The sequence below is a fragment of the Mesorhizobium sp. LNJC405B00 genome (genome assembly GCF_000502615.1).
GTDB lineage: Bacteria > Pseudomonadota > Alphaproteobacteria > Rhizobiales > Rhizobiaceae > Mesorhizobium.
The window spans coordinates 57672-114350 of sequence record NZ_AYWC01000013.1; the positions used below are offsets into that span (position 1 = coordinate 57672).

Below are 56679 nucleotides of genomic sequence, written 5' to 3' on the forward strand. Positions count from 1 at the left end.
GTACCGGCGAGGACGAGCAGTATGTCGATTCGCTGACCGGCATGTACAAGGAGAAGTTCCTCCTTCACTACAACTTCCCTCCCTACTCCGTCGGCGAGACCGGCCGCATGGGTTCGCCGGGCCGCCGCGAAATCGGCCACGGCAAGCTCGCCTGGCGCGCTATCCGTCCGATGCTGCCGAGCGCGGACCAGTTCCCCTACACGCTGCGCGTCGTCTCGGAGATCACCGAGTCCAACGGTTCGTCGTCGATGGCCACCGTCTGCGGCACATCGCTGGCGCTGATGGATGCCGGCGTTCCGCTGGCCAAGCCGGTTGCTGGTATCGCGATGGGCCTGATCAAGGAAGGCGAGCGCTTCGCGGTTCTGTCCGACATCCTGGGTGACGAAGATCACCTCGGCGACATGGACTTCAAGGTTGCCGGTACCGAAGGCGGCATCACCTCGCTGCAGATGGACATCAAGATTGAGGGCATCACCGAGGAGATCATGAAGATCGCGCTGGACCAGGCCAAGGACGGCCGCCAGCATATCCTCAGCGAGATGGCGCATGCTCTGACCGGCGCCCGCCCCGAACTCGGTGAGTTCGCACCGCGCATCGAGGTTATGCACATCCCGACCGACAAGATCCGCGACGTGATCGGTTCCGGCGGCAAGGTTATCCGTGAGATCGTCGAGAAGACCGGCGCAAAGATCAACATCGAGGACGACGGCACGGTCAAGATCGCTTCGTCGAACGCCAAGGAGATCGAGGCGGCCAAGAAGTGGATCCATACCATCGTCGCCGAGCCGGAAGTCGGCGAAATCTACGAAGGCACGGTCGTCAAGACCGCCGACTTCGGCGCTTTCGTCAACTTCTTCGGTCCGCGTGACGGCCTCGTCCACATCTCGCAGCTTGCCAACGACCGGGTCGCCAAGACCTCGGACGTCGTCAAGGAAGGCGACAAGGTCTGGGTCAAGCTGATGGGCTTCGACGAGCGCGGCAAGGTCCGCCTGTCGATGAAGGTCGTCGACCAGGCCACCGGCAAGGAAATCGCCCGCGACAAGAAGGCCGAAGGCGAAGAAAACGCCGCCTGAGTGGTCTGACAATAGAGTTGAACGGGCGCGGCTTATGTCGCGCCCGTTTTCGTTTAAGACCCGTCTACGACATGAGAATCGAAGAATGGCCGCTGAGCCGCTGAAGACACTGTTTCACCCCTTCGAGGCCGGGGCGCTCCCTCTGCCGCAAAAGGGTGAGCGTGTGCTGTTCCTGGGCGCCGAGCCTGGGTTTCGCCTGCCGGAAGGCTTCGAGGCAGAGCTCCATCTTGCACAGGGTTTCCGGCCGTATCTCCGAGCGCTGGAGCGTGCCGGCCACAAGGTAACGCCGCGCGCGGAAGGCGATGCATTCGATGCAGCGCTCGTGTTTGCCGGCCGCCATCGTGGGCTAAACGAGATGCGTATTGCCGAGGCGATCGAACGCGTCACGCCGGGCGGTCTGATCATTGTCGCCGGCGGCAAGGACGAAGGCATCGCCAGCCTGCGCAAGCGCATCGACGAGCTTGTTCCGATCGAAGGGCATCTGCCGAAATATCACGGCATCGCCTTCTGGCTTCGCCGTCCGGTCGATCTGGCGCCTGCGGAAAAACTGCGCGTCGCCAATCCCGCCTTGGTCGTAGAGGACCGCTTCCGCACCGCGCCCGGCATGTTCTCCTTCGACCGGATCGACGCCGGCTCGAAACTTCTGGTCGACAACCTGCCCAAAGACCTGCGCGGCAACATTGCGGATTTCTGCGCCGGCTGGGGTTATCTCGCCGCCGAGGTCGCGGCACGTTCACCCGGTATAACGGGGCTCGACCTTTACGAAGCGGATTTCGAAGCGCTTGAGGCGGCCAAGGGCAATATCGGCCAGACAGGCTTCGAGCCCGGCTTCAGATCGGAAGAGCACACGTCNCTGCTGAGCGAGCCGGTCGAGCGGCGCTATGATGCCATCGTCACGAACCCGCCCTTCCATCGCAGCCGGGCGGCCGAGCCGGAAATCGGCGCCGGCATGATCCAGGCGGCGGGCAAGGCGCTGAAGCCGGGCGGGCGGCTGTTCATGGTGGCGAACCGCCAGCTGCCCTATGAGCCGGTTCTGAGGGCCGTCTTCTCCAGCCATGCCGAGCTCGCCCGCGACGGCATGTTCAAGGTTTTCTCCGCGCGCCGATAGGACGGTGCCGGTCACCTCAATGCATGCTGACGATGCGCGCCGGCTCGTGGACGGGAATGGTCGGTCTGATGTCGCCAGGCTTGATCTTGAGCGGCGCCGGCCTGCCGAACAGATAGCCCTGCACCATCTCGCAACCAGCTGCTCGCAAAAGCGTCGCCTGGTTCTCGGTCTCGACGCCTTCGGCGATGATGCCGACGCCGAGCGCCCGCGACAGGCCGACGATGGTAGAGACGACGGCGCCCGAATTCGAATCGGTGTCGATGCGGCTGACGAAGGAGCGGTCGATCTTCAGCTTGCCGAAGGCGAAGTCGATCAGGTAGCTGAGATTGGAATAGCCGGTGCCGAAATCGTCGACGGCCACCGAAATGCCCATGTCGGCAAGCTGCTGCAGGATGGTGGCGGCGCGGTCGCGGTCCTGCATCATCGCCGTCTCGGTCACTTCGAGCTCCAGCCGCGACGGCTTGATGCCGGTGCTGGCCATCGTATCGCGCACGATGCCGACGAAATCCTTGGTCATGAACTGGACCGGCGAGATGTTGACGGCAACGAAGCAGTCCTCGGGCAAATGACGGGCATCGCTGCAGGCCTTGTTCAGCACCCAATTGCCGATCGGGTGGATCATGCCGGTCTCTTCGGCGATCGGAATGAATTCCATCGGCGGGATCATGCCGCGTTCCGGGTGCTTCCAGCGGATCAGCGCCTCGTAGCCGACGATACGGCCGGTCGGCAGATCGAGCTGCGGCTGGTAGTGAAGGTCGAAATCGCCACGGTCGAAGGCGATGTGCAGTTCGGATTCGATCCAGTGGCGGTAGTCGGCGACCTGGCCCATGTCGGAATGGAAGACCGACCAGTTGCCCACGCCGCCGGCGCGGGCATTCTGCAGCGCCAGGTTGGAGCGGCGCAGGATGAGGACCGGATCGACGCCGTCCTTTGGCATCGCCACGATGCCGACCGACAGGCCGACCGACTGCAGGTGGGAATCGAGCTGGTACGGCTTCAGCATCTCCTCGATCATGGTTTCGACGGTGCTTTCCATGGACCTTTGGAGTTGGTGTTCCCAGACAAGGATAGCGAACTCGCCGGCGCCGATGCGCCCCATCACCGCGCCTTCGGGCATGCAGGCCTTCAACCGCTTGGTGAAGCCGCGGATCAGTTCGTCGCCATGACTGTAGCCGATGGCGTCGTTGATCTGCTTGAAGCGGTCGATGTCGATGTCGATGAGGAACACCGGCTCACCGGTCCTGATCGTCGCGGACGCCGCGTCGGCAATTCTGCCGACCATCGCCGGCCGCGCAAAAAGCCCGGTCAGCTTGTCGAAATGGGTTTCGTTGAAAACGTAGTCCACCGATTCATCGACGCCGGCGAAGAAGGACAAGGCAGCACCGGCGGCGGCCAGCGCGCATAGCGCCGACGCGATGCCGATCATGGTTTCCGCCTGCATGCCGGCAAAGCCGTCCCCGAAACCATGCCGGAGGCCCCAAAGCCCAAGGATGAAACTGCCAAGGCCCGAACTGGCGACGGTGAGCAGCCGGAACACAGGTGTTCGCTTCGGGTTGCTGACAGCAGGCATTGCTCAGTCCCTGTCGCATGATCCCGAAATCAACTCGACTTTCGGGAAATATCAAGCGCAAATTCATAAAGGCTAAAGCATCCTATGCGCCCAGCAAGAACGCGCAGAGCCCAAGCCCATAGGACTTCTAGCGGATATCTCCTTAAAATGAGTTTCCGCCGATGCATCTAATTTTACTGGTGAGTTAATCGCGTACGCTGTCGGTCTGCTTCAACTCATCCAGGGTTGGCATCGACACGATGTGATAGCCGGAATCCACATAATGGATTTCGCCGGTGACGCCTGACGAGAGGTCGGACAAAAGATAGAGCGCCGAGCCGCCGACCTCGTCGATGGTCACCGTGCGGCGCAGCGGCGAGTTGCGCTGCTGGTAGGAGTACATGTGGCGGGCGTCCGAGATTCCGGCGCCGGCCAAAGTACGCACCGGTCCCGCCGATATGCCGTTCACCCGGATGCCGCGCGGGCCATAATCGTTGGCGAGATAGCGCACGCTGGCTTCCAGCCCGGCCTTGGCGACGCCCATGACGTTGTAGTTCGGCATGACGCGGACAGAGCCGGCATAGGTCAGCGTGATCATCGCGCCGCCTTCGCTCATCAGCGGGGCGGCATGGCGGGCGACCTCGGTGAAGGAGTAGCAGGAAATGACCATGGTGCGGACGAAATTATCGCGGCTGGTGTCGGCGTAGAGCCCTTTGAGCTCGTTCTTGTCGGAAAAGCCGATGGCGTGGACGACGAAGTCGAGCCCGCCCCATTCCTTGCCGAGCGTCTCGAAAGTGGCGGCGACCGATGCGCTGTCCTCGACGTCACAGGGCACCACCAGTGACGCCCCAAGCTTCTCGGCAAGCGGCTTGACGCGGCGCCCGAAGGCGTCGCCCTGATACGTGAAGGCAAGCTCCGCCCCGTGTTCGGACAATTTCCTGGCGATGCCCCAGGCGATCGAATGATCGTTGGCGACGCCCATGACAAGCCCACGCTTGCCCTTCATCAGTCCGTCCATGGCCGGCAATCCCCCTACAATAAAACGCTGGCCTTATGCGGAATAGCGCTGGAAAATCAGCGTTGCGTTGGTACCACCGAAGCCGAACGAGTTGGACAAAACCGTGTCGATCCTGGCGTCGTCGATGCGCTTGCGCACGATCGGCATGCCCTCGAATTCGGGATCGAGGTTTTCGATGTGGGCGCTCTCGCCGATGAAGCCGCCTTGCATCATCAGGATCGAGTAGATCGATTCCTGGACGCCGGCGGCACCCAGCGAATGGCCGGTCAGCGACTTTGTCGAGGTGATGAACGGCATCTTGTCGCCGAACACCTCTCGGATGGCGCCCATTTCCCGGGAATCGCCGACCGGCGTCGAGGTGCCGTGGGTGTTGATGTAGTCGACCGGCGTGGACACCGTCGCCAGAGCCTGGCGCATGCAGCGCACCGCGCCTTCGCCCGACGGCGCCACCATGTCGTAACCGTCCGACGTCGCGCCATAGCCGACGATCTCAGCGTAGATCTTGGCGCCGCGCGCCTTGGCGTGTTCGAGCTCCTCCAGGATGAGGACGCCCGCGCCGCCCGCGATGACGAAGCCATCGCGATTGGCGTCATACGCGCGGGAAGCTGTCGGCGCACGATCGTTATACTTCGACGACATCGCGCCCATGGCATCGAACAGGTCCGACATCGTCCAGTCGAGGTCTTCATGGCCGCCGGCAAACATCACATCCTGCTTGCCCCACTGGATCAGTTCGTAGGCGTTGCCGATGCAATGCGCCGAGGTCGAGCAGGCCGACGAGATCGAATAGTTGACGCCGTGAATCTTGAACCAGGTGGCGAGCGTCGCCGACGCGGTCGACGACATCGCCTTCGGCACCGCGAACGGACCGATGCGCTTGGGGCTGTTGTTCTTGAGCGTGGTCTCGGCCGCCTCGACGATGGTGCGGGTCGAGGGGCCACCCGAGCCCATGACGATGCCGGTGCGCTCATTGGTGATGTCGCTTTCGCCAAGCCCGGCGTCGGCGATCGCCTGGTCCATCGCGACATGGTTCCAGGCCGCACCCTGGCTCAGGAAGCGCATGGCGCGCCGGTCGATCATAGGGGTCGGGTCGAGCGTCGGCGCGCCCCAGACCTGGCAGCGGAAGCCGTGTTCGGCGAAGGAATCTGAGAAGCTGATGCCTGATTTGGCATCATGGAGCGAGGATTGCACCTCGTTGGCGTTGTTGCCGATCGACGATACGATGCCGAGGCCTGTGACGACGACCCTTCTCATTCGCAACTCCTTCCAGCGGATGATCCCGAAACCCTAGTCGGTTTTCGCCGGCGATCATACGCAAAACCAAAATGCCGCAGCGGCGTTGCGTCTCGGAAGAACGCGCCGCTGCAGTGGCGCCGGTCAGGCGGCCGATTGCTTGGACAGCCCCACCTTGAGGTCCGTCGCAGCGTATATGGGTTCGCCGTCGGCCTTAAGCCAGCCATCGGCGATACCGAGCACCAGGCGTCCACGCATGACGCGCTTGAAATCGATGCCGTATTCCACCTTCTTGACCGAAGGCGTCACCATGCCCTTGAACTTGACCTCGCCGGTCGACAGCGCCATGCCCTTGCCCGGCTCGCCGAGCCAGCCGAGGTAAAAACCCGTCAATTGCCACATGGCGTCAAGGCCCAGGCACCCCGGCATGATCGGATTGCCGAGGAAATGGCAGGCGAAGAACCACAGGTCCGGCTTGATGTCGAATTCGGCACGGATGAAGCCCTTGTCGTGGGCGCCGCCGGTCTCGCTGATCTCGGTGATGCGGTCGAACATCAGCATGGGCGGGTAGGGCAGCTGGGCGTTGCCGGGCCCAAACAGCTCGCCGCGGGCGCAGGCGAGCAATTCCTCATAAACGTAGCTGGATTTACCCGCCATATGTCTCGTCCCCATAATCGTCCCGGGCGGTGGGGCGCCCTTGTCGTTGGTTTCCTAACACAATCCCTTTCGGGCCGGAAACCGGCGTTTGCGCTTAACCCGCCCGTCTGCCCGGGTCAATGCGCGCTCTCGCATCGGCCTGGAAATCGATTCCGATTTCCAGAAAGCACGATGCTATGCCAAAAGTGATAGAGCGCATTTGGTGCGTCCAACTGGCCGCACGTGGCTCTATTGATCGTATTCGGCCAACAGAATATATGTCGGGAGGTGTCCAGTTTCGGCCGATGACGTTTTTTCGCCACTCTGGGCGTGTCTTGAGGCAGAACTGTGGGCTTGGACGGATAGATGGATCTGGGCGGCCGGAAGGAAAATGTCGCTGTGGACAAGCGGGTTCGCGAAGCCGGCCTTAGGCCGACACGCCAACGCATTGCGCTGGCCGATCTGCTGTTTGCCAAGGGCGACCGCCACCTTTCGGCCGAGGAACTGCATGAAGAGGCGGTCGCCGCCGGCGTGCCGGTCTCGCTCGCCACCGTCTACAACGCGCTTCACCAGTTCACCCAGGCCGGCCTGCTGCGCATCCTGGCGGTCGAGGGGTCCAAGACCTATTTCGACACCAACACCTCCGATCACCATCATTTTTACATCGAAGGCGAAAACAGGATCTTCGATATAGAAAGCGGTCCGGTGACCGTCTCCAACCTGCCGGAGCCACCCGCAGGCATGGAGATCGCCAATGTCGACATCGTGGTGAGGCTGCGCCCGAAGCGCAGCGTTTAAGCCCCAACCCGTGAAACCTGTCGATTTTGCAATCCGGCTCGAATGGGTTGCGGTCGCGGTCGTGGCTATAGTCGCCTATGCCGCGTCAGGCGTTTCCTGGTGGCTGTTCGCCCTGCTTATCCTGGCGCCAGACCTGTCGATGCTGGGCTATCTCGCCGGGGCACGGATCGGCGCTGTCGCTTACAATGCCTTGCACATATTGATCGTCCCGCTGTTGCTGGCGCTCGCCGGATATGTTCTGGCCAATTCGACGGCGACCGCGATTGGTCTGATCTGGATCATCCACATCGCCGTCGACCGCGCGCTCGGCTACGGTCTCAAACTGTCGACCGGTTTTCAGGACACCCATCTCGGCCGTATCGGCCGTTAGGCCTCCAGCAATCTCAATTCTTGACGTGCTCGCCGGGATAGGCGCCCCACACCTGCGACTGGGCGATCCAGCCGGTGTGGCCGTCGAAGGTCATTTCGCACCACTGGCCATCGCAGGTTTTGATCGTGCCCGTAACGCCCGGCTCGATGATGGCGATGACGCTGGCGTCCTTGTCGGCATCGTCGAGCAGATTGATTCGGCCCCCCTTGGTGCGCTGCCAGGGGGCGACGATCGCGGTCCGGCGGCCCGACAGCAGCGACTGGTTGATCCAACCCTCCGAGCCATCGGCATCGCGCACGCGCCGCCAGGTATCGAATTCCTGGATGATCTCCATCGGCAGGCCGGCCTTTGTGTACATCCAGTCGACGGAATAGTTGGCGCCGGGCCCAACGCGCGAGTTGACGCGAGCCGATTTCAGGCTGACGAAACGCGGCAGCGGCAGGCCGCTCGGCCCGAGCGTGACCGTCTGCACAGGTGCGGCGGCACCTTGCGCCGCGGCTTGCGGGAAATGCAGGAGAGCGCCGAGAAGCGCTGCGCTGAGGATCAGGCGAAGCGACGCGAAACCAGACACTTTCATTCCTTTCGGCGCGTGCCCTTTGGTCCGGGCGCCCCTTTTTCTTTGTCTTCGGCGGCACCGCTTGTTACAGGAGTGGCAGGCACCGCGACCGGTATTCAGTTTCGCCTGTCTTGGTTAAAGAGGTCTCAACGAGATCGGGTTCGAGGAAACAATGGCAGGCAAAAAACGGCCTCTCGTCGTCATCACGCGCAAGCTGCCCGATCCGGTCGAGACCCGCATGCGCGAACTCTTCGACGCCAGGCTGAATGTCGAGGACCGCCCGATGACGCAGCCGGAGCTGGTCGCGGCGATCAAGGAAGCCGATGTGCTGGTGCCGACCATCACCGACCAGATCGATGCGGCGCTGATTGCCCAGGCCGGCGACAATCTCAAGCTGATCGCCAATTTCGGAAATGGCGTCGACAAGATCGATGTGGCGGCGGCGGCCAGGAAAGGCATCACCGTCACCAACACGCCGAACGTGCTGACCGAGGATACGGCCGACATGACCATGGCGCTGATGCTGGCCGGCCCGCGGCGGCTGGCCGAAGGCGCCAATGTGCTCACCAGCGACAAGAAATGGGCCGGTTGGTCGCCGACCTGGATGCTCGGCCGGCGCATCTGGGGCAAGCGCCTCGGCATTGTCGGCATGGGCCGCATCGGCACCGCTGTTGCCAGGCGCGCAAAGGCTTTCGGCCTGTCCATCCACTACCATAACCGCCATCGCGTGCTGCCGGCGGTCGAGGAAGGGCTGGAGGCGACCTATTGGGAAAGCCTCGACCAGATGCTTGCCCGGATGGACATCATCTCGGTCAATTGCCCGTCGACGCCGGCGACCTTTCATCTGCTTTCGGCGCGGCGCCTGGCTCTGCTTCAGCCCACCGCCTATGTGGTCAACACCGCGCGCGGCGACATCATCGACGAGGAAGCGCTGGTCAAGCTTATCCAGGACGGCAAGATCGCCGGGGCCGGGCTCGACGTCTACGAGCACGAACCGGCGCTGAACTCGAAACTGCTGAAGCTTGCCGCCAAGAACAAAGTCGTGCTTTTGCCGCATATGGGTTCGGCGACGATCGAGGGCCGCATCGACATGGGCGAGAAGGTGATCATCAACATCCGCGCCTTCTTCGACGGCCACCGGCCGCCGGACCGCGTGCTGCCGCTACGGACTTGAAGCGGGCCGCGTTCAGGATGCGGTTGTGAGGGCGCCATCCGCCGCGACACTCACACGCTTGCCGCAATAGGCCTCAAAAGCGTCGCGCCTGAGCCTGAGCGCTACCGGCGTCGGCCAGCCCATTTCCCTGGCTACAATCAAGCCAAGCAGCAGGATCGCGTCCGGCTCGTGCAGCACGAGTGCCGTCGGCGCATGGCCATTGTGGACGAGTTCCATCAGCACGGCTGACGCTGAGGACGAGCCGATCGTGCCGGGCAGGAACAGCACACGCCCGGAAATGGTCTCGCCATGCTGCGGGTGACGGACATCGGCGATGCGGCCACTCTTCGGGTCGACGCCGCCCCAGAAGCTGATCGGCGCCGTCAGCACCAAGGCCAGCCCTTCGCCTCCGCTGCCCGGCACCAGGATTTCAGCGACGGCGCTCATGCGGCGATATCCGTAAACCTGGGCTTACCGGCAACCGCGCTTTCCACGCAGTCGGCCAGCGAGCCGTAAAGCACGGCATAACCGGTATTGCCCGGGGCGTAGTGCGCGAATTTTCCCGAATTGGTCATCAGCACGCCGCCGGCCAGATCCGGCAGGATCGGCGTCACCACCACGCAGGTGTCGGCGACGATGATGACGCCGTTGGCTTCGAGCATCTTGCGCTTGCCGTTCTGCTCCAGCCTGGTGAGCACGTGGCGGCCGGTGCAGGCGTAAATCGGCACGCTGAGCCGCCGCCCGCCAATCAGCCGCTCAAGTGCATCGAATTCGGCCAAAGACAGATGCGGACTGCCGATCGCCACGGCATCGACGGCGGTCTGCGTGGCTGCGGTGGACAGGCCGGCGCGGGCCTTCATGGCCATCTCCGGCGTTACGCGGATCATCGTTTCCGGCCTGCCGCCCACCAGGATGGTCTCGGCGTCGGGCGCTTCTGGCGTTACCCCAGCGATATGGAACAGACCGACGGCGCCCGACGATGCCGCCGCCGCGCCGAAGGCCTTCAGCGCATCCTCGCCGGGATGGCTGGATATGCCGGTGACGACGCCGACCGCATTGCCGACCTCACGGCCGTAGAGGTTGCCCAGCACCGGCCAGGCGATCTCCGAACCAAGGAACGAGGCGGAGAGGCCGGACACATCGAACACCAGCCGTGCCTGCCGGTTCTCGGGGCGATGCAGGCCGTAATCCGGCGCGCGGCCCGATATGGCGCAGGCGATGTCGAGGAAGTCGCCATACCGGTTGGTGCGTGCCCCCAGAACCGAATTGCAGAACACCACCGCGTTGGATTCACCCCAGGCGACATCGCTGCCAAGCGCCGGCCTGTGGCCGGCCTGATAGGGCGCGCAGGTCCAGCTCTGCTCGCAGCCCAGTTTGCGGTAGGCCTCCATCATTCGTCGCGCCATGCCGCGCGCCGGCTCTTCGAGGCGCACGCGCGAGCAGCCCATCAGGTCGAGCGCGCCGACATTGAGCGTCGAGCGCACCGCGACCCTGGCGCCGCCATCGACCAGCCTTTCGGCAAACAGCGTGCCGGAATCGCCGTGATAGAGCGCGCCGTCTATATGCGCCGAGGCGATCGGGATAAGCCGCGGCGCGCCGAGCAGCGCAGCGCTTTCGGCAACGATGCGCATCGCCATCGCCGCCCCGTCATGGCCGGAGGCGACTGTCTGCTCCTGTGAGCTGAGTGCAAGGCTCACGCCAACTCCTTGCGCAAGGTGATCGAGGTCGGCCGGTCATAGCCGTCATGCGCGGTGCGTTCAGTCTCGCGAAAGCCGAGACCGGCAAAGGTTGCATGATTTACGGTCAGTTCGATTCGCGTCTGCAGTTCGATGGCCGGTTTGTTCCGGCTGCGGGCGAGAAATTCGACAGCCTGCGAAATCATCGGCTCTCTCCAGCGCGAAAACGCAGCCGGCGATCCTGTCATCCTGCAGGGCCAGCAACACGGTCTCGCGGCCAGCCTTGTCCCTGAGGTTTCCGGCGTTCAGCAGATGTGCCGAGGAGGGCGGGTCGATGACGCCGTCCATCGGTGCAAAGGCGCGCATGATCAGGCTGAGCAGTTCGTCCCAGCGCTCGAAATCGGAGGCGAGCTGCGTAACAAGAACGCTGGTGGACTGATCCATAAGCTCAGTTTCTCTTGTAGCGGATCGTGTCGAAGCGCGCCGACAGCGCATCGTAGAGCAGCAGCCGGCCGACCAGTGGTTCGCCGATACCGGTGATAAGCTTGATGGCTTCCATTGCCTGCAAGGTGCCGATGACGCCGGTCAGCGCACCGACGACCCCGGCCACGGCGCAGGACGGCACCAGTCCTTCCGGCGGCGCTTCAGGAAAGAGGTCGCGATATCCAGGGTTCGGTCTGCCGTCGGCGCCGGTCCCGAACGGCATCAACACCGTCACCGAGCCGTCGAAGCGGCCGACGGCGGCATGCACGAGCGGCCGCTTTTCCGCCGCGCAGGCATCCGCCACCACATAGCGCGTCTCGAAATTGTCGGAGCCGTCGACGACCACGTCGTAGCGCGCGACGAGAACGGCAGCATTGTCGGCCGTCAGCCTGAAATCGTGCAATTCCACCGCGACATGGGGATTGATCCGGGCGATCGCTGCTTTGGCGCTCTCGGTCTTCGCCGTGCCGACCGTATCGGTGGCGTGGATCACTTGCCGCTGCAGATTGGACAGCGAGACAATATCGTCGTCGACGATTCCAAGCGTGCCGACGCCGGCGGCAGCGAGATATTCCAGCACCGGCGCGCCGAGGCCGCCGGCGCCGATCACCAGTACCCGCGCCCGCTTCAGCCTCTGCTGGCCGGCGCCGCCGATCTCGGGCAGCACGATGTGGCGGGCATAGCGTTCGAGCTCTTCGTCGGTGAGGGCGGCAGGGGTCATTGCCGGACCATATAGCGGAGCAAAAAGCTTGTCAGGTCTCTTCGGTTGGCCCAACCGTGCCGTGGTCGACGGTGAGGAACTGCGCGCGTCCCCTCAGGCTGGAAAACAGCGCGGCGTCGGTTCCGGTCATGAAGGCCTGGCAGCTCAGCTCTTCCAGGATCGAGAACAGCGCGGCGCGCCGGCCGGCATCGAGATGCGCGGCAATCTCGTCGAGCAACAGGATCGGCGTCATCCCCGACATCTCGCCGGTCAGCCTTGCGTGCGACAACACGATGCCGACCAGCAGCGCCTTCTGCTCTCCGGTCGAGCAGAGTTCGGCCGGCATCGCCTTGGGGCGGTGGCGCACCAGCAGATCCGAACGGTGCGGGCCATCGAACGTGCGTCCGGCGGCGCGGTCGCGCTCGCGGCCGTCGGCAAGGGCGGCGCGATAGCGTTCCTCGACGTCCACGGCGGGTGCTGTGGCGACGTCGCTTTCAAGGTCGCCGGAGAGGCTGATGTCGGCCTGCGGAAACGGCCCGCTGGAAGGCAGCCTGTCGATCATGGCGGTAAGCAGGCGTACCAGTTCGGCGCGCGCAGCCGCGATCGCCACGCCGGTTTCGGCCATCTGCATCTCGATGGCGTCGAACCAGGCGCCGTCGCGCGAGCCTTCCGTAAGCAAGCGGTTACGTCCGCGCATCGCCTTCTCGTAATCGAGCGCACGCTGGCCGTGGCCGGGATCGACAGCCAAAACCAGCCGGTCGAGAAAGCGCCGCCGGTCGGCGGCAGGTCCGGGGAACAGGCCGTCCATGGCCGGCGTCAGCCAGACGACGCGCAGCCATTCCAGCATGGCGTCGGCCGACCGTGCCGGCGCGCCATTGATGCGCACCTTGCGACCGCCCTCGCCGGCCGCTTCACCCCCGGTGATGCCGGTGCCGATCTCGACCTGTCCCTCCGGCCCGTCGAGCCTTGCGTGGAGCGCAAAGCCGCCATCGCCGCCTTCGCGGGCCACGTCGACATAGGGCGCACGGCGCAGGCCGCGGCCCGGCGTCAGCAGGGAGATGGCTTCCAGAAGATTGGTCTTGCCGGCGCCATTGTCGCCGGAAAACACCACAGGGCCGGGGGAAAAGCCGATCGACAGCGCCGCATAGTTGCGGAAATTCGTAAGTGTTAGCTTACTTATGTGACTTTGTTCCGGCAACCGCTATCCGCCTGTAGAAGTCGCCGCAATCAATTATGCTGCAGTGTGCCGCAGTGCGGCTGCTACACCCGCATCGGCATCAGCACGTAGAGCGCGGTCTCATCGGCCATGTCGTGGATCAGCGTCGGCGAACCGGCATCGGCCAGCATGAACTTGGCTTCCGTGCCGGTCAGTTGAGCAGCGACGTCGAGCAGATATTTGGCGTTGAAGCCGATCTCGATCGGGTCTGAGGAGTAATCAGCGGCCAGTTCCTCGGTGGCGCTGCCCGAATCCGGATTGTTGACGGCAAGCGTCACCTGGCCTTCGGTGATCGAAAGCTTCACCGCGCGGCCGCGCTCGGAGGAAATGGTCGAGACGCGATCGACGGCGGCGGCGAAGCTCTGGCGGTCGATGATCAGCTTCTTGTCGTTGCCGGTCGGAATGACGCGCTGGTAGTCCGGGAAAGTGCCGTCGATCAGCTTCGAGGTCAGAACCACGCTGCCGATGGTGAAGCGGATCTTGGTGTCGGACAATTCGGTGGTCACCGCGACATCGGGATCGTCGACCAGCTTCTGCAACTCGCTGACCGTCTTGCGCGGAATGATGATGCCCGGCATGCCTTCGGACCCGGCCGGAGCGTCGATCTCGGCGCGCGCCAGGCGGTGACCGTCGGTCGCCACCGAACGCAGCTTCAGCTTGCCGCCAGTTTCATGCGTGTGCAGGTAGATGCCGTTGAGATAGTAGCGCGTCTCTTCGGTGGAGATGGCGAACTGGGTCTTTTCGATAAGGCCTCTCAGGGCGACGGAATCGAGCCGGAAGATGTGTGAGAAGGATCCCGCCGAAAGCTCCGGGAAATCGGACTGCGGCAGGCATTGCAGGCGAAAGCTCGAGCGGCCCGACGTTACCGTCATGGCGTTGCCGTCCTCGTCGGTCTTCAGCATCACTTCGGCGCCGTCGGCCAGCTTGCGCACGATGTCGTAGAGCAGGTGCGCCGGAACCGTCGTCGCCCCGCCGCGCTCGACCTTTGCCGGCGTCGCTTCGGTCACTTCGAGGTCGAGGTCGGTGGCTTTCATTTCAAGGCTGGCGCCCTCGGCGCTGAGCAGCACGTTCGACAGGATCGGTATGGTATTGCGCCGCTCGACCACGCGATGAACGTGGTTGAGCGACTTCAGGAGATTGGACCGTTCCAGGATAACACGCATGACGAAACAGGCTCGCTTGAATGAATGGACGGGTCACCAGTGGGCGGCGCCCCGCGAAAGGTCTGAACAGGCTCAGAATCTATGCAAACTGACAGGAAAAAGCCAGCAAACGCAAGTCCGGGCCACCGGTTCGCGCCGGTTAAGCGGGCTTTCTGGGGATAAAGCGGACGTTGGCCGGCAACCGATGCATGTCGCCGAAACTGCGCAGCGGTTTTGGGACAACGACATGCATCAAAACAAGAAAATTTAAAGCGCGACGACCGAATACTCTAACCCGGCGCGCTCCGTTTGCCGCGCCGATCAGGCTTGGTCGTTGATCAGCCTGCGCAACAGTTCCAGTTCCTGCGCCAGCGTGTTGTCGACGCCGGAAAGGTCCTCGATCTTGCGCACCGCATGCAGCACCGTGGTGTGGTCGCGCCCGCCGAACCGCCGGCCGATCTCCGGCAGCGAGCGCGGCGTCAATACCTTCGACAGGTACATGGCGACCTGCCTGGGCTTCACGATGGTGCGCGTGCGCCGGTTGGACAGCAACTCGGTCTTCGACACATTGTAGTGGCGCGCCACGATGCGCTGGATGTCCTCGATGCGCACCCGCTTCGGCTCGCCAGAGCGATAGATGTGCCCCAGGATCTCGTCGATGCGGTCGATGGTGATCGCCGGCTCGAACGACTGACGAAACAGCAGTTGGTTGAACGCGCCTTCCAGCTCACGCCCGCTGCCGGTGACGGTACGGGCGACATGGTTGAGGATCTCCTCCGAAATATTGAGCGACGCATCGTCGACCTTGGCCGTGGCAAGCCGCAGCTTGAGCATGCCTATGCGCATGGCGAAGTCCGGCGCCGACATTTCCAGCGCGACACCGCCATTGAGGCGCGAGCGCACCCGCGGTTCCAGCGATTCCAGTTCCGACGGCGGCCTGTCAGCGGCAACCACCACTTGCTTGGCGCTGTCGAGCAGCATGTTGATGAGATGGCAGAATTCGTGCTGGATCGACTTGCCCTGCAGGAACTGCATGTCGTCGATGATCAAGAGGTCGATGTCGCGCAGCTGTTCCTTCAGCGTCAGCGCATTGTTGTCGCGGATCGCGGTGGCGAAGCGCCACATGAAATATTCGGCCGTCAGATAGACGACGCGCGATTTCGGGTTCTGTTTCAGGGATTCGGCCGCAATCGCCTGCAAAAGGTGCGTCTTGCCGAGCCCGACGGTTGCATGAAGGAACAGCGGGTTGAAGCGCACCGCGCTCGACTGCGATTCCGCCACGGCTTTGGCTGCGGCGAAAGCCACCCGGTTCGACGGGCCTTCGATGAAGGAGCCGAACGTGTAGCGCGGGTCGAGCGGCGACCCCAGCACATTGTGCCGGAATTCGCTCTCGATCGGCGTGCCGGGACGAGGGGCGGGCGCCCGCTCCACCCTGCCGGGGCCGACCGTGCCGGCCGCCAATGCGGTCTGCGTATGCTTGGTCATCTTGCGCGCCGGCACGGCCTCGGGTTCCACGCCATTGCGGGCAGGACGGGTCGCGGTGCGCACGACCATCTCGATCTTGAGGATTTCGGGATCCTCGTGCTTCCACAGATCGGCGATGAGATCGAGATAATGGCCATTGATCCACGAGCGCAGGAAGGCCGTGGGCACCGAGATGCGTACAATGCCCCGGGAAGCCTCAGCCACCTTCATACGGCCGAACCAGCTCGAATAGACCTCGGTTCCCAGGCGCGCCTTCAACTGGGCCTTGACCCGGTCGAACTTCTGTTCCGCGTCGCTGGAAGCCGCCATATCGTGCGCTCCGACCAATGTTCCGGGAAATGGCAGGTCGCCCGTAAGCTCCCGCTCGATGCCGCTCTGCATGATTGTGCGTCCCTTTTCCTTTGTACCTTTTTTCCGCCGGGAGTGCGCCTCCTGCACCCATGTTTCCGGCGACCGTATCTTCGCTACAACACCACCGCCGCCGCCGGCGGATGACGTTGCCTCGTCAGAATGGGATCGGTCCCGGCTGCTTAAGGCCAGTCCGTCTGACATGTTCGGGCAAAGCGGTGCTACCCGGCGAAAACGCCGGTGCGCCATCAAGCTGCCATGTACAATTACGCCAGTCCCCTATCGTATCGAAAAGGCAAGCCATACCCGTTCGCGGAATTGATCCACGTCATGAATTCTGCCACTGTTAGCTGGCCGATTCAGGCTGGGTTAAGGGCTAATGGCCCGTCCCTTTCAATAGATCGACATTACCGAAATCGCTGTGGATAGGGCAAGGCCACCTCTAACGGATTTTTAAGGAATCTGGTTAGTGAACAACGGTTCGGGCTCCGTGCTGGAAGCGCATATTTTGACAAAGCCATTGGGATTCAAACCCTTTTGCCGCGAATATGAAAATGGCTGTGCGGTTTGAAATTTTCTGAAATAATTCGCTTGACACCAACTTGCTGCCTATCGCCCACAGGCGATGTGAACAAGCTGTGGATCACTTCCAGCAAGTCGTTGAAAAATATCAGCAATTTGTGACAGCCAAATTTATTGGCGTGGGCCGTTTCGGCGGATTGGAATATCAGTGGGAGTGTATGTGCCGGCAAAGCATTCCAGACTCTGGAATGCGGCTCGGGCGTGCTTTGCGGCCGTTCTTTTTAAGTGCTTGCCGGCAAACGAAAAAACCCGGCGCGATTGGCCGGGTTTGAAAGAACGACAGTTCAGGAACGGTCAATCAGGCCGACAGCACCTTGAGGCGGTGAGCCAGACGCGACACCTTGCGCGATGCCGTATTCTTATGGATCACGCCCTTGGTCGCGGCGCGCATCAATTCCGGCTCTGCGGTCTTGAAGGCTTCCAGCGCGGCTGCCTTGTCGCCGGCAGCCAGTGCCTCTTCGACCTGGCGGACATATGTACGCACGCGCGAGCGGCGGTTCTTGTTGATCGCTGCGCGGCGGGCGATCTTTCGCGTTGCCTTTTTGGCCGAGGAGGTATTGGCCATGATGCCTCTCTTCTGATCTGGTGGGCGCATGCGGGATGCCGCAGGGCGCAAAAAACAAACGGGCAGCCAACGGCCGCCTCGGTTGGAGCGGCTTATAGTTCAGCTTTTCCGGCGCGTCAACGCCGCTTTGGCTTCTTTTTGGTCCTCGCCGCCGCCACTCTAGCGATTGGTGAAATTCGGCTTCCGCTTCTCGGCAAAGGCGGCCATCCCTTCCTTCTGGTCGTCGAGCGCAAACAGCGAGTGGAACAGCCGGCGTTCGAAGCGCAGTCCCTCCGCCAGCGTCGTCTCGTAGGCGCGGTTGACTGCCTCCTTGGCCATCATCACCGATGGCAGTGAAAACTCTGATATCCTGGCCGCGGCCTTCATCGCCTCCTCGATCAACTCGCCGGCCGGCACGACGCGCGAGGCCAGGCCGCTGCGCTCGGCTTCGGCGGCATCCATCATCCGACCGGTCAGGCACATGTCCATGGCCTTCGACTTGCCGACAAAGCGGGTCAGCCGTTGCGACCCGCCCATGCCGGGAATGACGCCGAGCGTGATTTCGGGCTGGCCGAATTTCGCCGTGTCGGCGGCAATGATGAAATCGCACATCATCGCCAGTTCGCAGCCGCCGCCCAGTGCATAGCCGGCGACCGCCGCGATCATCGGCTTGCGCGCACGGGTAAACTCTTCCCAGCCGACGAAGAAATCCTGCACATAGGCCTCCGCGTAGGTGACGGCCTGCATTTCCTTGATGTCGGCGCCCGCCGCAAAAGCCTTCTCGGAACCGGTGATGACCATGGCGCCGATGCCGGGATCGGCGTCGAACCCCTTTGCCGCCGTCAGCAAATCCGCCAGCACCTGCGCGTTCAGCGCGTTGAGCGCCTTGGGCCGGTTCAGCGTGATCAGGCCGACCTTGCCGCGCGTCTCGACGATGATGGTTTCATAGCTCATGGGCTGGCCTCCTGGTTGCGGCACTGAAGGACCGTCTAGCTTACCGCTGGCAGGTCCGGCAATAAAAGGTCGAGCGGCCGCTTTGCACGATGCGCTCGATGTGGCCGCGACAGCCGGGCGTCGGACAGGGCTCGCCTTCGCGATCGTAGACCGCGAAGGAATGCTGGAAATAGCCCAGCGACCCGTCTGTGTGCACATAGTCGCGCAGCGAAGACCCGCCGGCGGCGATCGCATCGGCGATCACCGAACGGATTGCCTCGGCCAGTCGTTCGCTCTGTTCCTTGGCCTTCTTGCTGGTCCCGGCGATGGTGCCTGCCTCGCGCAATGGCGAAAGGCCGGCGCGCCACAGCGCTTCCGACACATAGATATTGCCGAGCCCGGCAATCAGCTTCTGGTCGAGCAGCGCCGCCTTCAACGGCGATCTGCGGCCCTTCAGCAGAGAGGCGAGCAGGGCGCCTTCCAGCGCATTGCCGGTCGGCTCGACGCCCAGTCCCGCCAGCATCGGATGCGCGTCGGCCAGGCCTTCCGCAAACAGCATGAAGCCGAAGCGACGCGGGTCGTTGAAGACCACGCGAGACTGGACGCCGACAGGCGACACGACATGGAACACCACATGGTCGTGCTTGGCATCCTTCGAGCGCTCTTGATGGAACGTGCCGGGCGTCTCTTTGTCATCAGCGGCCTCGATGCGGAACGAGCCCGACATGCCGAGATGGCAGATCAGCACCGGGCCACCGTCCAGGTGTATGGTGAGATATTTGGCGCGGCGGCCAAGCGCGATGACCGTCTTGCCGGTCAGCCGCTGCGCAAATTTCGCCGGAAACGGAAATCTGAGATCGCGCCGGCGCGCCTCGACGCGCACGATCCGCGCGCATTCCAGAACCGGCTGCAGGCCGAGCCGGACCGTTTCGACCTCGGGCAGTTCAGGCATGGCCGCCTATCGCCGAATGGAAGGAAGCGCCGTGGCGGCCGCGCGCCAGCTTGAGGTGTTCGGCGACCGTCTCGCCGATATCGGCGAAGGTGGCCCTGAGCCCGATGTCGCCGCCCGTGAAACCCGGTGCGGTGCCGATGACCGGGACGCGTTCGCGCGTGTGGTCGGTGCCACGCCATGTCGGATCGTTGCCATGGTCGGCGGTGAGGATGAGCAGATCGCCCGGCTTCAGCTTTGCCAGTGCCTCGGGCAGCCGGCGGTCGAAGGCTTCGAGCGCCGCAGCATAGCCGGCGACGTCGCGGCGATGGCCGAACTCGGTGTCGAAGTCGACGAAATTGGCGAACACCAGGTCGCCGTCGCCGGCATCGTCCATCGCGCCCAGCGCCTTGTCGAACATTGCCATGTTGCCGGGCGCCTTGCGTACTTCCGAGATACCGCGGTGGGCGAAGATGTCGCCGATCTTGCCGACCGCGATCACCCGGCTGCCGCGCCCGGTCAAGCGGTCGAGCAGCGTCGGCTCAGGCGGCGGCACGGCGTAGTCATGGCGGTTGTAGGTGCGCTCGAACGTGGCTGATGTTTCGCCCAGGAAAGGCCGTGCGATCACCCGTCCGATCTTCAGCGGGTCGACCAGCCGGCGTACCGTCTTGCAGAACTCGTAGAGCCGCTCCAGGCCGAAATGAACTTCGTGCGCTGCTATCTGCAGGACGGAATCGACCGAGGTGTAGCAGATCGGCTGGCCGGTGCGGATATGCTCTTCGCCGAAGCGCTCGATGATCTCGGTGCCGGGTGCATGGCAGTTGCCGAGAATGCCCGGGACCTTGCCCTCGCGGATCATCGCGTCGGTCAGTTCGGCAGGGAAGGCGGGCACCTTATCGGGGAAATAGCCCCAGTCGAACCGCACGGGCAGCCCGGCGATTTCCCAGTGACCCGACGGCGTATCCTTGCCGCTCGAAATCTCCTGCGCGGCGCCGTGGAAGGCGGAGGCTGAAACGGCGGCTTTGCTGTCGAATTGGAAGCCGGTTGCGGTTTCTGCTGCGCGGCCGAGACCGAGCGAAACCATGGTGGGCACCTTCAGCGGTCCCTCGCGCAGGCCCTCGCGATCGGCGCGGGCTTCCGCGCAAGCCAGCGCGATATGTCCCAATGTGTTCGAGCCGGCGTCGCCATAGCGTTCGGCATCGGCGGCGCCGCCAATGCCGAAAGAATCGAGAACGAAGAGGAAAGCGCGTGACATAGGTGCCGTCATTGCCAGTCTGGTTGACCAGACATAAGGTCCCGTCGCGGCATTGGCAAATCGTAAACCAGGCGGCAACGGCCTGACGCGATGGTCGCGAAGTCGGGCAGGCGTGGTGTACGCATCCTTGAGACATGCGATGCGCTTCAAGGAAACGGTGTGCGGGGCATGGATCGATGAGACGGGCTGACCTCGGTTGGAGTGCACTAGCGACCACTGTAGCGCTCCTGGCCTCGCAGCTCGCCGCGCACGCCGACTGGCGCGACCAGATCGGCACGTTTCGCATCGGCATCGTTGCCGAGCCGGACGCCGGCAACACGGTTCCGGGTCTGGCCATGCTGACTGACGCCTACGGCAGAGCGCTCGGCATGAAGGTGGAATTCGTCGTCGCGCATGACTATGCGGCGCTGATCGAGGCGCAGGCCAATGGCCGGATTCAATACGCGGTCTATTCGGCGACCGCCTACGCCACCGCCTCGGAGCGCTGCGGCTGCGTCGAACCTCTTGTGGCGCCGGTCGACGCCGACGGTGCCACGGGCATCCGCTCCGTGCTTTTGACGCGCGACGGCAGGCTTTCCGATCTCGCGGCCCTGGAAACGCACCGCATCGCCATGGCGCCTTCCGACTATGTCGGCGGTTCGCTTCTACCGCTCGCCGGGCTGGCGGCCGACGGCATCAAGATCAGTCAGGATGCGCCATTCCTCGTTCATGCCGGCTCGGCTGCCGCCGCAGAAGCGATGCTGGCCGATGGCCAGGCCGATGCCGTATTCGGCTGGGAGCGGGCCACGGCGGAAAACCGGACGGCGATTGCTGGCGATCAGCCGGCTGATCCGGACGGCACGGCGGCGCGGCTGGAGGCGGCGGGGATTCCAGAAGCCGCGCTCCAGATCATCTGGACTTCCGGCGTGCTCAGATACGGCCCTCACGCCGTCCGCAGCGATCTCGACCCCGAAGCCAAACGCCGACTGACCGTCTTCCTCACCAATCTCAGATCGCAGTCGCCGGAAGTCTACGATTTCGTGGAATCGAGACATTCGGGAGGGTTCACGCTCGCCGCTGCGAGTGACTATGCGATGGCCGCTTCCATCGTGCGCCTGGTGTCAGCCAGCACCGACAGCAGCGCGCAATGAACCGGGTTGAATGGGTAGAACTGCTTCAGCAATCGCTGCAGGGGATCGACGTGGCCCGGCGCGGCCTGAGATAGTAGGTTTCGCTCATCGTTATCTTGCCTTCGTTGAAGGCCGAGATAAATCCGAGCGGCTTTTCGGAGCCTTCCGACCAGGAGATGATCGGTTGGTATGCTAGAGTGGTTTTGACACGAATGAGGAAAGTCCCCGCAACATTGAGCGTCGCCGGGACGGTGGTGGAAGTTGTCGGGTTGGAGTCGCGGCCAGTCTTCCCATCCAGCACGCTCCAGGACCACGCCACCTTTGCTTGCGGTGTCGGATTGTTCGGGTCGGTTCTGATGTCGATTGCCGTAATGGAGATATTGGCGACCGAGCGGTTGTAAGGCTGAAGACTGGAGTTTCCGATCTTCATGATGTCGGTGAGATCTGCGTTGACCACCGACGTCTGCTGCGTGACGAGGTCGGCAACCATGGAGCTGATGCGGCTGACCTTCTTGCTGGCCTCGATGGCTTGCGAGGCCTCCATGGTAATGAAATACATGATCAGCAAGACAGGCACGATGAGGGCAAACTCGACGGCCGCTATGCCGCGCCGATCGGAAAAAAACCGCGCCGCTCTCTTCCAGACAACCGACATCCCCGGATGTGCCCCCGCACGAAACATGCACTTTTCCTTTTGCTTACACGTGCAATTTCAGTTGTCGAATGGCTCGTTCTGCCACGTTGTCGTCGCGTAATGCAGAGTCTTGCCGCCATCCATATTCGACATGTATTGAGCCATGAAATCGGTCATGACCGGCCAAGGGTAAAAGACCCGCAGCATGTTCTTTGATTCTGCCGGACCTATTGTAGGGGTCCCGAAAGCCGGGTCCTTGCCTGTATCCGGATCCTTGCCCGTCAGCGTGATGGTCGAGCCGGAAATCGTGAAACCCGCACTGGCTGCCCCGGCAAAGGTCTTGAACGGGCGCAGATCCACCAGCAAACCGGGGCAACCCTTCGCGACAATGATCTCGAGTCTGGCGCAGACCAAGCCCTTCAGCTTCTCTTCCGTCACATCGGCTTGCCTCAACTGGCCAGTACGCAACTGACGGGCGATATCATCGGTGATGTTGGCCATCACCTCTTGTCCGGCAAATGAAACGCAGCTCTCGAGGATGGCGAAGACGAGAGCCGCAAACGGTAACGCAAGCATCGCGAATTCTATCGCCGTGCTGCCGCGCCGATCACGAAGGAAAAGACGGGCAAACGTCACGCGCCCTGCCTTGGCCTTGCAGATCTCGCGTTCTGAATCCTCGTCCAAAACGTCGCCCATATCCCGTTCCTGCCGATCCTGATGCGGTACCGTCAGCACCACTATCAAGAACCCATTTAGCTCCGGTTTGAATGACCGTTAAAATTCGACCAGGCGACATTAACCGGCCGCTAACCGACGCGGCTTTCCCGAGACAATCAAGCCAACTGAGGCGCTTACTGCCCAGCGCTCATCTCGGCTTCGGACGACTTTTCCGAGTCGCTCTTGTACGAGCTTTCGCAATAGGGCGTGCAGGACATGGTCTGTACCGAGGCGCGCCTGTAGATACGCACGGACGACGCGTCCTGGCGCACCACGGTCACCTGCTCGTCGACGATCGGGCTGCCATCGTGGTCGAGGACAACCAGATTGGTGACGCCGAACCCCTTGCCAGTCAGTACGATCGTCGATGCATCCTGGACGGAGGCGTCGGCAATCGCCGGATTGCCGACGACTATGGTGTCGGCGGGGCGTGTCAGTTTGACGATCTTGGCCTGATTCATCGTCACTTCGATGCCGGCTCCGGCCTTGGCCGGCAGCACAAAAGCCGGGACGGCGAGAAGCGCGACAAGCAGGAATGACGATTTCATTGCAGTCATCAAGGCGCTCCACAGCGGCAAAACTTGTTCAAAGAAACATGAAGGAGATTGGTGAACCAACGGTTAAACCCTTGACCGGCGCCGGGGTATTCGCACCAATCCTGCTGCCAGCTATATAACAATGCATCCTGCCGATAGCCGTGAGATTACAGCTTTTCACGGGCAGGCGAGCTACTTTCCAGCGTTTAGTTTACGGTTAACCACGCAAGCTGTTCGAAGCGGGAAAGGAATCGGTAAGGCTATTTATTAAGCCGATTGAAAGAGCTTCTCCGTAGATTGGCGGCATCCGATCAACCACCACAGAAGTTGACGGAAGTGCTGTAACACGTGGAGTAGGAGCTCTCGAATGTCTAATCTCATCGCACGTTTCGCGAAGGACGAATCCGGCGCGACCGCTATCGAATACGGTCTGATCGCCGCTCTCATCGCGCTTGCCATCATGGTTGGCGCTGGTCAGCTCGGCAATGCCCTGAACAACAAGTTCAAGGACATCGCCGGCAAGGTGAGTGGTTCGTAATACCTGGTTGCCTAGAGATAGGGGCCGCCTGATTGGCGGCCCCTTATTTCATCGCGTCGGGCGATTTTGAGTACCCAGCCTCATCGATCGTCAATCGTATATGTCTAGGCTGAGGCTGGATACAGTTGGCAACAGGGTGTCGCGCCAATGCTCGAAGCATTGATCTTCGTCGTCTTTCCTTTTTGCATGCTCTTCGCCGCGATCTCCGACATGCTGTCGATGACGATCGCCAACCGCGTACCGGTGCTGCTGCTGGCGGTGTTCGCCCTGATTGCGCCGCTTACGGACATGGACTGGGCAACCTATGGCTGGCATTTCGCTGCTGGCGCCCTGGTGCTGGCCGTGACGTTCGGTCTGTTTGCACTCGGCGGCATGGGCGGCGGCGACGCCAAGCTGCTCGCCGGCATCGCCGTCTGGATGGGGTTCAACACTCACCTTGTCGAGTATCTCGTGATCTCGACGTTCATCGGTGGACTGCTGACGCTCGCCATCCTTCTCTACCGGAAATCGCCGCTGGCGATTTACACCGGCCACAATCTATTCCTGCGCCATTTCGCCGACGACACGACTGGCGTTCCCTACGGCATTGCACTCGGCATTGGCGGGCTGCTGACCTATCCGGATTCACCCCTGATGGTTTGGGCACTGGCAAGGTTGGCGACCTGATGTAGCGAACCTCCTCTGCCCTTCCGGCATCGATCCTGAAAAGAGGCGGCTTGGCCGCCTTTTTCATTTGTCGGAGCATGGTCGTGTAATTATGTAAACCTTGAATTAATCACGATCGTAAGCATTGTATTAACCTTGTTTTGACGATTGCCGCTGCAAAGTCCGGCCTGGCTAGGTGGTTGCCTAAAGGCGAGGGTTCGGACAGATGCCAGCATCCCGACTGATCATTCTGGGCGTGGCGGTGGCCGCGGCGGGTGGTGCAGGTTATGTTGCCAAGAATATGGTGGCGGTCCCGCCCCAGCAGGTCGTCGTCGATGCCCCGCAGGCACCGGCCATCGCCTTGCAGGATGTGCTCGTGCTTTCCGGCGACGTGCCGATGGGAAGCCCGCTCGAGAACAATCTCAGCTGGGAGTCCTGGCCGTCCGATGGCATCAATGCGAATTTCATCACCCGTGCCGCCGAACCCGAAGCGCGGGAGAAGCTGAAGGGCTCCGTCGCCCGCATGGCGATGTACACCGGTGAGCCGCTGCGGCGCTCCAAGCTGATCGGCGAGGGGCAGAGCTTCATGTCTTCGATCCTGCCCACCGGCATGCGTGCCGTCGCCACCGCGATCTCGGCCGACACGTCGGCAGGCGGCTTTATCCTGCCTAACGATTTTGTCGACGTCATCATGACCCGCAGATCCGACACCGGCAACGCCGGTAGCGGATTCACCACCGAGACCATCCTCAAGAACATCCGCGTCCTGGCGATCGATCAGACCATCCAGGAGGACGAGGAAGGCAAGAAGACCAGGGTCGGACAGACGGCGACGCTGGAGCTGACGCCGCAGCAGGCCGAGATCATCACCGTCGCCCAGCAGATGGCTGATCGCCTGACGTTGGCGCTGCGCTCGATCACCGACAACAAGGAAAAGGGTACCGATGAAGCTGATTACCTCGTTTCCGGCAATGGGCGGCGCGGAACGGTGCGGTTGATCAAATCGGGCGAAGTTTCCGAAGTAGGAGCAAGGAAATGAGGTTAGTCGCTAGACTGCCGGTCACCATGGCTGCAGCCATCGGCCTGCTTTTCCTCGGAGCCCATGCAAGTGGCCTCGTAGACGCCAAGGCCGCCGGCAAGAGCGTCGGGGTCACGGCCTCGACGGCCACGCAACGTGTCAAGCTCGGCCTCAACAAATCGGTGGTCATCGATCTGCCGAGCGACGCCTACGACATCCTTGTCGCCAATCCCGCGGTCGCAGATGCGGTGACCCGCACCGCAAGGCGCATCTATCTGTTCGGCAAGTCGGTGGGCGAAACCAACATCTTCGTCTTCGGTCCCAATGGCGAGCAGATTGCCAGCCTGGATCTGGCCGTCGAACGCGACGTCGCCGGATTGGAAGACTACCTCAAGCGCTTCCTTCCGAATGCCGAGATCAAGGTCGAATTGCTGAACGACAACGTCGTCCTGACGGGGACGGTGGATACGCCGCTCGATGCCAAGCGCGCCGTCGATCTGGCAACCATCTTCGTGTCCGGCGGTGAAGCGACGACGGGCCAGTATTCGCAGACCGCGGCCGGCGGTAATGCCAATGGCGGCGTCGACATCAACAACCCGGATGCCGAACGCCGGGTCTCGAAGATCGTCAACCTGCTACAGATCATCGGCGACGACCAGGTGACGCTGAAGGTGACCGTGGCCGAAGTCAGCCGCTCGGTGATGAAGCAGCTCGGCGTCAACATGGTTGGCAGCGGCAGCATGGACGGCATCGCCTACGGTGCGCTGAGTTCGCCCAACTACGGTTTGGGAAAGCCGCTTTCGCAGAATTCAGGCTTTAACTTGGGCGGCAGTGGCCTCAAAGCCTACATCAATGCCATGGAGCAAAGCGGCGTCATGAAGACGCTTGCAGAACCGACCCTCACGGCGGTTTCGGGCGAGAAGGCAACGTTCAGGGTCGGCGGCGAATTCAATCTCATCACGGCACGTACGAACAACGTTTCGACCGACAACCAGACCGGGCAGGTCACCTACACCAACGAAAAGCTGGAATACGGCATAGGCCTCGAGTTCCAGCCCGTTGTGCTGTCGGCGGGTCGGATCAGCCTCAAGGTCAGAACATCGGTTTCGGAGCCGACCTCGGAAGGTGCTACCACCCTGGAAGGAGGCGGCACCTTGCCCGGCCTGACGCTTCTGTCGATCCGCAAGAGACTTGCCGACACCACCGTCGAATTGCCGTCGGGCGGTTCGATGATGATTGCCGGCCTCGTCCGCGACGACGTCCGCCAAGCTGTATCGGGCTTGCCCGGCCTGACCAAGATCCCGGTGCTCGGCACGCTATTCCGCAGCCGCGATTTCGTCCGCAATGAAACTGAACTGGTCATCATCATCACGCCTTATCTGGCGCGGCCGGTGGCGCGCAACGACCTGGCCAAGCCGGACGACAATTTCAACGCCGCCGGCGATGGCCCGGCCATGTTCCTTGGCCGCGTCAACCGCGTCTACGGCACCATGCAGACCGACAAGCCCAACGGCCGCTACCACGGCGTTGTCGGCTTCATCTACAAGTAAGCGGGGAGCGGACATGTCTCAGTCAGCATCGAAGGCCATAGCGGTCGCCACGACAGTGCGGTCCAGTGGTGCGCGGATCAGCCGATCGGCAATGCCGATCCTGGCGATCGCGATCGCGGCCTCGCTCGCCGGTTGTGCCAAGCGCGACAGCATCACGGTCGGGGCGATTCCCGATGATTATCGCACCACGCATCCTATCGTGATTGCCGAGAAGAACCAGAAGCTGGACCTCCCGGTCGGCGCCGGCGATCGCGGCATGACCGGCTCGCAGCGCGACACGCTTCTAGGCTTCCTTGACGGCTACGACAGGAGCGCTGCCCCGGCGCTGACGATCGCAACCCCGATCGGCTCGGCCAATGAGGTGGCGGCGACTGCCGCGGCGCGCGATTTCGCCAGGCTGGCGGTTGCCAGCGGCATCAAGCGAAACCGGATCGTGGTGACCTCCTACCAGTCGGTTTCCCCGGAAGCCTCGGCGCCTATCCGGGTTTCCTATATTTCGGTGAGAGCCCAGACCGACAAATGCGGGCGCTGGCCCGAAGACATCCTCGCAACCTCCGAAAACAAGCACTACGCCGATTACGGCTGCTCCTCTCAAAACAACCTCGCCGCGCAACTCGCCAATCCGGCCGATCTGCTCGGGCCAAGAAAGTCGTCCGATATCGACGCCGAGAACCGCGGCGCGGTGATCGACGTCTATCGCGGCAGAGGTATTTCGGACGAGTTCCTCGGCAATTCGGAAGTGACGTATTAGGAGCGCCGGCCCCGCGTAGAGACCGGAAAGAGAAGTCACGGAAAAGAGCATGACGATGAGCAATCTTGCCTACGACACGCCCGGAGACGGCGGCGGCAGCTCCCAATCGGATATTGCAGCGATGCAGGCGCTGCGGCCGGTGCCGCGTATTTCTATCCAGGCATTTTGCGAGACGGAAGGTGTCGCGCATCCGGTGGAGCGGGCCGGCGAGGATCGCCGCATGGCCAAGGCGCATCTGAAAGTGCATATGGGCGGCATCGCCACGGCGATCGAATTCTATCAATCGGCGCCGACGCCGAACCTCATCCTGCTGGAATCGCGCAGCGAACCGAAGCAATTGCTGGAGCAGCTTGCCCAGCTTTCAGAATATTGCGATCCCTCCTCCAAAGTCGTGGTGATCGGCCACTACAACGATGTCGGTCTCTACCGCGAACTCATTCGCTTCGGTATTTCCGAATATGTCATCGCACCGGTGTCGATGGCCGATATCGTCTCCGTGGTGTCATCGATCTTCGTCGATCCGGAAGCCGAGCCGATCGGCCGCTCGATCGCCTTCATCGGCGCCAAGGGCGGCGTCGGCTCCTCGACCATCGCCCACAATGTAGCGTGGGCGATGTCATCGCTGTTCAAGTCGGAAGTGGTCGTCGCCGATCTCGACCTGGCTTTCGGGACGGCCAACATAAATTTCGACCAGGACCCTGCGCAAGGCATCGCCGAAGCCGTATTTTCGCCCGAACGCGTCGACGAGGTCTATCTCGACCGTCTGCTTGCCCAGTGCGCCGAACATCTGTCGCTGCTCGCCGCGCCCTCCACACTGGAACGTGTCTATGATTTCGATCCCGATGCCTTCACGCAACTCATCGATACCGCCCAGCGCAGCGTGCCGCTGCTGGTGCTCGACGTCCCCCATATCTGGACGGGCTGGACCAAGAACACACTGATCAAGGCCGACGAGATCGTCATCACGGCGACGCCGGAACTGGCCAATCTGCGCAACACCAAGAACCTGGTCGATATGCTGACGAGGCTTCGCCCGAACGATCCGCCGCCGAAGCTGATCATCAACCAGGCCGGCGTGCCGAAACGGCCCGAGATTTCCGCTTCCGACTTCGCCGAGCCGCTCAGCCTCACGCCGATGTCGGTCATCGCCTTCGACCCGTTGTTGTTTGGAAATGCCGCCAACAACGGCCGCATGCTGGGCGAGATGGATGCCAGGAGCCCGGTCGTCGGCATGATCAACGAAATCGCGCATGTCCTGACCGGTCGCAGCGAAATCAAGGCCAGGAAGAAGGCAGGCCTTGGCGGCCTGCTCGGCAAGCTCTCGCGTAACAAGAAATGACGCTCCCCTCCAAATCAAGAAGTAGAGCATGATGTCGTTCGAAAACCGCTTCGGCATCATGTTCTGGACGGAATTGGTAGTCGATCATGTTTGGTAAAAGAGGCTCCGACGACGGCGGCCGGTTCACCCCGGAGTTCCGTCAGCCAGCACCGGCGCCAGCGGCGCCGGCCACTGCAACGCCTGCGGACATGGCGGTACTTGCCCGGCCCGCGGCAGCGCCGCCTGGAGCGCCGGCAACCCCGCCAACTCGTCGTGCCGTTGAGGCGCCGTCGATGGCGCCGGAGCCGCCAAAAAAGATCCAGCGCGAAAAAAGTGAAACCTACTACGACACCAAGAGCCAGGTCTTCTCCGCGCTCATCGACACCATTGACCTGTCGCAACTCGCCAAGCTCGATCCCGAGAGCGCGCGCGAGGAAATCCGCGACATCGTCAACGACATCATCGCCATCAAAAATTTCGCAATGTCGATCGCCGAGCAGGAAGAGTTGCTCGAAGACATCTGCAACGATGTGCTGGGCTACGGCCCGCTGGAGCCGCTGCTCGCCCGCGACGATATCGCCGACATCATGGTCAACGGCTCCAAGAACGTCTACATCGAAGTCAATGGCAAGGTCGAACAGACCGGCATCCGCTTCCGCGACAATCAGCAACTGCTCAACATCTGCCAGCGCATCGTCAGCCAGGTTGGCCGCCGCGTCGACGAATCGAGTCCGATCTGCGACGCCCGCCTACCCGACGGCTCCCGCGTCAACGTCATCGCCCCGCCGCTCTCCATCGACGGCACCGCGCTCACCATCCGCAAGTTCAAGAAGGACAAGCTGACGCTCGATCAGCTGGTCAAGTTCGGCGCCATCTCGCCGCAGGGCGCCGAGATCCTCAAGATCATCGGCCGCGTCCGCTGCAACATCGTCATCTCCGGCGGTACCGGCTCTGGCAAGACGACACTGCTCAACTGCCTGACCAACTATATCGACCGCGAGGAACGCGTCATCACCTGCGAAGACTCGGCCGAACTGCAACTGCAGCAGCCGCACGTGGTGCGTCTCGAAACCCGCCCGCCCAATCTCGAGGGCGAAGGCGAGGTGACCATGCGCGACCTGGTCAAGAACTGCCTGCGCATGCGGCCCGAACGCATCATCGTCGGCGAGGTGCGCGGACCGGAGGTTTTCGACCTGCTGCAGGCGATGAACACCGGCCATGACGGGTCGATGGGAACGATCCACTCCAACAGCCCGCGCGAATGCCTGAACCGTATCGAATCGATGATCGCCATGGGCGGCTATTCGCTGCCGCAGAAGACCGTGCGTGAAATCGTCGTCGGCTCCATCGATGTCATCATCCAGGCAGCACGCCTTCGCGACGGCTCGCGCCGCATCACCCACATCACCGAGGTGATCGGCATGGAAGGCGACGTCATCATCACGCAGGATATCGTGCTCTACAACATCAAGGGCGAGGACTCGAATGGAAGGCTGCTTGGCGAGCACGTGTCGACCGGCATCGGCCGTCCGCACTTCTGGGATCGCGCCCGCTACTATGGCGAGGAACAGCGCCTCGCCAATGCGCTGGAATCGATGGAGAAACGCGCTGACTGACGCATATCGAGGTTGGAAGCAATTCCAGAAAAAGTGTGAAGCGGTTTTCCCGGGAAAAGCGCGTAGCGCTTTCCCTTGGGAATTGCGTCAAAACAAAGCGATAGCGCATATCGCCGTTTCCTTGAAACGGCGATATGCGCTGGGGACCGAGGTCGATGTTCGGAATTGACACCACCGTACTGGCGTTCATCGTGCTCGCCGGCTTCAGCGCCGGTGCGGTCGCCTATGCCTTCCTGTTCACCAAGATGAGCAACGAGAAGCAGGCCGGCAAGCGGCTCGAGACGATCAAGGCCGCCGAGACCGATCGTTCGGTCGTCAAGGCTTCGCGCGACCGTGTCGCGGAGGCGGTCAAGCGGCGTAAATCTGTCCAGGACACGCTGAAACAGCTCGACGAAAAGCAGAAAACCAACGAACTCGCCGTCAAGAAGCCGCCGTTAAAGGCCCAGATTCGTCAGGCCGGCATGCAGGTCTCGATCGAGCGTTTCTATATCTACTCCGTCATTTGCGGCATCGCGCTGACGGTGCTTGCCTATCTCGCCGGCGCGCCGCTTCTGGTCCTGCCGGGCGCGCTGCTGGCGGGGGCGCTCGGCCTGCCGCGCTGGTTCGTCTCGTTTCGCCGCGCGCGCCGGGTCAAGGCGTTCCTCAACGAATTTCCCAACGCCCTCGACATCATCGTGCGCGCCGTCAAATCCGGCCTGCCGCTCAACGACGCCATTCGCCTGATCGCCAGTGAATCGCCGGAGCCGGTCAAGACCGAGTTCCGCCGGATCGTCGATTCACAGCAGATTGGCATGTCCATCCCCGATGCCACCTTGCGCATGGCTGAAACCATGCCGTGCAGCGAGGCAAGCTTCTTCGGCATCGTTATCCAGATCCAGTCACAGGCCGGCGGTAATCTCTCCGAGGCGCTTGGCAACCTGTCGCGCGTGCTTCGCGATCGCAAGAAGATGAAGGCCAAGGTCCAGGCGCTTTCCATGGAAGCCAAGGCGTCGGCCGTCATCATCGGCGCGCTGCCTTTTGTCGTCGCCCTTCTCGTCTATCTGTCGAGCCCGAACTACATCATGCCGCTGTTCACCACCAGCACCGGCAATCTGATCCTCGGCTGTTCCGGCGTCTGGATGTCGATCGGCATTCTGGTGATGCGCAAGATGATGAACTTTGAAGTTTAGGCCGACCTTGGAAAGCTCGAAACGAAAAGACTGAAAACGAATGACCGACCAAGTCGTAAAATCGCTGACCGATCCTGCCTTCCTGATAGCGTTGCTGGTTGGCATTGCGGTGTTCGCGACCGTCTTCACGGTGCTGCCGGCCCTTGGTGGCAATCAGCTCAAGACGCGCATGAGATCGGTGGCGCTGGAGCGTGACGAATTGCGCGCCAAGCAGCGCGCGCGGCTTGCCAATGAAGCCGATCGTCGCCGCAAGGGGCTGCGCGAAGAGCAGTCGATCGGCATGCGCAACATCGTCGACAGGCTGGACCTGCGGCGTGCGTTGGCCGATGAAGGCACGTTGCAGAAGCTCAAGGTGGCGGGCTTTCGTGGCCAGAACCCGCTGACGCGCTTCCTGTTCTTCCGCCTGATCCTGCCTTTTGTCGGTTTCGCGCTGGCAGCGATCTATCTGTTCGTGCTCGGCGGACTGCCGGACCGGCCGGCCTTCGTGAAACTGTTCGTCTGCATCCTTGTCGCCTACGCGGGTTTCTACGCGCCGATCCTTTACGTCAACAATCGTGCCGCCAAGCGCAAGCAGTCGATCCAGGCGGCGTGGCCGGATGCGCTCGACCTGATGCTGATCTGCGTCGAGTCGGGCATGTCGGTCGAGGCTGCCTTGCGCAAGGTCTCCGAGGAGATCGGTTCACAGTCGGTGGCGCTGGCGGAGGAATTCGTGCTGACCAACGCCGAACTCTCTTATCTGCAGGAGCGCAAGCAGGCTTATGAAAACCTCTCGGCTCGTACCGGCCTGGAATCGGTCAAGTCAGTGTCCCAGGCACTGGTCCAGGCGGAACGCTACGGCACACCCGTGGCGCACGCATTGCGCGTGCTGGCCTCGGAAAGCCGCGACATGCGCATGAATGCCGCCGAGAAGAAGGCCGCCGCCCTGCCGCCGAAGCTTACCGTGCCGATGATCCTGTTCTTCCTGCCGGTTTTGTTCGCCATCATTCTGGGCCCGGCCGGCATCCAGGTCAGCCAGCGCGGCATCTTCGGCGACCAGCACAGTTCCTCAAGCCAGTAGGCCTCGTTGCGGCCATACAAAGTGCCGCATTGCCATGCAGTGCGGCTCTTGTTTTTTCAGCTTTGATATGGGGACGGATTTTGCGCTGTGCGGGGCCGGCGCCCATGCGGCGCTCAGTTGGTCGCCGGCTTTGCCTTGTCCTGATCCTTGAGTTGGCTCCAGGCGTTCTGCTGGGCAAGCATCTGGCGAAGATAGGCTACATTGGCTTGCGCCTGTTCGGGCGAAAGCTCCTGCGAGGCGATCTTCTCGGCCTCGTCGAAGCGGCCCTGCAGTCCCACGACCAGCGCAAGGTTCTGGCGCACCCGGCTGTCGGCATTCGGTTGCTGGGCTGCCGAGCGCATATAGGTCTCGGCGGTGCGCAGATCGCCTTCCAGCACATAGGACATGCCGAGATTGGAAAGGATCGAGGGTTCGTTCGGCTTGAGGTCCAGCGCCTTGCGGTAGTTCTGGCGCGCTTCATCCTTCTGGCCAAGCTGGTCGAGAATGGCGGCCTCGGCCGACATCAGCCGCCAGTCCGGATATTCCGGTGTCTGCGCCCGGCGCACGGCGTCGAGCGCCGGCTCGAACTGGCCGTTGGCGGCCAGCGCCTTGCCGTAGGCGGCAAGCACGTCGCGGTCCTTGGGGTAGGCGATCGCTAGCTTGCGCATCACGGCAAGCGACTGGTCGGCATCGCCGTCCATCTGGAGCGCCGCCGCAAAATTTGTCGCCAGCCGCTTGTCGTTGGGGTTCTTTGCGTAGGATTCGCCCAGCCGCCCGGTCGCCCCGTGCAACTCGCTGGCCGACATGGTCTCCAGCGGTTTGCCGCTGGTGCGCCCGATCGAGCCGGTCGTGAGCTTGCTGGTTCCGCACCCGGCAACACCGGCCGCCAGCGCCATCAGCAGTGCCGTGGTGACCAACCGTTTGCCCGTGACGTTCATCCTGCGGTTGGTGGGCATCGGCACGGGGCTCTCCATTCCTGCGCGTGGCCATTCACGTGGCCATCTTCATCCCCGCAGAAATATTCTGTTAACCCTAACAGACAGTTAAAAAGTGAGCCGTCGGATCGGTGAACGGCCCGCCGGAAGCCACTGGCCTGGCACGTCCCATGCCCGGCTCTGTGCATAGATGTTGAAATCATTCGACGTCCCTGTCACTTGACTGAGGACGATCTGCAAGCCTCCCGGAGACCATCGAATGCCTGTCGAACTCATCGAGACACTAAGCACTGCCTTGCCGGTCCATCTGGTCGCGAGGGATGGACTGGAGGCTCTGGCGCTTTCGCCTTCCACGATCGCATGGGCGGCCGCCAACGGCTTTTCCGGCGAAGCCGGCAGGACGCTGGCCCTGCCCGGCGACAACGGTTCCCTTGCCGGCGCCTTGTTCGGCGTCGGTGATGGCGAGGGGGCGCTGGCCGTCGGCATGCTGGCGAGAGCCTTGCCGGAAGGCGACTGGCATTTTGCCGCCGCTCCAGCCGAGCCGGAACTCGCGGCCATAGGCTTGGTGCTCGGCGGCTATGTCTTCACTCGCTACGGCAAGAAATCAGGCAAGGCGTTGCGTTTTGCGCTGCCGTCCGGCGCCGATGCGGGTCGTGTCCGGCGCATCGCCGACGGCGTCTTCCTGGCGCGCGACCTCGTCAACACGCCGACCAGCGACATGGGACCGGACGAGTTGGAGAAGGCCGTGCGGACCCTGGCGGCCACTCACAAGGCCGAGGTGTCGGTGATCAAGGGGGATGATCTCCTGAAGCAGAATTTCCCGATGATCCATGCGGTCGGCCGGGCCTCGGTCGGAGCGCCGCGACTGATCGACATGGTTTGGGGACCGGAAGGCGCGCGGAAGGTGACGCTGGTCGGCAAGGGTGTCTGTTTCGACACTGGCGGCCTCGACATCAAACCGTCGTCGGGCATGCTCTTGATGAAGAAGGATATGGGCGGCGCCGCCAATGTGCTGGGCCTGGCCTCGATGATCATGGCTGCCGGGCTGAAGATCCGGCTGCGCGTCCTGATCCCGGCGGTCGAGAATTCGATTGCCGGCAACGCCTTCCGGCCTGGAGATGTACTGACCAGCCGCAAGGGCCTCACCGTCGAGATCGGCAACACCGACGCCGAAGGGCGGCTGGTGCTGGCCGATGCGCTGGCGCTGGCCGATGACGAGGAGCCGGAACTGCTGATCGACATGGCGACGCTGACCGGGGCAGCGCGTGTCGCGCTCGGTCCCGATCTGCCGCCTTTCTACACTGGCGACGAAGCGCTGGCGTCCGAACTGGCTGCGGCCTCGGTGGCCGTCGAGGATCCGTTGTGGCGCATGCCGTTGTGGCGGCCCTATGACGGCAGGCTGGCGTCGAAGATCGCCGACATCAACAACGTCACCACGGACGGTTTCGCCGGCTCGGTCACCGCGGCGCTGTTCCTCAAGCGCTTTGTCGAACGGACAACGGGCTGGGCGCATTTCGACATCTTCGCCTGGAACCCGTCCGATCGCCCCTATGGACCCGCCGGCGGCGAGGCGCAAGGCATCCGTGCACTGGAGCGGGTCATTTCGAGGCGCTATGCCTAGGGTCGTGAGCAAAGCACACTGCCTCTAAACTGAAACGGAACCGAAACAATTTGCCGTCATGCTCGCGCGATGTCGATTTCGATGCGTCCGAGCCAGGCGATGCGACTATGGCAGCAGGTGATGTTGTCCCAGGTGCGCGCCGGCGCGCCAGATCTCACCATGCGCCAGACGGCGATCCTGTTCACCATCTATCTCGACCCGCCGCCGCACACGGTGCGCGGCCTGGCAGCCCGCCTCAATGTCACCAAGCCGGTCATCACCCGCGCCCTCGATACTATGGGTGCGCTGAAACTGGTGTCACGCCATCGCGACGAGCTCGACAAGCGCAATGTGCTGATCCGGCGCACGGTCGAAGGCGCGCTCTTTGTCGAGCGCTTCGGGGATGGTATCGTTGCCAGGGCTCATGAACTGCCCATCTGATCAATCCATGAATTAGAACGAGTACCGATTTGACTGCCAGGGATGCCCGCCTCCACGCCTTCCGTTCCGACCTCGCCGATGCAAGGCTGAAAGGGAAGGTTTCGGCCGATCGCTTCGTCACCGGCCGTCCGGCTCGGATCACAGCCTCCGTGGCTGACGTGCGCAAGGCACCGCGCCCGGATGCCGGCGTCAACACGCAGGTACTGTTCGGCGACGATGTGCTTGTCTTCGAGGAAGCCGAGGGATGGGCCTGGGTCCAGGCCGAACGCGACGGCTATGTCGGCTACGTCGGCGCCACCATGCTGGGCGCACGCGAGCATGCGCCAACCCACATCGTCACGGCGCCGCGCACCTTCCTCTATCCTGGCCCGGATCTGCGCTTCCCGATCAGCGGCCAATTGTCGATGGGCTCGACGGTGACGGTAACCGGTGCCGCCGAAACGCGCGGCACGCACTATGCGCTGTTGCCCTCCAGCGAGGCGCTGATCGCCGGCCATATTTGCCCGGTCAGTGACATCGCCGCCGACTATGTCTCGGTCGCCGAGATGTTTCTCGGCACGCCCTATCTCTGGGGCGGCACCTCCGGCTTCGGCATCGACTGTTCGGGCCTTGTGCAACTGGCCATGCGCATGGCCGGCCGCAATGTGCTGCGTGATTCCGACATGCAAGCGGCAGGCCTCGGCGAGCCGCTCGATCCGGGATTCGATTATGCCGGACTGAAACGCGGCGACCTGGTGTTCTGGAAGGGCCATGTCGCGATCATGACCGACGCCGAGACAATGATCCACGCCAACGGCCACACCATGCTGGTCTCGCGCGAAGGGCTGAAGGATGCGGTTGATCGGATTGGGTATCTGTATGGCGGGCCGACTGGGTTTCGGCGGCCCTAGCGCCTCTTCCTCGCCCGTTCACGGGGAAAGGTGCCCGAAGACGGATGAGGGGCCACGCCAGCGACTGAAAGGTCGCGCTGCGCCTCAGCTGCCTGCCGGCATCCTCTCCCCGTAAACGCGGCGAGGGATAGCTCACCCGATCACCTTTTGTTCCGATTTTCCTTGGCGATCGCGCGCCATCGCGCTACCTCTTTCGCGTGACCGAGCAGCCGCGCCTTGCCAAACAGAATGCCGCCGTCCTTCTGCCCGAACCATTCATCAGATGGTTCGGCGAAAAAGGCTGGTCNGCTGGTCGCCGCGCGCTCATCAGATCGAGCTGCTGGCGAAGGCTCAAGCGGGGCAATCGATGCTCTTGATCGCACCGACCGGCGCCGGCAAGACGCTGGCCGGCTTCCTGCCGTCGCTTACCGAACTGGCCAACCGTCCCAAGCGCAAGCCTGGCGCGGCACGGCGCGGTATGCACACGCTCTACATCTCGCCACTCAAGGCGCTGGCCGTCGACATCGAGCGCAACCTCGGCAAGCCGGTGGAGGAGATCGGCCTGCCCGTCACCATCGAGACGCGCACCGGCGACACGCCTTCCCACAAGCGGCAGCGCCAGAAGCTGGCGCCGCCCGATATCCTGCTCACCACGCCCGAGCAATTGGCGCTGCTGATTGCGGCCGGCGATGCCGGGCGCTTCTTCGAGGATTTGCGCTATGTCGTGCTCGACGAGTTGCATTCGCTGGTGACATCGAAACGCGGCCATCTGCTGGCGCTCGGGCTGGCGCGGCTGCGCAGCATCGTGCCCGGCCTGCAGACGATCGGTCTGTCGGCAACGGTGGCCGAGCCCGACGAATTGCGGCGCTGGCTGGTCAGCCAGAATCCACCGGGAGACATGGCTGAACTCATCGTCGTAACCGGCGGCGCGAAGCCCGAAATCTCGATCCTCGATTCGGAAGAGCGCGTGCCATGGGCCGGCCATTCGGCGCGCTATGCGACGCCGGAAATCTATCGCGAGATCAAGCGCCACAAGACCACCCTGCTGTTCGTCAACACTCGCAGCCAGGCCGAGCTGCTGTTTCAGGAATTGTGGCGGGTCAACGAGGATACCTTGCCGATCGCGCTGCATCACGGCTCGCTCGATGTCGCCCAGCGCCGACGCGTCGAGAAGGCGATGGGGGAAAACGCGCTCCGTGCCATCGTCGCCACCTCGACGCTCGACCTTGGCATCGATTGGGGCGATGTCGATCTGGTCGTCCATGTCGGCGCGCCCAAGGGCGCCAGCCGGCTGGCGCAGCGCATCGGCCGCGCCAATCACCGCATGGACGAGCCGTCGAAGGCGATCCTGATCCCGGCCAATCGTTTCGAGGTGCTGGAGTGCCGGGCAGCGCTGGACGCCAACTATCTGGGCGCCCAGGATACGCCGCCGCTGGTCAATGGCGGGCTCGATGTGCTGGCCCAGCATGTGCTGGGCTGCGCCTGCGGAGCGCCGTTTCGCGCCGACGATCTCTACGAGGAAGTGCTGACAGCAGCGCCCTATGCCAGCCTCGACCGGCCGACATTCGACCGCGTCATTGATTTCGTCGCCACCGGCGGCTACGCACTGAAGAACTACGAGCGCTACGCCCGCATCCGCCTCAACAAGGACGGCATGTGGCGGGTCTCCAATCCCCGCGTCGCGCAGCAATATCGGCTGAACGTCGGCACCATCATCGAGGTGCCGGCGCTCAATGTGCGTTACGTCAAGGCCGGCAGCAAAGGCTCGGCTTCGCACGGCGGCCGGGCTCTGGGCAAGATCGAGGAGGCCTTCCTCGAAACGCTGACGCATGGCGACACCTTCATGTTTGCCGGCAAAGTGCTGCGCTTCGAAGGCATCCGCGAGAACGAATGCTTCGTCTCGAATGCGCCGGGACGCGACGCCAAGGTTCCTTATTATGGCGGCGGCAAATTTCCGCTTTCGACTTACCTCGCCGAGCAGGTGCGCGCCATGCTGGACGACCCGCAGCGCTGGAAGAAGCTGCCCGAGCAGGTATCGGACTGGCTGCGGTTCCAGGCCGACAAATCGGTATTGCCCAAACGCGACGACCTCTTGATCGAGACCTTTCCGCGCGGCAACCGTCACTATCTCGTCGCTTATCCTTTCGAGGGCAGGCTGGCGCACCAGACGCTCGGCATGCTGCTCACCCGCCGGCTGGACAGGGCCGGCGCCAGGCCGCTTGGCTTCGTCGCCACCGACTACGCATTGGCCATCTGGTCGCTGGGCGATATGGGCGCGATGTTCAAATCGCGGAAACCTTCGCTTGGCGCTCTGTTCGACCAGGATATGCTGGGCGACGACCTCGAGGCTTGGCTGGCCGACAGCTGGCTGCTCAAGCGCACCTTCCGCAACTGCGCGCTGATTTCAGGCCTGATCGAGAAGCGCCACCCGGGACAGGAGAAAAGCGGCCGTCAGGTCACCGTCTCGACCGATCTGATCTATGACGTGCTGCGCAGCCATGAGCCCGACCACATCCTGCTGCAGGCGACGCGCGCCGACGCGGCGACCGGTCTGCTCGATGTCAGCAGACTTGCCGACATGCTCTCGCGTATCCAGGGTCGAATCGTGCATAAGGCACTCGAACAGATATCGCCGCTGGCCGTGCCGATCATGCTCGAAATCGGCAAGATGCCGGTGAATGGCGAGGCCGACGAAACGCTGCTGATGGATGCCGCGACTTTGGTCGAGGAAGCCATGGGTCCTGGGATGGTTGAGGAATGAATTTTTCGCTGGCGCGGGCATCGCTGATCGCCGAGGCCGACTTTGTCGGCATCGCGGGCGAGCGCGCGATCTGTGATTCGCGCGGCGTGCTCTATTTCCCCGATCTGAGGCTGCTCGCGGTCTCCGACCTGCATCTGGAAAAGGGCTCGTCCTTCGCCAGGCGCGGCGCACTGATCCCGCCCTACGATACCGGCGCCACTCTGCTCCGGCTGCAGGCGGTAATCGCGGACTACCAGCCGGCCATCGTCATCAGCCTGGGCGACTCCTTCCACGACGGCGGCGGCGCCGAGCGCATGCATCAAACCTTCCGCGATCGGCTGGAAGCATTGATGGCCGGCCGCGACTGGTTCTGGGTCGCCGGCAACCATGACCCGGAAGCGCCGGCGGATTTGCCCGGCGAGACGGTGCGCGAACTCGCCATCGGCTCGCTGCTGTTCCGCCACGAGCCGTCGAAGATAAGAACCGAGGGCGAAGTTGCCGGCCATCTTCACCCTTGCGCCCGCATCGTCCAGCAGGGCCGCTCGGTGCGGCGGCGCTGCTTTGCCGGCGATGGCGGCCGCATGATCATGCCGGCCTTCGGCGCTTATACCGGCTCGCTCAACGTGCTCGACCGCGCCTATGCCGGCCTGTTCCGCCGCGAGACGTTGATGGCCTATATGATGGGCGCCGCGCGCATCTTCGCCATTTCCGGTTCGATGCTGCGGCCGGGCTAAGTTTCTACGGTATAAGCACGGTTGCGCCTGTCGTCTGCCGTGCCTCGAGCCGGCGATGCGCCTCCGCCACTTCGGCAAGCGGCATGCTTGTGTGCACCGGGATTTTCACTGCGCCGCTGAGGACGACGCTGAACAGATCCTCGCTCATGGCGACAACGTCCTCACGCCTGGCGAGATGATGGAACAGCAACTGCCAGGTGGCGAACAGCGAACCCTTTTGCATCAAAAGCATGATGTCGAATGGCGGGATCGACCCCGACGCCGTGCCGTAGCTGACGAAGGTGCCGAACGGCCGCAGGCAGTCGAGTGAGGCGGGGAAGGTCGCGTTGCCGACGCCGTCATAGACGACGTGGCAGCCTTCGCCGTTGGTGACCTCTTTCACCCGTGCGGCGAAATTCTCTTTGCTGTAGTCGATGACATAGTCGCAGCCATTGGCGCGCGCAAGTTCGGCCTTTTCGGGTGAACCGACCGTGCCGATGACGGTCGCGCCGAGATGTTTGGCCCATTGCGTCAGGATGAGGCCGACGCCGCCCGCCGCGGCATGCACCAGGATGGTATGGCCCGCCTCGACGCGAAACGTGCGGCGCAGCAGATATTGCGCCGTCAGCCCTTTCAGCATCATCGCCGCACCTGTCTCGAAATCGATGGCGTCGGGCAGATGCACGACGAAATGCGCCGGCACGATGCGTTCTTCGGCATAGGCGCCGAGCGTCTCGACATAGGCGACTCGGTCGCCAGGCGCGAAGCCGCTGACGCCTTCACCGACGGCGACGATTTCGCCGGCGCCTTCATTGCCGGGAATGAATGGCAGAGCGGGCGGCGCGTATTCGCCGGTGCGAAAATAGATGTCGACGAAGTTGAGGCCGACCGCCCGGTTGCGCACGCGCACCTCGCCCGGTCCGGGCTGGCCGATGTCGACATCTTCGTAGGCGAGCATATCTGGCCCGCCATGGCGGTGAACACGGATCGCTTTCATGGTTTTCTTCCCTGCGCTGTTTCTCTTGAGTGTGAGATAGCGCGTGGCGGGATATCATTGTAGACTGATACCGATGACATCAGAGTTCAAACAAAATGATATCTGAACAGATCGGCCTCGACCTTCTCCGCACCTATGTCGCGGTCTGCCGGCAAGGTAGCCTGAGCAGGGTCGCCGCGCAGACCGGTAAGACCCAATCGGCGCTAAGCATGCAGATGCGCCGGCTGGAGGGCCTGCTCCAACGGCACTTGTTCCAGCGCACCGGCCGCGGTGTCGTACCGACTGCGGCGGGAGAGCTCTTTCTGGGATACGCGACCCGCATCCTCGCTCTCGGCGATGAAGCAGTGGCGCGTCTGCAGCAGGCTAGCATTGGCGGCGGCGTGCGTATTGGTCTTGCCGAAGAGGTCACCACGGCCGCGCTCTCGGCCGCGCTTGGGCGGCTGCATCGCACCTATCCCGACATCAGCCTCGACGCGATGGTCGAGCACAGCGTCGCGCTGGGACGGCTGTGGAGCGAGGATGCGCTGGATGTCATGATTGCCCCGACATCCGTCGTCGCGGCCGATGCCGTGACGACATGGAACGTCGAACTGCAGTGGGTCTGCGCCCAGGACTATGTGCTGGACCATGACCGGCCACTCGATCTCGCCGCCTTCGGCGCAACCTGCCCTTGGCGCAGGCGGATGATCGAGGCGCTGGTCGCCGCCGGCCGGGAGCACCGGATCGCCTTGTCATGCCAGAGCGTCACCGGCCTTCAGGCCGCGATCGAGAACGGACTGGGCGTTGGACTGCTTCCGCCCGAATCCGTGCGCACCGCTTCGATGCGGGTGCTGAAGACGTCAGCCGGCCTGCCCGAGCCGCTCACGGTCCAATACGGCCTTTACGCGCACGACCGCAGGACAGCTGTAATCGATGCCGCGATCGAAATCCTGCTTAAGGATTTGCCGGCGGCGCCACGAGCACCGGCCGCCTGACGGCGGGACGCTCTACCGGCCGTAATAGAGGGTGACGGTGTGCTTGGCCTCGGCGAAGAACAGCCAGCGCTCGACCAGCATGCCGGCGAACTGGACGATTGCCGCAAGCACCGACAGCACCGCTGCGAATGGCCAGGGCAAAGCGAAAAAGACAGAAAGCAGCAGCAGGGCAGGCAAGGCGAAAGCCAGCAACTGCGTGATCAGCCGCAGCTTTGCGCCATGCTTGCGCGCGATCCGAAAACCCATTTCCTTGAGCAGGTAGTTCTCCTCGGTGTGCGGCCATTCCAGCGAGCGCACCGTCCCTCCGGCGAGGCCTGTCGCCGTGTTGGCGGTGGTCGCGATCTTCAGCGCGTCATTGTATCGCCACGTCGCCAGCTTCCAGCCCCAGCCGAGCAAGGTCAGCAGCAGGGCGGCTACCGCAACGGCGGTCGGGCTGATAGCGAAAGCCTGCAGCAGCGCGTTCAACAGCACGCTGCCGGTCATCGCCGAAAAGATGAGATAGCCCGGCAGCGTATACGGGCTATGCCACTGCGCGATCGGCTTCAGCGAGGCATAGATCATGCCGGTGGTGCAGACGGTGACGATTGCGCCGATAGTTGCGAGAAACCCGGCGATGGCCATCCAGCCTCCGGTGCGGCCAAAAAACACCCAGCCGATGCCGAACAGCCCGGCGGGAATGAAGGTCGCGACCGAGGCCACGCCTTCGCGCGACAGCCAGGAACTGCGCCATTGCGAGAAGGCGCGCCATGCACGTTCGGGGCGGCCGAGATGGCCGGTCGAGGACAATAGGCCGGCGGCGATCAGGCCGAGCGACAGCCCCATGCCGATAAGGCCGAGCCAGAAATGGGCCGGGATAAAACCCAGTCCGCCAAGCACGCCAAGCAGCGCCAGCAGGCCGTAGCCCGCTCCTGTGGCAGTTGTGAAGAAGACGACGGAAAAGGCTGGATGCATTGGTCAGTTCGAAAGCATGCGGTCGATCCAGCCAAGAAAACCGCCTTCGGCCGTGACCGGCTCGAGCCTTGGCGCCGGCACCGATGCGGCGCGCTGGGCGCGCGGCGGCAGATATTTGTTGGTCGGCTTGTAACCCATCTCCGGCATCAGGTCGACGCCGCCGCGCTCCGCCACCAGTTGCGACACCGCCGAGGTGGGATCGCCGAGGTCGCCGAAATGCCGGGCGCTGGTCGGGCAGGCGGCAACGCAGGCCGGCACGCGGTCTTCCTCGGCCAGATTGTCGTTGTAGATGCGGTCGACGCACAGCGTGCATTTCTTCATCACGCCGACGTCGGTATCGAATTCGCGCGCGCCATAGGGACAGGCCCAGCTGCACAGTTTGCAGCCGATGCATTTGCTTTCGTCGATCAGCACGATGCCGTCCGACGCCCGCTTGTAGGAGGCGCCGGTGGGGCAGACGGTGACGCAGGCCGGCGTTTCACAGTGCAGGCAGGAGCGGGGGAAGTTGACCGTGCGACCGCCCGCTTCGGTCGTAAGCTCGTAGCTGTGCACGCGGTTGAACCAGACGCCGTCGACATCGCCACCATAGGGGTCGATGTCGGTTAGCGGCGCCATGTGGCCGCCGGTGTTCCACTCCTTGCAGGCGGTGACGCAGGCCTGGCAGCCGACGCAGGTGTCGAGGTCGATGACCAGGCCAAGCTTCTTGTCTGTATGGGCGGGAAGGCAGGTCATTCCACGGCTTCCCTATGGACGCGGAACTCGGCGCCGAAGCGAAGGATGTCGGGCGAAGGCTCGACATTTGGCGGCTGGCTGAAGCGCTCGAATTGCGGCTCGGTGAAGCCGGCTTCTTCGGAGGCGCATTTGACGATGCGAACCCTGAGATCGAACCACGCCGCCTGGCCGGTGACCGGATCGGAATTCGAATAGCGTTTACCGTTCGCATCGGCCGAGGTCTGGTCGCCGATGATGTGGTTGAGCAGGAAGCCGCGATTGCTCTCGGCGGCGTTGTCCTTCAGCCCCCAGGCGCCGCGCCTTTTGCCGATGGCGTTCCATGTCCAGACCGTATCCGCATTGACCCCGTCGACCAGCTTGATCTGTCCCTTCACCCGGCCGTTGATGCTTTCGATCCACACCCAGTCGTCGTCGGCCAGGTCGAGAACTGCCGCGGTCTGGTGGTGCACGAACAGGCGGTTCTGGCTGGTGATTTGCCGCAGCCACGCATTCTGCGAGCCCCAGGAATGATACATGTGCATAGGCCGCTGCGTCAGCGCATGCAGCGGGTATTTCTGCGGATCGACCGCGGCCTCTTCGAACGGCGTAAACCAGAACGGCAGCGGATCCATATAGGTCTCGATGCGCTGGCGTTCGCTCTCGGGCGGCTGGACGCGACCATGACCGCGCGCGGCGAGGCGAAAGCGCTGCATCGGTTCGCAATAGAGCTGGAACACGATCGGCTCGGCCTTGGGGATGAACCCCATCTGCTCTGCGAAGTCGAGATAGGAGCGGTTGGCCATCTTGTAATAGCGCTGGTCCTCAGCAAAATCCTGGTGCCAGAAGCCGCCATTGCCGATGTAGCGCTGCAACTGGTCGGGATTGACTTCGCCCTTGCCGACGGAAGTGCCGTCCTTGCCGCGCCAGCCGGCCAGCGGGCCGATGCCCGGCGTGCGTTCGTGATTGACGATGTAGTCGGCATAGTCGGCATATCTGGCCGAGCCATCGTCCTCGACGAAGCCGGGCAGGCCAAGCCGAGCGCCAAGTTCGATCAGCACCGATTGGAACGGCCTGACATCTCGGTCCGGTTCGACCACCGGATGGCGGATCGCGTCGCCCGGCCCGTCGGCATGGCTGATCGGCCGGTCGAGCAGGCTGATGCAGTCGTGACGTTCGAGATAGGTGGTGTCGGGCAGCACCAGGTCGGCGAACGGCACCGTCTCGGAATAATAGGCGTCGGAATAGATGATGAAGGGGATCTTGTAGTTACCCGCTTCGTCATGGTCGGTGAGCATGGCAATGGTCTCGACGGTGTTCATCGAGGAATTCCACGCCATGTTCGACATGTACATCATCAGCGTGTCGATTGGGTACGGGTCACCGGCCCACGCATTGCGGATGACCGTATGCATCAGCCCATGCGCGGCGAGCGGCGCATCCCAGGAATAAGCCTTGTCGATGCGCAAAGGCGTGCCGGCCTCGTCGACCAGGAGATCGTCCGGCCCGCAGACGAAGCCGAGCGGCATGCCGTCGAGCGGCGTCATCGGCCTGACCACCTTGCCGGCCGGCTTCGGTCCCGGGGGCGCCGAGCGCGGGTAGGGGGGCTTGAAACGGAAGCCGCCGGGCACGTCCACCGTGCCGAGCAGCACCTGCAGCAGGTGGATGGCACGGCAGGAGTGAAAGCCGTTGGAGTGGGCCGAGATGCCGCGCATGGCATGCATCGACACCGGCCGTCCCTTGATCGTCTCGTGCCGCCGTCCGGCCCAGTCGGTCCACGCAACCGGCAGTTCGATCGTCTGTTCGAAGGCGACGTGGGCGAGTTCGGCAGCGATCCGGCGGATGGTGTCGGCCGGAATGCCGCATCGTGCCGCGACCGCATCGGGTGCGTAGCTGTCGTCCATGTAGCGGTCGGCGATAAGCCGAAACACCGGCACGCAGCGGCGGCCGGCGAACGTGAAGCTGCCGGTCAACGCCGGCTTCGCATCCGCATCGGCTGCGTTGACGGTTGTCTTCGCCACTCTGTCCCACGCGAGAAGATTGTCGTCGCTGTCGCGCAGGAACAGCCCGTCGTCCGCCGCACCCGGCTCCTGGATGACCAGCACATGGGCGTTGGTGTAGCGGAGCAGATAATCGAGATCGACGCGGCCCGCCTTGAGCAGTTCGTGGATGAGGGCGAAGACGAAGAGGCCGTCGGTGCCGGGCCGGATCCCGATCCAGTCGTCGGCAATCGCGTTGTAGCCCGTGCGGCACGGGTTGATCGACACCACCTTGGCGCCGCGCGCCTTGAGTTTACCCAAGCCGATCTTGATCGGGTTGGAATCATGGTCCTCGGCGACGCCGAACAGCATGAAGTATTTCGTATTGTCCCAGTCCGGCTCGCCGAACTCCCAGAACGAGCCGCCGATCGTGTAGAGCCCGCCGGCCGCCATGTTGACCGAGCAGAAGCCGCCATGGGCGGCGAAGTTCGGCGTGCCGAACTGGCTCGCCCACCAGCCGGTCAGCGACTGCGACTGGTCGCGCCCGGTGAAGAAGGCGAGCTTTTTCGGATCGGTTCGGCGGATATTCGATAGCCGCTCGGTCGCAATCGAAAACGCTTCCTCCCACTCGATCTCGCGGAATTCACCCGAGCCCCGCAGGCCGCTGCGCAACAGCGGCTTCTTCAGCCGCGCCGGGCTGTAATGCTGCATGATGCCGGAGCTGCCCTTGCCGCAGATTACGCCGCGGTTGACCGGATGGTCCTTGTTGCCGTTGATGTAGCGCACCTTGCCGTCCTTGATGTGGACGTCGATGCCGCAGCGGCAGGCGCACATATAGCAGGTGGTCTTGGCGATGCTGTCGGAAACGGTTGGCGAGGTGTCGACACCGTCGCCTTCATCAGGCGCGCGTGTATTGGGAAGCGGCCGTTGCGACGGTGCGGAATTGGCCCCGCGCGGCGCAGCTGGGTTCATGATGCCGGCGTGCTTTTGCTACCTGCGAATTTGGCCCGCGTCTTCGGTCCGGGGCCACGCATATAGTGTTCTTCAGGATGATATCGATCGCCGGCCAGCCGCCGCCTGAGGCCACGGGTCCAATGCGCAAAAAGGGATCTGAACCGCCCGATCATTTTGTTGGCCGCGATTTGTTGGCGAATTTTTTCTAACTTCGACTGAAAAAGTAGAATAAAGCTATCGATCCGTCTAATCAGTTGTTCTTGTAAATTCGATCGGAATTGGTTCTTAATGCACACATGACGCTGGACCAGTTGCGCATTTTCGTTGCCGTTGCCGAACGCGGCCATATGACCAAGGCGGCGGAGCTTTTGGGCATCTCCCAGTCGGCGGCGTCGGCGGCCATCCGCGCTTTGGAAGAGCAGCATGGCGTTCATCTGTTCAACCGTGTCGGCCGCAACATCGAGCTGGCTCAGACCGGCCACCGTTTCCTGCCCGAGGCCAAGGCGGTGCTGGAACGCGCCGCCGCCGCCCGAAATGTGCTGGAGCATGTCTCGCAGACGGTCGCCGGCAGCCTGTCGATCGCCGCCAGCCTGACCATCGCCAGCTACTGGCTGCCGCGCAGGCTGGCCTCTTTCCATGAAGCCTACCCGGCGGTGCGCTTAAGCGTCAGCATCGGCAACACCAGGCAGGTCGAGGCCAATGTGCTCGACGGCACCGCCGATCTCGGTCTGGTCGAGGGGCGCACCGAGTCAGACATCCTCCGCCGCACCAAGGTCGACGTCGACAGGTTGATGCTGGTCGTCGCCGCCTCGCATCCCGAAATCGCCGAGATCGCGCCGGGCCGCCCGGATATCAGAGGGCTGCGCTGGATCATCCGTGAGGGTGGTTCGGGCACGCGCGAGGTGCTGGAGGACCTGGCCCGCCGCGAGGGGATATCGCTTGGCGACCTGCAGATATTTCTGGTGCTGCCGAGCAACGAGGCGGTTCGCCAGGCGGTCGAGGCCGGCGCCGGCGCCACCATCATCTCGGACCTCGTCGTCGGACGCGCCGTCGCCGAGGGCAGTCTCCGGTCGGTGCCGCTCGAACTGCCGAAGCGCGACTTCGCCATGATCACCCATCGTGACCGCCAGGCAAGCCTGGCCCAGATGGCGCTCAAGGCGCATCTCGGCGCTGAAGCGGGGAACGGCATCCCGGCATAGCCGTCCTCAGGGCATCTGATATCGGTCTAGGGTCGGGGTGAAATGGTGCGGCCTCGTTTGGGTATTTATGGTCATTATGGGGTAGCCGCAGGTATGTGTTCAGGAGAACTTCCGCTGTGCATCCAGCGCCAGGCCAAGGCCGACCGAACCGAACATGTCGCCCTCGATAACGGCGGCTTGCGGCACCAGCGACAGGATTTCGCGCCGTGCCAGCGGGATGGCGGTCGAGCCGCCGGTGAGGAACACGGCGGTGATGTCGGACGTTTTCACGCCAGCATCGGCAATCGTCTGCCGCACCGTCGCGGACACCCGCTCGATCTCGGCGGCAATCGTCTCTTCCAGGCCGTCTCGCGTGATCTCGGCGGCAAAACCCGCGCCGGGCAGTGCCACCGTCACATCAGCCGAAGCCTGATCTGTCAGCGCGATCTTGGCTCGTTCGACCAGGCCGGCCAGCGCATGGCCGTAACGGTGCTCGACAATATGGATGAAGCGGTCGACAAGGTCGGCGCGGACGGCCTCGAAGCGGATCTGCCTCAGATGCGTCATCGCCTTGGCGGTGTAAACGAGGTTGATGCGTTGCCACGTCGCGAGATCAATGAAATAGCTCGCCGGCAGGTTGCGCTTGCCGTCTTTTGTCGAGGTCAGATAGCCGAGCTTGGGCATGACATGGGCAATGCTGAGCAGCCGGTCGAAATCGGTGCCGCCGATATGGATGCCGCGGTTGGCCAGGATATCGTCCTTGCGGTCGCGTGAGCGGGCGCGTTGCGGCGAAACGCGCACGATCGAGAAGTCGGACGTGCCGCCGCCCATGTCGACGATCAACGCCAGTTCCTCGCGCTTCACGTCCTGCTCATAGTCGAGCGCTGCCGCGATCGGTTCGAACTGGAAGGCGATGTGCTTGAAGCCTTGCGCGCGCGCCGCCTTTTCAAGCTCGCTTTGCGCCTTGGCATCGGCTTCCACATCGTCGTCGACAAATTGCACCGGCCGGCCGAGCACAACGTTCTCCACCGGAGCGCCGGCATCTTCCTCAAGCCGCTTCTTCAAATGGCCGACGAACATGCCGACAATGTCGATGAAACCGATCTGCCGGGCCTTGATCCGCGTCTTCTCATGCGCCAGCGAACTGCCGAGCACGCTCTTCAGCGACCGCATCAGCCGGCCTTCGATGGCATCGGTGTAGTCGGCAATGGCGCGGCGGCCGAAATAGGTGTGACCGTCCTCGAAGTTGAAGAAAACCGCGCTTGGCAATGTCGGCTGTTCACCTTCCAGCGCCACCAGCCGTGCCTGGCCGTTGCGGATCACGCCCACCGTAGAATTGGACGTGCCGAAATCGATGCCGCCAAATGCCTGGTGCATTGCAGCCTCCTGTCATTGGGTCGTCGCTGTGGCAGGGGTCCGCAAGACGCGCGCCGTCCAGAGGCCTGACCGTTCTGCCGAATGATTGTGCGTGTTACCCGAGGTTGGGAGGCGGCGGTCTATCGCAAGACTGAGAAAAGGGGAACCCCTTTTCCCCGGAAATGGGTCCTGCGCGTCAATCCCTGCGGAAAATCAGCCTGCCGAGCCATCCCGTGATCATGGCCAGCGACACGGAGAAGACGCCGTAGAGAAAGGAGTAATCATGCGCGACGCGGAAGATCGACTGTTCGAAACCCGATTTGCGGATTTCGAGCTGGGCCGAGCTTTCCTTGAGGAACAGGCCGCTCTTGAACAGGAACGCGCGGGCTTTATGCGTTCCAACCGGGACGTTGGGCGCCAGCCGCACCGTGGCGCGAAACAGGTTCTGCGACAGGAACTGCACGCCGCCGACATTCTCGCTGTAGAGGCCGGTCGCCGCCTTGCGCTCGCGCAGCGCCACGGTGAATTCCTCGATCGTCGCCGGACTGTCGGTTACGTCGGCCGGTTGCATGTAAAGGTTGGAGGCGCCGAGCGACAGCTGCTTGTAGCTGTTGGGTTCGGTGATGTCCTGCAGCGGCCGTGTCGTGGCGACGGAGTAGGAGACCGGCACGTTCTCGAAGGTCTCCGATTCCAGGTTGACCCAGACGCCGAGCACCCGGTCCTTGCGGCGCACCACAACCGGCCGCGGCGGCCCTTCGAGCACGACGATGACGTCATAGCGCCCCTGCCGCGCGACCAGCGGGTCGGGGTTTTCCAGCGAACCGAAAATGGTCAGGTCGGCGCCGGAAAAGCCGGCGGTGATCGACACCGCGTCGGTGGAGAGACCGATCTGGATGCCTTCCGGCAAGGGGTTCGGCGATTGCGCTGCCGCCGGCAGAGCGAGGGCGAAAAGCAAAACGGCGGCCGAAAAAATCCCCCACCGCAGCATCAGTTCAGGCCCGCGGCGGTCAGCGAATAGAGGTTTGGCGGCGTGACGAAGAGATCGATGGCAAGCCGGATCGCGACCGCCAGCACCAGCAGCGCCAGCAGTGCCCTGAGCTGTTCGCCGCGCAGCTTCTGTCCTGCCTTGGCGCCATATTGCGCGCCGGCAACGCCGCCCGCCATCAGCAGGAAGGCAAGCATGACGTCGACCGTCTGGTTGGTGGAAGCATGAACCAGCGTGGTGTAGGCCGAGGTGAAAATAATCTGGAACAGCGAGGTGCCGATAACGACGTTGGTCGGCACTTTCAGGAGGTAGATCAGCGCCGGCACCATGATGAAGCCACCGCCGACACCCATGATCGACGACAGGAAGCCGATGCCGGCGCCGAGCCCGAGCACCGGAATGACGCTGACGAACAGCTTCGAGGCCCTGAAGCGCATCTTCAGCGGCAGCCGGTGGATCCAGTTGTGCTGGCCGGATTTCTTCAAGACCGGCGCCGCACCGCTGCGCGTCGCGCGCAGCGCATTGACGCTCTCGACCAGCATCAGCCCGCCGACGGTGCCAAGCAGCACGACGTAGAGCAGCGAAATGAACAAATCGAGCTGGCCGAGCCGACGCAGGAAGGCAAAGACAAAGATACCGCCGGTCGAGCCGACGATGCCGCCGGCCAGCAGCACCCCGCCGAGCTTGAAGTCGAGCGTGCCGCGCTTCATGTGCGACAGCGCGCCGGAGAAGGAGGAGGCGATAACCTGGTTGGCGCCGGTAGCAACGGCGATTGCCGGCGGGATGTTGTAGAAGATCAAGAGCGGCGTGATCAGAAAGCCGCCACCGACCCCGAACATGCCCGACAGGAAACCCACCGCCGCGCCCATTGCCAGCAGCACGAAGACGTTGACGGAAATTTCCGCGATCGGGAGATAGATGCCCACCCGTCAGTCTCGATCAGTTTGCCTGTCGGCGATTGCAGCCATTCCAGGGCATTGTCGCACCGAAAAGCCAATTCTTTCTTGCACCGCCGGGGCAGTGGGATCAAACCCCGCCGCCCTACCGAAACAAAAAACATCTCAAGCAGTTAACAGGCAAATGTATGGCAAGGGCGTCGCGTTAGCGACGCATCTGCCGTTATTTGTGCGCCAGCAGCGCCTTCACCAGCTTTTCGTCGATTTCGCCGGTCGCCTGCATCTTGTTGTCGGTCTGGAAAGCCATGATTGCGGTCTTGGTCTTGCCGCCCATCACGCCATCGGCGCCGCCGGCATCGTAGCCGTTCTTGTTGAGGATGAGCTGGATGTTCTTGACCGCCTTCTTCATGTCGACGCTGGCGGTGGTCTGCGGCGTGCCTTCCTGCCAGGATTCAGGAATGTCGGCCGAGTTGGACGCCGGGTCGAGCGGCTTCGGCTTCCACAGTTCCGTGGCGGCGCGCGCCCGCTCCAGCTGTTCGGGGCGCAGCGCAGTGGCGACTTCGTCGCGCTTTGCAGCCGCATCCTTGTCGCCGGTCTTGGCGACGAGCGCGAACCATTTGTAGGATTCCTCCAGGCTCTGCTTCATGCCGACGCCCTTTGCCGCCAGGATGCCGAGATTGAACTGGCTGTCCTTGACGCCGACATCGGCCGCCGCCTGAAACCAGTGCGCGGCCGATTCATTGTCGGTCACGCCGTCGGCGGCCATGGCAAACAGAACGGCCAGATTGTGCATGGCGCTGGCATTACCCTGCGCGGCGGCGAGCTGGTAGAAGGTCTTTGCCTTCTTGACGTCGCGCCTGACGCCGATGCCCTTTTCGTAGAAATTGCCGATGCGGTATTCCGCCGGTGCGAAGCCGAGCTCGGCCGACTTTTCGTACCATTTGGCCGCTGCCGCCATGTCTTCCTTGACGCCGCGCGATTCAGCATAGCGCGAACCGAGCTCGAACAGCGCCTTGGCGTCACCGCCGGCAGCCGCGTCGCGCAAGGCTTGCGGGCCGGCATCGGCCGGAACGTCTATCTTGGCCACGACAGGTGCTACCGCGGCATCAGCCGGCGGAACGGCGCCGGTAGTATCCGAGGCCGTCGTATCCGAGGCCGAGGGCGCCATGACGGCGGCCGCAGGCTGCGCGTCGGCAGCCGCCGGTTCCGCAGTGGCGGTGGTCGGCAGCATTGCATTTGGCGCGGGGGCCGGATCGGCCAAAGCCATCGGCGCTGGCGCGGGCTCCACCGCCGGCACTTCGGGCCCAGCGACCGAGGCCGCATTCATTGGCGCATCGTTGCCAGCTGCCGGTTCCGTGGGCTCCGCCTGCCTGACGATCCGGGCCGGCACGTCCTGAACGGCCACCTGCTGTTCTGCCTTGGGTTGGCTGGCAGCGTTGACCGAGGCAGTCTCGACCGGCTGCGAGGCGACGATCGGCGCTGTATCGTTGCTTGCGACCTCGACCGGGTCGGCGAAGAAGGCCTTGCCCAACTGGAGGCCGGCAAGCGCCAGCATGATCGCGACCGCTCCCATCAGGATCGGCTTGCGCCGCGCCTTGAGCAGGTCGCCGATACGAAGCGCCTTGACCGGGCCCTTCATGGTAGACTGGCGTTTCAACGCGTCGGCCTCGGCGGCCGCGGCCTGCGCCGCGCGCCTGGCCGCGGCAATGAAGTCGGATTTCGACGCATCGCCGGAGTTTTGGCGCACCGGCGGGCCGCGCTCGTCGCGCACGCGCTTCATGATGGCGTTGAGGTCGGGCGCGCCGGAGCCCGGCTCCAACGGTCGGTTGGCGAGCTTCGGATCGAGCGGCTCGTCGAGATCGACGCTCGGCATGTCGACATTAGGCCCCGAGCCGGCAAGCGGCGGCATGTCAGCCGGCTTCTTGCCCCTGAAGGCGCGCGCAAATCCACCGAACAGCGACTTCTTGGCCGTGGCTTCGCCTTTCTCGGCAATCCTGTCGGAACCGAGCGCTGCCTGGGCAGCGGCCGCGGCAGCCTCGGCTGGCGAGCGCCGCACGGGTTCGCTGCCCATGACCGGGTCGCTACGCGTACCCGGGTCGGCGCGCATATCCGGCTCGCTGCGCATGATGGCGGCGGCGCGGCCGTCGAGATCGGCCATGTCTCCGGTCAGCGGCAGCGGCTGGTCGATATCCATCGACGGCGCGTCCTGCACCGAAATCTTGGAGGCGCGTGCAGCGCGGGCCCGCCGCGCCGGCTCGGCCTGGGCATCCAGAAGCTCGCTCACCGCCTCGGCCGGTTCGCTGGTCTCCAGCGAGCCCAGACGATCGACGATCTTGAGCAACGTGTCGTGGATAGCCTCGAATGTCCGTGAATTGCGCTCGTCCGAACGGCGCGTCAGCGCTTCCAGCGTCTTCAGATCCTGAGCAAGGCCGGTAACGGCCGCGGTGTTGGCGTTGGAATCTGCCAGTGAGCGCACGGCGCTCTCGGCTGCTTCGCGTGCCGCGCCCATGATGGATTCGCGGGTTCCGGCCAGCGACTTCTCGATTTCGTTGAGGCGCGGGCTGATGTCCTCGAATTCCGGCAGCGGCGTGCCGGGCTTCGACAGATGCGCCGATAGGCTGGAGACCTGCGCCTCGAGGCTGCGGATCAGTGCCGGATCGATGCCGGCGACCTGCGCGGCCGACGATTCCAGCCGGCTTGAAATGTCTTCGAGCCGGCTTTCCAGGCCGCGGATCGCCGCCTCGTTGGCAGGATCGGGAATGCGCGTCTCCATGCGTTGGGCGAGCGCGGTGAAGCGTGCGTCGATGGCGTCCATGATGCCGGCGCTGTCAGCCTGCGGCTGGCGCTGGTCCAGCCGGTCGGCAACCTCGTCCAGCCGCCGCTCCAGATCGCGAAACAGCATGTTGCCCTGTTCGATGGCGTCGCCCTGCCGGCGTTCCATCATGCCCGACAGCACGTCGAAGCGCTGTTCCAGACCCTGGAAGATATAGTCGGCGTCGGGCATGGCCGGGGCGCGGTCGATCTTGTCGGCGATCATCGCGATCTGCTTGCCGAGGCGCTCCATCGCCTGTTCCGGCAGATTGGCGCGGCCGGCAAGCTCGTCGACCCTGTTCGACAGCGTGCTGAGACGGTCGAGAACCTCGCCGCTCGGACGAATCTGCACGACTTCCTCGATCTGCTGCGCCAGCGAGGCGATCCGCTTCTCGATGCGTTCAAAGGGTTCGGGGTCGAAGGAATTGGCCTGTGCGGCGACGGTCGAGGCGACGATGGCGCGCGAAATCTCGTCGAGCCGTTCGTCGATCAGGCCAAGCGTGTCGCCGCCGCGGTTGCTCTGCTGGCTGACGAAATGATCGACGGCGCCGGCAAGCGTGCGGACCTTTTCTTCCATCGAGCGCAGCGACAGCGATTCCGGCAGATTGTGGACCGCATTGCTGATCTGTTCGAGCCGGTCGGTCAGGGCCGAAAATCCGGGGCCGTCGGCGCGGTTGCGCTGGTCGGCGTCGACACGGTCCTCGAACGCGCTCCAGCGGCGGTCGAAATCGTCCCAGCGGCGGTCGACCTTCAGCACGCTTTCCTCGCGCGCCAATGTGTCGAGCGCCGTCTTTACCTGCTCGAGCTCGAGCCGCAGCATGTTGACGCTTCGGTCGTCGCTCTTCTCGGCCAGCGTCTGGATGGCGCCGGACAGCCGCTCGAATTCGACGCCGAGTTCGGCGCTGCCCTTGCCGGGCAAGCCGCCTGCCTGACCACCCGATTGGTTGCTCGCCTGGAAGGCCCGTTCGATGTCCTTGCGCAACGCGGCGAATTCGCGCTGCAGGCCGGCCGTCATCTGATGGCGCAGTTCCTCGCGCAGGCCACGCAATTCGCCGGCGATCTTGCCGACCACGGCGACGCTGTCTTCCTGGCCGCGCACGCGGTCGATGTCGCGCGCGATCGCCTGATAGTTCTGGTCGAAGCCGGCCGGCCCGGCGCCTTTCGGCCGCGGCGTGGGCTGCGGGTCCTCGTACCAGCGCGGCGGGGCGTAGGGCTGGGCGCTTGCGTAGCGCGGCTCCGGAGCGGGCCGGCGCGGATCGAAGCGCTCGGCGGCGTCCTCGCGCTTGCGCTCCAGCCGCTGCTCCAGCGTTTCCAGCGAGCGGTTCAATTCATCAAGTGTGGTGTTCGGCCTGCGCGGCCTGCCGGCGTTGAGTGTATCGAGATAGGACCGCTTGCTGTTCATCGATGCGTCCGTTTTTCAGAATGGCTGGCTTGCTGCCAGTTTCCCAAGTCCTTGTCGGGAACGAAGGCGGCCGCGCGGCACTGCTGCGGCGGAAGACGAGCTTCCCGGGCCAGGCCCGCTCTCCGAAAAACCGTGAAAAATTCGCTACAGGATAAACACGGGTGACCGACATCCGCACATTTCACCCATCGTGGTAAACAAGGTGTTAACCAAGCTTAAGAAGTTACGGCATTGCTGAAATACAGGCGGTGCCCGTTCGGACCCGGCGCCGGGGGTGCGGCATAAGGTTTCGCAATCCCAGAACGCCCTTGCGTCATGCGACGGCTATCATTATAGAATTGACGTAAACGTAAGAGGGGCGCCGTTCGTGCCTTTTGCGATGAATTAGTTGAAACCACGACTGGAAGCATGCCCCCGCTTCCACTCAGGCGTTGCAAGGTCCGAGACCGCGATGCCACGACAGGGGAAAGCCAGTGACTATGAAACTTGTTTCGCCCGGCGAAGCCGCGGCCAACACCAACAATATGTCTGCCGAAGCCAGTGAGGAGCTCGTGCGCATCGGCGAGATGGCCAAGAAATACGGCGTGACGCTGCGCACGCTGCGTTTCTATGAAGACAAGGGCCTGCTCAATCCGAAACGCGATGGGGCAACGCGCCTCTACACGCGCCGCGACAAGGCGCGGCTGAAGCTGATCCTCCTCGGCCGCAAGGTCGGGTTCTCGCTGCGCGACGTCAAGCAGATGATGGATCTCTACGATCCCACGGGA

At 63.2% G+C, this 56679-nt stretch carries 51 protein-coding genes and 2 pseudogenes (2 of these 53 running past the window's edge); 25 read left to right on the forward strand and 28 right to left on the reverse strand.

Annotated features, from left to right (window positions below):
* Together pnp and X756_RS143465 are read left to right on the forward strand one after the other, a co-directional pair.
* A protein-coding gene (pnp, locus tag X756_RS143470) for a polyribonucleotide nucleotidyltransferase (RefSeq protein ID WP_023730929.1) crosses the window boundary here: on the forward strand, positions 1-1073 show its end. 1075 nt of this gene lie to the left of the window's left edge; the window shows 1073 of its 2148 coding nt (coding positions 1076-2148); its start codon lies off the left edge, out of view; its stop codon occupies positions 1071-1073.
* Between the two features lie 85 nt (positions 1074-1158).
* Positions 1159-2181, forward strand: coding sequence for a class I SAM-dependent methyltransferase (locus X756_RS143465; protein ID WP_023730930.1), 1023 nt, complete (start codon positions 1159-1161; stop codon positions 2179-2181).
* Between the two features lie 16 nt (positions 2182-2197).
* Here the strand turns inward: X756_RS143465 and X756_RS143460 are convergent, their stop codons facing one another.
* From X756_RS143460 to fabA, 4 genes are all read right to left on the reverse strand, one after another.
* On the reverse strand, positions 2198-3751 hold the full coding sequence (locus X756_RS143460) for a bifunctional diguanylate cyclase/phosphodiesterase (protein WP_023730931.1): 1554 nt from the start codon (positions 3749-3751) through the stop codon (positions 2198-2200).
* Positions 3752-3935: 184 nt separating this feature from the next.
* Positions 3936-4748, reverse strand: coding sequence for an enoyl-ACP reductase FabI (gene fabI / locus X756_RS143455; RefSeq protein WP_023669564.1), 813 nt, complete (start codon positions 4746-4748; stop codon positions 3936-3938).
* Positions 4749-4781: 33 nt separating this feature from the next.
* Entirely contained in the window at positions 4782-6002 is a 1221-nt protein-coding gene (fabB, locus tag X756_RS143450) for a beta-ketoacyl-ACP synthase I (RefSeq protein ID WP_023688735.1), read from the reverse strand.
* Positions 6003-6125: 123 nt separating this feature from the next.
* Positions 6126-6638, reverse strand: a complete 513-nt coding sequence (gene fabA, locus X756_RS143445; RefSeq protein ID WP_023730932.1) for a 3-hydroxyacyl-[acyl-carrier-protein] dehydratase FabA — start codon at positions 6636-6638, stop codon at positions 6126-6128.
* Between the two features lie 345 nt (positions 6639-6983).
* Here fabA and irrA point away from each other — a divergent pair, with 345 nt between their 5' ends.
* Both irrA and X756_RS143435 read left to right on the forward strand, forming a co-directional pair.
* Positions 6984-7415, forward strand: coding sequence for an iron response transcriptional regulator IrrA (irrA, locus tag X756_RS143440; protein ID WP_031193300.1), 432 nt, complete (start codon positions 6984-6986; stop codon positions 7413-7415).
* A 10-nt stretch (positions 7416-7425) separates the two neighbouring features.
* Positions 7426-7785, forward strand: coding sequence for a DUF4260 domain-containing protein (locus X756_RS143435; RefSeq protein ID WP_023669568.1), 360 nt, complete (start codon positions 7426-7428; stop codon positions 7783-7785).
* Between the two features lie 13 nt (positions 7786-7798).
* Here X756_RS143435 and X756_RS143430 read toward each other — a convergent pair whose 3' ends face one another.
* Entirely contained in the window at positions 7799-8356 is a 558-nt protein-coding gene (locus X756_RS143430) for an SH3 domain-containing protein (RefSeq protein WP_023703477.1), read from the reverse strand.
* 157 nt (positions 8357-8513) lie between these two features.
* On the opposite strand from X756_RS143430, the gene X756_RS143425 reads away from it, so the two are divergent.
* Complete coding sequence (locus X756_RS143425; RefSeq protein WP_023669570.1) at positions 8514-9515, forward strand: D-glycerate dehydrogenase; 1002 nt, start codon at positions 8514-8516, stop codon at positions 9513-9515.
* Positions 9516-9527: 12 nt separating this feature from the next.
* Here the strand turns inward: X756_RS143425 and X756_RS143420 are convergent, their stop codons facing one another.
* From X756_RS143420 to dnaN, 6 genes and pseudogenes are all read right to left on the reverse strand, one after another.
* The gene (locus X756_RS143420) at positions 9528-9941 is read right to left on the reverse strand and encodes a DUF126 domain-containing protein (protein WP_023730933.1); all 414 of its coding nucleotides are present in this window, start codon (positions 9939-9941) and stop codon (positions 9528-9530) included.
* Positions 9938-11191: an aconitase X catalytic domain-containing protein gene (locus X756_RS143415; protein ID WP_023730934.1), complete on the reverse strand. Its 1254-nt coding sequence runs from the start codon at positions 11189-11191 to the stop codon at positions 9938-9940. Before X756_RS143415 ends, X756_RS143420 begins: the two co-directional genes overlap by 4 nt.
* Positions 11188-11614, reverse strand: a pseudogene (locus tag X756_RS01000000165870) (GNAT family N-acetyltransferase). Before X756_RS01000000165870 ends, X756_RS143415 begins: the two are co-directional and overlap by 4 nt.
* Positions 11615-11618: 4 nt before the next feature.
* Positions 11619-12374, reverse strand: coding sequence for a molybdopterin-synthase adenylyltransferase MoeB (locus tag X756_RS143410; protein ID WP_023730935.1), 756 nt, complete (start codon positions 12372-12374; stop codon positions 11619-11621).
* A 31-nt stretch (positions 12375-12405) separates the two neighbouring features.
* A complete protein-coding gene (gene recF / locus X756_RS143405) occupies positions 12406-13551 on the reverse strand; it encodes a DNA replication/repair protein RecF (RefSeq protein ID WP_023730936.1) in 1146 nt (381 codons plus the stop codon).
* Between the two features lie 62 nt (positions 13552-13613).
* Entirely contained in the window at positions 13614-14732 is a 1119-nt protein-coding gene (gene dnaN, locus X756_RS143400; protein WP_023669575.1) for a DNA polymerase III subunit beta, read from the reverse strand.
* On the opposite strand from dnaN, the gene X756_RS143395 reads away from it, so the two are divergent.
* Positions 14731-14982, forward strand: coding sequence for a hypothetical protein (locus X756_RS143395; RefSeq protein ID WP_023730937.1), 252 nt, complete (start codon positions 14731-14733; stop codon positions 14980-14982). The two genes, dnaN and X756_RS143395, sit on opposite strands and share 2 nt — an antisense overlap.
* Before the next feature lie 50 nt (positions 14983-15032).
* Here X756_RS143395 and dnaA read toward each other — a convergent pair whose 3' ends face one another.
* Positions 15033-16577, reverse strand: coding sequence for a chromosomal replication initiator protein DnaA (gene dnaA, locus X756_RS143390; RefSeq protein ID WP_031195619.1), 1545 nt, complete (start codon positions 16575-16577; stop codon positions 15033-15035).
* A gap of 569 nt (positions 16578-17146) precedes the next feature.
* On the opposite strand from dnaA, the gene X756_RS1000000168935 reads away from it, so the two are divergent.
* Entirely contained in the window at positions 17147-17398 is a 252-nt protein-coding gene (locus X756_RS1000000168935) for a hypothetical protein (protein WP_155921597.1), read from the forward strand.
* Positions 17399-17424: 26 nt separating this feature from the next.
* On the opposite strand, the gene rpsT is transcribed toward X756_RS1000000168935, so the two are convergent.
* The 4 genes from rpsT to X756_RS143370 form a co-directional block, all read right to left on the reverse strand.
* Positions 17425-17691, reverse strand: coding sequence for a 30S ribosomal protein S20 (rpsT, locus tag X756_RS143385; RefSeq protein WP_023681995.1), 267 nt, complete (start codon positions 17689-17691; stop codon positions 17425-17427).
* 159 nt (positions 17692-17850) lie between these two features.
* Entirely contained in the window at positions 17851-18624 is a 774-nt protein-coding gene (locus X756_RS143380) for an enoyl-CoA hydratase (RefSeq protein WP_023681994.1), read from the reverse strand.
* Between the two features lie 40 nt (positions 18625-18664).
* Positions 18665-19555 (reverse strand): bifunctional DNA-formamidopyrimidine glycosylase/DNA-(apurinic or apyrimidinic site) lyase, encoded by an 891-nt coding sequence (gene mutM, locus X756_RS143375; RefSeq protein ID WP_023730938.1) that lies wholly within the window; start codon positions 19553-19555, stop codon positions 18665-18667.
* Entirely contained in the window at positions 19548-20786 is a 1239-nt protein-coding gene (locus X756_RS143370) for a phosphopentomutase (protein ID WP_023730939.1), read from the reverse strand. Before X756_RS143370 ends, mutM begins: the two co-directional genes overlap by 8 nt.
* A 176-nt stretch (positions 20787-20962) precedes the next feature.
* On the opposite strand from X756_RS143370, the gene X756_RS143365 reads away from it, so the two are divergent.
* A complete protein-coding gene (locus X756_RS143365; protein ID WP_023730940.1) occupies positions 20963-21916 on the forward strand; it encodes a PhnD/SsuA/transferrin family substrate-binding protein in 954 nt (317 codons plus the stop codon).
* Positions 21917-21941: 25 nt separating this feature from the next.
* Here X756_RS143365 and X756_RS143360 read toward each other — a convergent pair whose 3' ends face one another.
* The 3 genes from X756_RS143360 to X756_RS143350 form a co-directional block, all read right to left on the reverse strand.
* Positions 21942-22577, reverse strand: coding sequence for a TadE/TadG family type IV pilus assembly protein (locus tag X756_RS143360; RefSeq protein WP_023730941.1), 636 nt, complete (start codon positions 22575-22577; stop codon positions 21942-21944).
* 30 nt (positions 22578-22607) lie between these two features.
* Complete coding sequence (locus X756_RS143355) at positions 22608-23225, reverse strand: TadE/TadG family type IV pilus assembly protein (RefSeq protein ID WP_050589301.1); 618 nt, start codon at positions 23223-23225, stop codon at positions 22608-22610.
* Between the two features lie 155 nt (positions 23226-23380).
* On the reverse strand, positions 23381-23803 hold the full coding sequence (locus tag X756_RS143350; protein ID WP_023681988.1) for a pilus assembly protein N-terminal domain-containing protein: 423 nt from the start codon (positions 23801-23803) through the stop codon (positions 23381-23383).
* Positions 23804-24149: 346 nt separating this feature from the next.
* Here X756_RS143350 and X756_RS143345 point away from each other — a divergent pair, with 346 nt between their 5' ends.
* The 9 genes from X756_RS143345 (at position 24150) to X756_RS143305 (ending at position 33444) form a co-directional block, all read left to right on the forward strand.
* A complete protein-coding gene (locus X756_RS143345) occupies positions 24150-24320 on the forward strand; it encodes a Flp family type IVb pilin (protein WP_023730943.1) in 171 nt (56 codons plus the stop codon).
* Between the two features lie 147 nt (positions 24321-24467).
* Entirely contained in the window at positions 24468-24986 is a 519-nt protein-coding gene (locus X756_RS143340) for a prepilin peptidase (protein ID WP_023730944.1), read from the forward strand.
* A 205-nt stretch (positions 24987-25191) separates the two neighbouring features.
* Positions 25192-26004: a Flp pilus assembly protein CpaB gene (gene cpaB, locus X756_RS143335; protein ID WP_023688721.1), complete on the forward strand. Its 813-nt coding sequence runs from the start codon at positions 25192-25194 to the stop codon at positions 26002-26004.
* A complete protein-coding gene (locus X756_RS143330) occupies positions 26001-27533 on the forward strand; it encodes a type II and III secretion system protein family protein (protein ID WP_023730945.1) in 1533 nt (510 codons plus the stop codon). Before cpaB ends, X756_RS143330 begins: the two co-directional genes overlap by 4 nt.
* A 13-nt stretch (positions 27534-27546) precedes the next feature.
* Positions 27547-28284, forward strand: coding sequence for a CpaD family pilus assembly protein (locus X756_RS143325; RefSeq protein ID WP_023730946.1), 738 nt, complete (start codon positions 27547-27549; stop codon positions 28282-28284).
* Positions 28285-28339: 55 nt separating this feature from the next.
* Complete coding sequence (locus X756_RS143320) at positions 28340-29623, forward strand: CpaE family protein (protein WP_023730947.1); 1284 nt, start codon at positions 28340-28342, stop codon at positions 29621-29623.
* 86 nt (positions 29624-29709) lie between these two features.
* Positions 29710-31218: a CpaF family protein gene (locus tag X756_RS143315; protein ID WP_023730948.1), complete on the forward strand. Its 1509-nt coding sequence runs from the start codon at positions 29710-29712 to the stop codon at positions 31216-31218.
* Positions 31219-31373: 155 nt separating this feature from the next.
* The gene (locus X756_RS143310) at positions 31374-32387 is read left to right on the forward strand and encodes a type II secretion system F family protein (RefSeq protein WP_023669592.1); all 1014 of its coding nucleotides are present in this window, start codon (positions 31374-31376) and stop codon (positions 32385-32387) included.
* 40 nt (positions 32388-32427) lie between these two features.
* The gene (locus tag X756_RS143305; protein WP_023692560.1) at positions 32428-33444 is read left to right on the forward strand and encodes a type II secretion system F family protein; all 1017 of its coding nucleotides are present in this window, start codon (positions 32428-32430) and stop codon (positions 33442-33444) included.
* Positions 33445-33557: 113 nt separating this feature from the next.
* On the opposite strand, the gene X756_RS143300 is transcribed toward X756_RS143305, so the two are convergent.
* Positions 33558-34379, reverse strand: coding sequence for a tetratricopeptide repeat protein (locus tag X756_RS143300; protein WP_023669594.1), 822 nt, complete (start codon positions 34377-34379; stop codon positions 33558-33560).
* A 238-nt stretch (positions 34380-34617) separates the two neighbouring features.
* On the opposite strand from X756_RS143300, the gene X756_RS143295 reads away from it, so the two are divergent.
* The 5 genes and pseudogenes from X756_RS143295 (at position 34618) to pdeM (ending at position 40742) form a co-directional block, all read left to right on the forward strand.
* On the forward strand, positions 34618-35979 hold the full coding sequence (locus tag X756_RS143295) for a leucyl aminopeptidase family protein (RefSeq protein WP_023730949.1): 1362 nt from the start codon (positions 34618-34620) through the stop codon (positions 35977-35979).
* Positions 35980-36048: 69 nt separating this feature from the next.
* Complete coding sequence (locus X756_RS143290; RefSeq protein WP_023669596.1) at positions 36049-36399, forward strand: MarR family winged helix-turn-helix transcriptional regulator; 351 nt, start codon at positions 36049-36051, stop codon at positions 36397-36399.
* 29 nt (positions 36400-36428) lie between these two features.
* Positions 36429-37289 (forward strand): NlpC/P60 family protein, encoded by an 861-nt coding sequence (locus X756_RS143285; RefSeq protein WP_023730950.1) that lies wholly within the window; start codon positions 36429-36431, stop codon positions 37287-37289.
* A gap of 197 nt (positions 37290-37486) precedes the next feature.
* Positions 37487-40029 (forward strand): annotated as a pseudogene (locus X756_RS01000000165875) (ligase-associated DNA damage response DEXH box helicase).
* Positions 40026-40742, forward strand: a complete 717-nt coding sequence (pdeM, locus tag X756_RS143280) for a ligase-associated DNA damage response endonuclease PdeM (protein ID WP_023692555.1) — start codon at positions 40026-40028, stop codon at positions 40740-40742. The pseudogene X756_RS01000000165875 and the gene pdeM overlap by 4 nt, the downstream one beginning before the upstream one ends.
* A gap of 4 nt (positions 40743-40746) precedes the next feature.
* Here pdeM and X756_RS143275 read toward each other — a convergent pair whose 3' ends face one another.
* Positions 40747-41718 carry a quinone oxidoreductase gene (locus X756_RS143275; RefSeq protein ID WP_023715319.1) on the reverse strand — a complete coding sequence of 324 codons (972 nt, stop codon included), beginning with the start codon at positions 41716-41718 and terminating at the stop codon, positions 40747-40749.
* 95 nt (positions 41719-41813) lie between these two features.
* On the opposite strand from X756_RS143275, the gene X756_RS143270 reads away from it, so the two are divergent.
* Positions 41814-42692, forward strand: coding sequence for a LysR substrate-binding domain-containing protein (locus tag X756_RS143270; RefSeq protein ID WP_023730951.1), 879 nt, complete (start codon positions 41814-41816; stop codon positions 42690-42692).
* Positions 42693-42704: 12 nt separating this feature from the next.
* Here the strand turns inward: X756_RS143270 and X756_RS143265 are convergent, their stop codons facing one another.
* Genes X756_RS143265 through X756_RS143255 form a run of 3 tightly spaced genes read right to left on the reverse strand, consistent with a single transcriptional unit; the run spans position 42705 to position 47302 of the window.
* Positions 42705-43643: a DmsC/YnfH family molybdoenzyme membrane anchor subunit gene (locus X756_RS143265; protein ID WP_023730952.1), complete on the reverse strand. Its 939-nt coding sequence runs from the start codon at positions 43641-43643 to the stop codon at positions 42705-42707.
* A 3-nt stretch (positions 43644-43646) separates the two neighbouring features.
* Positions 43647-44375, reverse strand: coding sequence for a 4Fe-4S dicluster domain-containing protein (locus X756_RS143260; protein ID WP_023730953.1), 729 nt, complete (start codon positions 44373-44375; stop codon positions 43647-43649).
* Positions 44372-47302, reverse strand: a complete 2931-nt coding sequence (locus X756_RS143255; RefSeq protein ID WP_023730954.1) for a molybdopterin oxidoreductase family protein — start codon at positions 47300-47302, stop codon at positions 44372-44374. The genes X756_RS143260 and X756_RS143255 overlap by 4 nt, the downstream gene beginning before the upstream one ends.
* 278 nt (positions 47303-47580) lie before the next feature.
* Here X756_RS143255 and X756_RS143250 point away from each other — a divergent pair, with 278 nt between their 5' ends.
* Positions 47581-48483: a LysR family transcriptional regulator gene (locus X756_RS143250; RefSeq protein WP_023730955.1), complete on the forward strand. Its 903-nt coding sequence runs from the start codon at positions 47581-47583 to the stop codon at positions 48481-48483.
* Between the two features lie 99 nt (positions 48484-48582).
* Here X756_RS143250 and X756_RS143245 read toward each other — a convergent pair whose 3' ends face one another.
* From X756_RS143245 to X756_RS143230, 4 genes are all read right to left on the reverse strand, one after another.
* Positions 48583-49839 carry an Hsp70 family protein gene (locus X756_RS143245; RefSeq protein WP_023730956.1) on the reverse strand — a complete coding sequence of 419 codons (1257 nt, stop codon included), beginning with the start codon at positions 49837-49839 and terminating at the stop codon, positions 48583-48585.
* 175 nt (positions 49840-50014) lie between these two features.
* Positions 50015-50806: a TIGR02186 family protein gene (locus X756_RS143240; protein ID WP_023692548.1), complete on the reverse strand. Its 792-nt coding sequence runs from the start codon at positions 50804-50806 to the stop codon at positions 50015-50017.
* A complete protein-coding gene (locus X756_RS143235) occupies positions 50806-51729 on the reverse strand; it encodes a sulfite exporter TauE/SafE family protein (protein WP_023730957.1) in 924 nt (307 codons plus the stop codon). The genes X756_RS143240 and X756_RS143235 overlap by 1 nt, the downstream gene beginning before the upstream one ends.
* Positions 51730-51922: 193 nt before the next feature.
* Complete coding sequence (locus tag X756_RS143230; RefSeq protein ID WP_023730958.1) at positions 51923-55912, reverse strand: SEL1-like repeat protein; 3990 nt, start codon at positions 55910-55912, stop codon at positions 51923-51925.
* A gap of 479 nt (positions 55913-56391) precedes the next feature.
* Between X756_RS143230 and X756_RS143225 the strand changes: the two genes are divergently transcribed.
* Positions 56392-56679 carry the 5' portion of a MerR family DNA-binding transcriptional regulator gene (locus tag X756_RS143225; RefSeq protein WP_023669610.1) on the forward strand. The gene runs 171 nt beyond the window's last position, so 288 of the gene's 459 nt are visible here — the first part of the coding sequence; it begins with the start codon at positions 56392-56394; its stop codon lies beyond the right edge, outside the window.

Coding starts and splice junctions, on each gene's coding strand:
- X756_RS143290 (WP_023669596.1), top strand. CDS start 36,049: ATGTCGATTTCGATGCGTCCGAGCCAGGCGATGCGACTATGGCAGCAG.
- X756_RS143250 (WP_023730955.1), top strand. CDS start 47,581: ATGACGCTGGACCAGTTGCGCATTTTCGTTGCCGTTGCCGAACGCGGC.
- X756_RS143230 (WP_023730958.1), bottom strand. CDS start 55,912: ATGAACAGCAAGCGGTCCTATCTCGATACACTCAACGCCGGCAGGCCG.
- X756_RS143355 (WP_050589301.1), bottom strand. CDS start 23,225: ATGGGCGACGTTTTGGACGAGGATTCAGAACGCGAGATCTGCAAGGCC.
- X756_RS143395 (WP_023730937.1), top strand. CDS start 14,731: ATGACGAAACAGGCTCGCTTGAATGAATGGACGGGTCACCAGTGGGCG.
- cpaB (WP_023688721.1), top strand. CDS start 25,192: ATGCCAGCATCCCGACTGATCATTCTGGGCGTGGCGGTGGCCGCGGCG.
- X756_RS143260 (WP_023730953.1), bottom strand. CDS start 44,375: ATGACCTGCCTTCCCGCCCATACAGACAAGAAGCTTGGCCTGGTCATC.
- X756_RS143320 (WP_023730947.1), top strand. CDS start 28,340: ATGAGCAATCTTGCCTACGACACGCCCGGAGACGGCGGCGGCAGCTCC.
- dnaA (WP_031195619.1), bottom strand. CDS start 16,577: ATGCAGAGCGGCATCGAGCGGGAGCTTACGGGCGACCTGCCATTTCCC.
- rpsT (WP_023681995.1), bottom strand. CDS start 17,691: ATGGCCAATACCTCCTCGGCCAAAAAGGCAACGCGAAAGATCGCCCGC.
- X756_RS143265 (WP_023730952.1), bottom strand. CDS start 43,643: ATGCATCCAGCCTTTTCCGTCGTCTTCTTCACAACTGCCACAGGAGCG.
- X756_RS143295 (WP_023730949.1), top strand. CDS start 34,618: ATGCCTGTCGAACTCATCGAGACACTAAGCACTGCCTTGCCGGTCCAT.
- X756_RS143370 (WP_023730939.1), bottom strand. CDS start 20,786: ATGTCACGCGCTTTCCTCTTCGTTCTCGATTCTTTCGGCATTGGCGGC.
- fabB (WP_023688735.1), bottom strand. CDS start 6,002: ATGAGAAGGGTCGTCGTCACAGGCCTCGGCATCGTATCGTCGATCGGC.
- X756_RS143345 (WP_023730943.1), top strand. CDS start 24,150: ATGTCTAATCTCATCGCACGTTTCGCGAAGGACGAATCCGGCGCGACC.
- X756_RS143245 (WP_023730956.1), bottom strand. CDS start 49,839: ATGCACCAGGCATTTGGCGGCATCGATTTCGGCACGTCCAATTCTACG.
- X756_RS143460 (WP_023730931.1), bottom strand. CDS start 3,751: ATGCCTGCTGTCAGCAACCCGAAGCGAACACCTGTGTTCCGGCTGCTC.
- X756_RS143330 (WP_023730945.1), top strand. CDS start 26,001: ATGAGGTTAGTCGCTAGACTGCCGGTCACCATGGCTGCAGCCATCGGC.
- X756_RS143425 (WP_023669570.1), top strand. CDS start 8,514: ATGGCAGGCAAAAAACGGCCTCTCGTCGTCATCACGCGCAAGCTGCCC.
- X756_RS143255 (WP_023730954.1), bottom strand. CDS start 47,302: ATGAACCCAGCTGCGCCGCGCGGGGCCAATTCCGCACCGTCGCAACGG.
- X756_RS143420 (WP_023730933.1), bottom strand. CDS start 9,941: ATGAGCGCCGTCGCTGAAATCCTGGTGCCGGGCAGCGGAGGCGAAGGG.
- X756_RS143305 (WP_023692560.1), top strand. CDS start 32,428: ATGACCGACCAAGTCGTAAAATCGCTGACCGATCCTGCCTTCCTGATA.
- fabA (WP_023730932.1), bottom strand. CDS start 6,638: ATGGCGGGTAAATCCAGCTACGTTTATGAGGAATTGCTCGCCTGCGCC.
- X756_RS143275 (WP_023715319.1), bottom strand. CDS start 41,718: ATGAAAGCGATCCGTGTTCACCGCCATGGCGGGCCAGATATGCTCGCC.
- mutM (WP_023730938.1), bottom strand. CDS start 19,555: ATGCCTGAACTGCCCGAGGTCGAAACGGTCCGGCTCGGCCTGCAGCCG.
- X756_RS143315 (WP_023730948.1), top strand. CDS start 29,710: ATGTTTGGTAAAAGAGGCTCCGACGACGGCGGCCGGTTCACCCCGGAG.
- X756_RS143410 (WP_023730935.1), bottom strand. CDS start 12,374: ATGACCCCTGCCGCCCTCACCGACGAAGAGCTCGAACGCTATGCCCGC.
- X756_RS143340 (WP_023730944.1), top strand. CDS start 24,468: ATGCTCGAAGCATTGATCTTCGTCGTCTTTCCTTTTTGCATGCTCTTC.
- X756_RS143380 (WP_023681994.1), bottom strand. CDS start 18,624: ATGAGCTATGAAACCATCATCGTCGAGACGCGCGGCAAGGTCGGCCTG.
- dnaN (WP_023669575.1), bottom strand. CDS start 14,732: ATGCGTGTTATCCTGGAACGGTCCAATCTCCTGAAGTCGCTCAACCAC.
- X756_RS143240 (WP_023692548.1), bottom strand. CDS start 50,806: ATGCTGCGGTGGGGGATTTTTTCGGCCGCCGTTTTGCTTTTCGCCCTC.
- X756_RS143270 (WP_023730951.1), top strand. CDS start 41,814: ATGATATCTGAACAGATCGGCCTCGACCTTCTCCGCACCTATGTCGCG.
- X756_RS143300 (WP_023669594.1), bottom strand. CDS start 34,379: ATGCCCACCAACCGCAGGATGAACGTCACGGGCAAACGGTTGGTCACC.
- X756_RS143360 (WP_023730941.1), bottom strand. CDS start 22,577: ATGTTTCGTGCGGGGGCACATCCGGGGATGTCGGTTGTCTGGAAGAGA.
- X756_RS143365 (WP_023730940.1), top strand. CDS start 20,963: ATGAGACGGGCTGACCTCGGTTGGAGTGCACTAGCGACCACTGTAGCG.
- fabI (WP_023669564.1), bottom strand. CDS start 4,748: ATGGACGGACTGATGAAGGGCAAGCGTGGGCTTGTCATGGGCGTCGCC.
- X756_RS143310 (WP_023669592.1), top strand. CDS start 31,374: ATGTTCGGAATTGACACCACCGTACTGGCGTTCATCGTGCTCGCCGGC.
- irrA (WP_031193300.1), top strand. CDS start 6,984: ATGGATCTGGGCGGCCGGAAGGAAAATGTCGCTGTGGACAAGCGGGTT.
- X756_RS143325 (WP_023730946.1), top strand. CDS start 27,547: ATGTCTCAGTCAGCATCGAAGGCCATAGCGGTCGCCACGACAGTGCGG.
- X756_RS143350 (WP_023681988.1), bottom strand. CDS start 23,803: ATGACTGCAATGAAATCGTCATTCCTGCTTGTCGCGCTTCTCGCCGTC.
- pdeM (WP_023692555.1), top strand. CDS start 40,026: ATGAATTTTTCGCTGGCGCGGGCATCGCTGATCGCCGAGGCCGACTTT.